This window comes from Campylobacter volucris, assembly GCF_008011665.1.
GTDB classification, from domain to species: domain Bacteria; phylum Campylobacterota; class Campylobacteria; order Campylobacterales; family Campylobacteraceae; genus Campylobacter_D; species Campylobacter_D volucris_A.
This window is the reverse complement of sequence record NZ_VOWJ01000023.1, coordinates 1-54197: the sequence shown is the minus strand read 5'-3', so window position 1 is coordinate 54197 and position 54197 is coordinate 1. Positions and strand designations below refer to the sequence as shown.

Below are 54197 nucleotides of genomic sequence, written 5' to 3'. Positions count from 1 at the left end.
AAACTCTTGCTCCATTGATGAAAATTTCTTCATATTGAGAAAGGGTTATGATGTATATTGATGATAATTGGAGTTGATTTTTATTGAGTATTTTTTTAACTTTTAGCAAAATCAAGTCTTTATCTTTAAAAGGTGAGCATAAAAAAGCATTTTTTAATGAAGGTATGTAAAAATCAAAATGTTTTGTGTAATAAATTTCTTTTTTAAATTTAAACAATTCATTTAACACCAAATTTTCAAACAAGGCTTTAAAATCTTTTTGTATGCTTAGTAAATTTTTTAAAGAAAAATCCCAAAAATATACTTTTTTTAATTTTTTTTCATAATTTTTTACAAAATATAAAGTGTAGTTTTGCTCTAGTGTAGCTATGTTTTTATATAAAGTATCTTTGGATATTTTGATATCATTTTTTAAGGTTTTAAACAAATCATTGATACTAAATTCACTAGAAATATTTAAAGCTATGATTTTTAAGATATTAAGTTCTAATGGTGTGTAAAAACTTTTTAGGTAAAAAAAATCTATGTCTTGATTTTGATTTAAAACATTTCTTCCAGTTTGCAAAAAATAGCTCACCATAGTTTTTATGTCGCTATATTTTTTGTTTAAACTTAAAAATTCTTCAAAATCTAAAAAATCTAGATGAATTTCTTCAAAAGAATCTATTGTTAAATTTGCATTGGCAGTACTTATGATGATTTGCAAATTAAGATGTTTTAAGGTGTTGAAATCAAAATCATGATAAAAATTACAAAGAACTAAAAATTGAATTTGAGGGTTATAAGTCAAAAATGAATTTAAATGCAATAAGCTGTTTTTATTAAATCTTAAATCAGCACAATCTATAAAAAGTATTTTTTCGTGTTTGTAAAAAGATAAAAAATTTAAGATTAAATTTTTTTTACCACTAGCAAAACCGCCTTTTAAAATAAAATTTTTATTGGTTTGAATTTGAATTTTTCTTTCATTAAAATGCTGAATTTTTGGATAATTATCATAAAAATAATGCAGTAATTTCATAATTTATGGTGGAGCATAGCGGGCTCGAACCGCTGACCCCAACGCTGCCAGCGTTGTGCTCTCCCAGCTGAGCTAATGCCCCTCTTTCTTAAAAAATTAAGTAATGATAATATATCGTAGCTTATATTTTCTTAAATGATTGTATTTGTATATAAAAAATCATTTTTTTCCTTTTTATAAGGATAAAAATACAAAAAAATTATATTATTTCTTGACTTTCAAAATGCTATTTTATATAATTTTACAATCATTTTTATATGGTGGTTAGATTTACATCAAATCTAACGAGTTCTTTACAAAGGAAAAAATATGGAAAGAATCAGGCTTAAGCTAAAAGCTTATGACCATAGAGTTCTAGATCGCACAGTTGCAGCAATTGTAGAAGCTGTCAAAAGAACAGGCGCAGACATCAGAGGTCCAGTGCCAATGCCTACAAAAATCAAAAGATATACAGTTTTGAAATCTCCGCATATTAACAAAGATTCACGCGAACAATTTGAAATGAGAATTCATGCTCGTATGCTTGATATAGTAGCAGCTACTCCAGATACAGTAGATTCACTTACTAAGCTTGACTTGGCTCCAGAGGTCAATGTTGAAGTAAGAGCTATGGGTAAATAAGGATAGAATATGGAATACATTGTAGAAAAAATTGGTATGAGTAGAACAATCAATACACCAAGCATTCCTGTAACCTTGCTTAAACTTGTTCAAACTAAAGTATGTGAAGTAGAAAATGGGAAGGCTTTAGTTGCTTATGTAAAAGGCAAAACAAATAATAAATGCATTGCTGGTCAGCAAAAAAAATACAATCTTTCAGCAGAATTTAATAGATTCGCTTCTTTAGAAGTAGCAAATACACAAGCAGGTGATATTGATCTTAATCCTTTAAAAGAAGCTTCAATTTTAAAAGTAAGTTTTAATTCTAAAGGTAGAGGTTATAGTGGGGTTGTAAAAAGACATGGTTTTGCTGGTGGTCCTGCAAGTCATGGTTCAAGATTCCACAGAAGACATGGATCGATTGGTAACCGCGAATGGCCAGGTCGTGTTCAACCAGGTATGAAAATGGCAGGACACTATGGTAATGTAAAAGTTACTGTGAAAAATGAAGTAGTATCATTTGATGAAGAAAATGGAATTTTAGTTGTTAAAGGTGCGGTTCCAGGACATAATGGTGCTATGGGTAAAATAAGGATTGCAAAATGAGTAAAGCAACTGTTTTAAATGATAAATTTGAAAAAGCTAGTGAGCTCGATCTTCCTGCAAAATATGCAGAAGTTAATCCTCATAACCTTTACTTATATGTAAAATCTTATCTTGCTAGCCTTAGAGCAAATACTGCTCATACTAAAGGTAGAAGTGATGTAAGTGGTGGTGGTAAAAAGCCATGGAGACAAAAAGGTCGTGGTGGTGCAAGAGCTGGTTCAACAAGAACAAATGTTTGGGTTGGTGGTGCTGTAGCATTTGGTCCTACAAACAATCGTAATTATGTTCAAAAAGTTAATAAAAAACAAAAACGTTTGGCTCTTGAAAGAGCATTAGCTGATAAGGCTAACAATAATACATTATTTGTAGTAGATAGCTTAAATATTGAAAGCGGTAAAACAAAAGATGCAAATGCAGTTATTAAAAAGCTTGGCTTGAAAGATGCTTTAATAGTAAAAGACTTGCTAGATGAAAAAACATTTCTTGCTTTTAGAAACTTAGCAAATTGCTATGTTGTTGATATAAGCGAACTAAATGCTTATTTAATATCTGTGTTTAAGGCTGTTATTATTGAAAAAGCAGCACTTGAATCTATCGTAAAAGAGGGTTAAAATGGCAGATATTACTGATATAAAAACAATACTTTATACTGAAAAAAGTTTAAGCCTTCAAGAACAAGGTGTTGTAGTGATTCAAACTTCTCCAAAAATGACTAAAAATGGTTTAAAAGAAGTTTTGAAAGAATATTTTGGTGTAACTCCAGTAAGAATTAATTCTTTAAAAATGGATGGAAAAGTAAAGCGTTTTAGAGGTCGTGAAGGTCAAAGAAATAGCTTTAAAAAATTCTATGTTAAGCTACCAGAAGGTGTAAGCTTAGAAAATTCGGAGGCATAAGATGGCAATTAAAACATATAAACCATATACTCCAAGTAGAAGATATATCACAGGCGTAAGTTCTGAAGATATTACAGCAAAAGCTAGTGTTCGTTCATTACTTGTAAAACTTCCAGCACATGCAGGTCGTAATAATAATGGTAGAATCACAAGCCGTCATAAAGAAGCAGGTGCTAAAAAACTTTATAGAATTATAGATTTTAAAAGAAGAAAATTTGGCATTGAAGGTAAAGTTGAAGCTATTGAGTATGATCCATACAGAAATTGTCGTATAGCTTTGATTTCTTATAAAGATGGCGAAAAAAGATACATCTTACAACCAAAAGGTTTGGGTGTTGGTGATATTGTTTGTGCTGCTGAAAGTGGTCTTGATATTAAACCAGGTAACGCAATGAAACTTAGAAATATCCCAGTTGGTACTATAGTGCATAATATAGAATTAAAACCAGGTAAAGGCGGACAAATGATTCGTTCAGCTGGAGCATATGCGCAACTTATGGGTAAAGAAGAAAAATATGTTATCTTAAGACTTGCAAGCGGTGAAATGAGACAAGTTTTAGCTGAATGTATGGCAAGTATTGGTGAAGTTGGGAATGAAGAATGGTCAAATGTGACTATCGGTAAGGCAGGAAGAAATCGTCATAGAGGTATTCGTCCGCAAACTAGAGGTAGTGCAATGAACCCAGTAGATCACCCACATGGTGGTGGTGAAGGTAAGAAAAATTCAGGTCGTCATCCAGTTACTCCTTGGGGTAAACCAACTAAAGGTGCAAAAACTCGCCGTAAAAAAGCTAGCGATAAGCTAATAATTTCAAGAAGAAAAGGAAAGTAAGATGGCTAGGTCACTAAAAAAAGGTCCTTTTGTTGATGACCATGTAATGAAAAAAGTCATCGCTGCTAAAAAAGCTAACGATGGTAAGCCAATTAAAACTTGGTCAAGACGCAGCACTATTATACCTGATATGATAGGTCTAACTTTTAATGTGCATAATGGTAAAAGTTTTATACCTGTTTATATAACTGAAAATCATATTGGTTATAAATTAGGTGAATTTGCACCTACTAGAACATTTAAGGGTCATAAAGGCTCTGTTCAGAAAAAAATAGGTAAGTAAGGGGAAATTTATGAGTAGAGCATTGATTAAATTCATAAGATTATCTCCAACTAAAGCGAGATTGATAGCTAGAGAAGTTCAAGGTATGAATGCTGAACTTGCATTAGCAAGCTTAAAATTTATGCCAAATAAGGGTGCTAAATTTATAGCAAATGCTATTTCAAGTGCTGTTGCAAATGGTGGATTTGAAGCAAATGAAGTGATTGTTTCAAGTTGTCGTGTTGATGCTGGTGCAGTTTTGAAAAGATTTAGACCAAGAGCTAGAGGAAGTGCTAGTCGTATTAGAAAGCCAACTTCACATATTTTAGTAGAAGTTAGCAAGGTAGAATCAAGTGCTGAAAAAACTACAAAAGCTAAAAAAGCATCAGTGAAAAAGGAAAGCTAATATGGGACAAAAAGTAAATCCGATTGGTTTAAGATTAGGAATTAATAGAAACTGGGAATCAAGATGGTTTCCTACTAAAGCTAATATGGCAGAAAATATTGGTGAAGATTATAAAATCAGAACCTTTTTAAAAAGAAAACTTTATTATGCTGGAATTAGTCAAATTCTTGTAGAAAGAACAGCTAAAAAATTAAGAGTAACTGTTGTAGCTGCAAGACCTGGTATTATAATAGGCAAAAAAGGTAGTGATGTTGATGTATTAAGAAAAGAGCTTCAAGATTTAATCGGTAAAGAAGTAAATATCAACATCAAAGAAGAAAGAAAAGCAGGTGCTTCAGCTCAGCTTGCAGCTGAAAGTGTTGCTACGCAACTTGAAAAAAGAATTGCTTTTAGAAGAGCTATGAAAAAAGTAATTCAAGGGGCACAAAAAGCAGGCGCTAAAGGGATTAAAGTTTCAGTTTCTGGTCGTTTAGGTGGAGCTGAAATGGCAAGAACTGAATGGTATTTAGAAGGTCGTGTGCCACTTCATACTTTAAGAGCAAAAATTGATTATGGTTTTGCTGAAGCTCATACTACTTATGGAAATATAGGTATTAAAGTATGGATCTTTAAAGGTGAAGTTTTACAAAAAGGTGTTCAATCTGAAAAAACCGAAGAAAACACTCCTACTAAAAAACCAAGAAGAGCAAGAAGAGGTAAATAATCATGTTAATGCCAAAAAGAACAAAATATCGTAAAATGATGAAAGGGCGTAACAGAGGTTATGCCAACAGAGGAACTGAATTTACTTTTGGCGATTATGCGTTAAAGGCGACAGAAGCTGGCCGTATAAATTCTCGTCAAATTGAAGCAGCTCGTATTGCTTTAACTCGTTTTGTAAAAAGACAAGGTAAAACTTGGATTAGAGTTTTCCCTGATAAACCTTTAACTAAAAAACCTTTAGAAACTCGTATGGGTAAAGGTAAAGGTGCAGTTGAAGAATGGGTAATGAACATTAAGCCAGGTCGTATAATTTATGAAATGGCAGGGGTTAATGAAGAAATGGCAAGACAAGCTTTAACTTTAGCTATGCATAAATTGCCGTTTAAAACTAAGTTTGTTACAAGAGAGAGCCAAAATGAAATATACTGAGATTAAAGATAAAACAGCAGCCGAGCTTGCAACAATGCTAAAAGAAAAAAAGGTGCTTTTATTTACTTTAAGACAAAAGCTAAAAACAATGCAGCTAACTAATCCTAAAGAAATTAGCGAGGTTAAAAAAGACATCGCTAGAATCAATACTGCAATTAGCGCTTTAAAATAAGGATAGAAAATGGCATTTAAGAGAGAAATTCAAGGCGTTGTTGTTCAAATTGCTGGAGATAAAACAGCTTCAATTTTGGTTGAAAGAAAAGTTGTTCATCCAAAATATAGAAAAATAGTAAAACGCTTTAAAAAATATTTAATTCATGATGAAAGAAATGAGCTTAAAGTGGGAAATATCATCATTGCAGTTGAGTGTAGACCGCTTTCTAAAAGAAAATCATTTCGCTTAAAAACTATAGTATCAGCAGGAGTTGAGTAATGATTCAAAGTTTTACTAGGCTTGCAGTTGCTGATAATAGCGGCGCAAAAGAATTAATGTGTATTAAGGTTTTAGGTGGTAGCAAAAGAAGATATGCTACTGTGGGTGATGTGATTGTAGCATCTGTTAAAAAAGCTTTGCCAAATGGTAAAGTAAAAAAAGGTCAAGTTGTTAAAGCTGTTATTGTTAGAACCAAAAAAGAAATTCATAGAGACAATGGCTCTTTGATTCGTTTTGATGAAAATGCAGCAGTAATTCTTGATGCTAAAAGAGAGCCAATCGGAACTCGTATTTTTGGGCCAGTAGGTCGTGAAGTTAGATATGGTGGCTTTATGAAAATTGTTTCACTAGCACCGGAGGTGTTGTAATGAAATTAAAAATCAAAAAAAATGATATGGTAAAAGTTATCGCAGGTGATGACAAAGGTAAAACAGGTAAAGTTTTAGCAGTTTTCCCTAAAACAAATAAAGTTATAGTTGAAGGATGTAAAATTGCTAAAAAAGCTGTAAAACCAAGTGATAAAAATCCAAATGGTGGTTTTGTAAATAAAGAAATGCCAATGGATATTTCAAATGTAGCAAAAGCAGGAGAATAAAATGATGAGATTAAAAGAAAAATACACTCAAAATATTAAACCTGCTTTAGTTAAAGAATTTGATATTAAAAACCCTATGCTTATACCTTTTATAGAAAAAGTTGTTATAAGTGTTGGTGCTGGAGAATTAGCAAAAGATCAAAAAGTATTGCAAAATGTTGCTGATACTATTTCTTTGATTGCTGGACAAAAAGCAGTTATTACAAAAGCTAAAAAATCAGTTGCTGGTTTTAAAGTTAGAGAAGGTTTTCCAGTTGGTGTTATGGTAACTTTAAGAAAAGATAATATGTATGCTTTTTTAGATAAGCTAATTACTATTGCACTTCCTCGTGTAAAAGATTTTAGAGGTCTTCCAAGAGATGGTTTTGATGGAAGAGGAAATTATAACTTTGGTTTAGACGAGCAGTTGATGTTCCCAGAAGTTGAATATGATAAAATTTTAAGAACTCATGGTATGAACATTTCTATCGTTACAACAGCAAAATCAGATAAAGAGGCACAAAAATTATTAGAATTATTTGGCGTGCCATTTGCAAAAGGAAAGTAATATGGCTAAAAAATCAATGATTGCAAAAGCTGCCCGCAAACCTAAATTTAGCGTTAGAGGGTATACTAGATGCCAAATTTGTGGAAGACCACATTCAGTTTATAGAGATTTTGGAATTTGTAGGGTTTGCTTAAGAAAAATGGCAAATGAAGGTTTGATTCCTGGTCTTAAAAAAGCAAGTTGGTAAGAGGAAGAACCATGATAAATGATTTAATTTCAGATTCACTTACAAGAATTAGAAATGCTGGGATGAGAAGATTAGAAACTACTCAACTTCTGCATTCTAAGGTTATTGAAGCTTTGCTTGGAATTTTTCAAGCTAAAGGTTATATTGAAAGTTTCAATGTTATAGAAGAAGATAAAAAGAAATTCATCAATGTAGTTTTAAAATACGATGAAAAAGGTAAAAGTGTTATCAATGAAGTAAAACGCATTTCAAAACCTGGCCGTCGTGTTTATAAAGGTAAAGATGAAATCAAAAGATTTAAAAATGGTTATGGTACTATAGTAGTAAGCACATCTAAAGGTGTTTTGGCTAACGACGAAGCTTATAAAGCAGGAGTTGGTGGCGAAGTTTTATGTACTATTTGGTAAGAGTTTCTACTTTTTATGGTATTCGATATCCATTCTTATAAAGTAGTCATATCGTAGACAAATAAAAAGGAAAAATATGTCACGTATAGGTAAACAACCAGTTGCTATTCCAAATGGAGTAGAAGTAAAATTAGAAGGTAACTTGCTAAAATTCAAAAAAGGAAATTTGGCAAAAGAGCTTAATACAAAAGCAAATGTAAATGTTGAGATCAAAGAAGGTCAAATTCTTTTTTCTCCTAAAGGTGAAGATAGACAAAGCAGAGCTTATTGGGGAACATATAGAGCTTTAACTCAAAATATAATTATAGGTTTAACTGATGGCTTTAGCAAAACTTTAGAAATCAATGGTGTTGGTTATAAAGCTGCATTAAAAGGTAAAGTTTTAGAACTTGCATTAGGGTTTTCTCATCCTATTAACTATGATATACCAGAAGGTATAGAAATCACTGTAGATAAAAACAATATCATTGTTAAAGGTAATGATAAACAAGTTGTAGGTCAAGTTGCTGCTCAAATTCGTGAATTTAGACCACCTGAGCCTTACAAAGGAAAAGGTGTTAAGTATTCTACTGAGCGTATTATCCGCAAAGCTGGTAAAACATCTAAGAAGTAAGGATAGAATATGAGAGCAAATGTATTAAAAAGAAAAATATCTTTAAGAATTAAAAGAAAAAAAAGAATTAGAGCAAAAATTTCAGGAACGCAAGCTCTTCCAAGAATTTCTGTGTTTAAGTCAAATAGAACTTTATATATCCAAGCTATTGATGATACTAAAGCAGTGACTTTAGCGGCTGTTGATGGTAGAAAAATTGGTGTAAAAGCAAATAGAGAAGGTGCTAAAAAAATAGCAGCTGAATTTGCGCAAGTTTTAAAAACTAAAAATATCACAGAAGCGGTATTTGATAGAAATGGTTATTTATACCATGGTGTTATTGCAACTTTAGCGCAAGCACTTAGAGAAAATGGAATCAAACTATAACCCAAAAGGAAGGTCGATGGAAAAATATAATAGAGAAGAATTTGAAGAAGTAATCGTCGATATTGGCAGGGTTACTAAGGTTGTAAAAGGTGGTAGAAGATTTAGATTTACTGCTTTGGTGATTGTTGGAAATAGAAAAGGTTTAGTCGGCGTAGGATATGGAAAAGCTAAAGAAGTTCCAGATGCTATAAGAAAAGCAGTTGATGATGCTTTTAAAAATATCGTTGAAGTTAAAACTAAAGGTTCTACTATTCCTCATGATGTAGAGGTAAAATATAATGCAAGTAGAATTTTACTTAAACCAGCAAGTGAGGGTACAGGAGTAATAGCGGGTGGTTCAACTCGTCCTATAGTAGAGCTTGCAGGCATCAAAGACATTTTAACTAAGTCTTTAGGTTCAAATAACTCAGCAAATGTTGTGCGTGCTACTATTAAAGCACTTACAATGCTTAAAGGATAATGTATGAATTTAACAAAAGCACCAGGTTCAACACATAAAACTAAAAGAATAGGTCGTGGTCAAGGTAGTGGTATGGGAAAAACTTCTACCAAAGGTGGAAAAGGACAAACTGCTAGAAAAGGTTACAATGAAAAAAGAGGTTTTGAAGGTGGTCAACAACCTCTTCAAAGAAGACTACCAAAAGTTGGTTTTACTTCTAAATTCGAAAAACCTTATGTGATTAATGTTGAAAAAATTACAGCTATAAAAGAACTTAGCGAGATTACTTTTGAAACAATTAATAGCATCCATAAACTTTCAAAAAATATCAATAAAATTAAGCTTATTGGTGTAAGTGCAAAAGATCTTGCAGGTAAAATAAAAGACGAGAAGATCACTTTTAGCGGACAAAAATAATGAATAAAACATTGACAAATAAAATTCTCATCACATTAGCTTTTTTATTTGCTTATAGAATTTTAGCTTATGTGCCAGTTCCGGGGGTTAATGTCAGTGTTATCAAGGAATTTTTTGATTCTAATGCTTCTAATGCATTAGGCTTGTTTAATATGTTTAGTGGAGGTGCTGCTGAAAGACTTAGCATCATCTCTTTAGGCATTATGCCATACATTACTGCTTCGATCATTATGGAGCTTTTAGCTGCAACTTTCCCTAATATAGGAAAAATGAAAAAAGAACGAGATGGTATGCAAAAATATATGCAAATCATCCGTTATGCTACTATAGTCATTACTTTGGTGCAAAGTATAGGCGTATCTATAGGCTTACAAAGTCTCCATGGAAAAGCTGGCCAATCTGCTATTATGATTGATATGAATACTTTTATAGCATTATCTGCTGTTTCTATGTTAGCAGGAACTATGCTTTTAATGTGGATTGGCGAACAAATCACTCAACGCGGAATAGGAAATGGTATTTCATTGATTATTTTTGGAGGTATTGTTTCTACTATCCCAAGTGCAATTAGTGGAACGGTAAATTTGGTAAATACAGGTGAAATGAATTTCTTGACTATCATTGCCATTTTAGTTGTGATTTTACTTACTATTTGGGCAATTATCATTGTAGAACTTGGAGAAAGAAGAATCCCTATTTCTTATTCAAGAAAAGTAATCATGCAAAATCAAAACAAACGCATTATGAATTATATTCCTATTAAGATTAATTTAAGTGGAGTAATTCCTCCAATTTTTGCAAGTGCGATTTTGATGTTTCCAAGTACTATTTTGCAATCAAGTACAAATGAATATGTATTAAAAATTTATGATTTTTTAAATCCCAATGGATTTTTCTTTCATTTTTTGACATTTTTACTTGTTATCTTTTTTGCATATTTTTATGCATCAATTGTTTTTAATGCAAAAGACATAGCTGAAAACCTTAAAAGACAAGGTGGTTTTATACCAGGAATTAGACCAGGAGAAGGAACGGCTAATTATTTAAATGAAATTGCATCAAGATTAACACTTTCAGGTTCTATTTATTTAGGACTTGTATCAACTTTACCTTGGTTGATAGTTAAATTTTTTGGCGTACCTTTTTATTTTGGTGGAACTTCTGTGTTGATTGTTGTTCAAGTTGCATTAGATACAATGAGAAAAATAGAAGCTCAAATTTATATGAATAAATACCAAACTTTAAGTGCGGTAGGCTTATAAGAAAGTAGAGATAATTCTACTTTCTTGATTTTAAAATGAAATTAGGTGTTTTTGATAGCGGTGTAGGAGGACTTAGTGTCTTAAAATCGCTTTTACAAACTAATTTTTTCAAAGAATATATTTACTATGGAGATACCGCAAGGGTTCCATATGGAGTAAAAGATAAAGATACTATCATTAAATTTTCCCTAGAAGCATTAGAATTTTTTAATCAAAAACAAGTTGATATGTTAATCATTGCTTGTAATACAGTAAGTGCTTATGCTTTGGAAATATTAAGAGCTAATGTAAAATTTCCAATATTGGGAGTGATTGAAGCAGGTGTTTTAGCTGCGACAAATATTCTTAATGATAAAAATTCTAAAATTTTAGTTATTGCAACCAAGGCTACAATAAATTCTCATCAATATAAACAACGATTGTCTAAAGAAGGCTATTTGGCGGTAGAAGAAAGAGCAACTGGACTTTTTGTACCTATGGTGGAAGAAGGAATTTTTCAAGGAGATTTTTTAAATTCGGCATTTAAGTATTATTTTGATGATCTTGCTTATATTCCTGATGCGTTGATTTTAGCTTGCACACATTTTCCTTTGATTTCAATATCCTTACAGCAGTATTTTGGTAAGCAAACTAGACTTATACATTCTGGTGAAGCTATAGCTTTGCAACTTAAAAAAGAGTATAATTTAAAAGAAAAATACCAAGATGCTAAAATATCATTTTTTGCTTCAAGTGATGAAGAAAAATTAAAAAATATCGCAAAAATTTGGCTTAATTAATATTAATTTAGTATTTATATTTTTTTTATTTATAATTTATTTTTATTTAAACTTACCTTCATTATAATCCTTATTGTTTCAAATGAAAGGATTAACAATGAAAAAATTTTTGATGTGTATTGCTATGGTATTTAGTTTAGGAGTGGGAATTATGGAAGCAAAACCAAAAATTGTAATTTTAGCAACCGGTGGAACTATAGCTGGTTCTATAGATAGTGCGGTGGCAACCACTGGTTATACTGCAGGTGTTGTGGGAGTAGATGCTTTAATTAAAGCAGTCCCTCAAATTCAAGATCTAGCTGTGATTGAAGGTGAGCAAATTGCAAATATTGATAGCAAAGATATGACAAATGAAATTTGGCTCAAACTCGCTAAAGAAGTAAATAAACTTTTAAAAAGTGATGTAGATGGAGTAGTGATTACTCATGGTACTGATACCATGGAAGAAACAGCTTACTTTTTAAATTTAACTATAAAAAGTGACAAGCCTGTTGTTTTGGTTGGTGCAATGCGTCCTTCAACTGCCATAAGCGCTGATGGTCCAAAAAATCTTTATAATGCCGTAGCTTTAGCTGTGGATCCGCAATCAAAAAATAAAGGCGTAATGGTTGCTATGAACGATAGAATTCAAAATGCAAGAGGAGTAATGAAAACTCATAGTTTAAATGTCGATGCATTCAGCTCACCTGATATGGGAGATATGGGCTATATAGTAGATGGTAAAGTATTTTTTTATAATACCAATACAAAATTACATACCAAAAAATCACCTTTTGATGTAAGTAAATTAAAAGAATTACCAAAAGTTGATGTCCTTTATAGTTATGCAAATGATGGTAGCGGAGTTGCAGCTAAGGCTTTGTTTGAAAATGGTACAAAAGGCATAGTGGTGGCTGGAACAGGTGCTGGTAGTATCCATAATTATCAAAAAGATGTTTTAAAAGAGCTTTTAAAAAAAGGTCTTAAAGTAGCAGTGAGTTCTCGTGTGGTATCGGGTAGGGTATCGGTAAGCGAAGCTGATGCAAAACTTGGTTTTATTGATACAGGTGATATGAGCCCACAAAAAGCTAGGGTTTTGTTGATGCTTGCTTTAACAAAAACAAATGATTCTAAAAAAATTCAAGAATATTTCTTAAAATACTAAATTTTAATTACTCAAATTGTAGTAAAATGCAATTTGGGTAAAGATTATTTGATTTATCCAATTGTCTATCAAGGAGATAAAATGAGACAATATGAAACATATAAATGTCAAAAATGTGGCAATGAAGTAGAGGTTCAAAATGTTGGTGGCGGAAAGCTTAGTTGCTGTAATGAACAAATGCAATGCATTACTAAAGATCTCACAGCGGTAAATTTAATGAAAGCTTTTGCTGGAGAATCTATGGCTAGAAATAAATACGACTTGTTTGCAGATATAGCTCAAGAAGAAGGTTGGCATGCAATTGCAAGACATTTTAGAGAAGCTGCTGAAAATGAAAAATGGCATGCAAGAGCTGAATTTAAAGCCTATCATGAATTGGTCGATGGCAAGGCTTTAGAAGAAACAGCTAAGAATTTAATTTGCGCAGCTGATGGTGAAAATTATGAGCATACCACCATGTATCCAAATTTTGCAAAAATCGCAGAAGATGAAGGAAAGAAAAATATAGCAAGATTATTTACTGCTATTGGTAAAGTAGAAATCGAACATGAAAGAGAATATTTAGCACTTAAAAAAATGCTTGAAGAAGAAGATTTTTTTAATTCTGAAGTAGAAGATTTATGGGTTTGTGAAGTTTGTGGTCATATACATCGTGGCAAAAAAGCTCCAGCAGCCTGTCCTTTGTGTAAAGCTCCAAAAGAATACTTCAAACGCGAATTTTTAGGATAATCTTTAAAGCCTTGATAAAAATGATAAAATGCTTTATTTTTATCAAAGGCTAAATATGCAATTTTTGACTCATCCTTTTGAGCCTTTTTTTGATGAAAATTCAAAAATTTTAATTTTAGGCTCTTTTCCCTCTGTAAAATCAAGAGAAGAAAATTTTTATTATCAACATAGCAAAAATCGTTTTTGGAAAATTTTTGAGCTTTTGTTTGACTGTAAATTACAAACCATACATGATCAAAAATTATTTTTGCAAACTTATCATATAGCGCTTTGGGATGTCATAGCAAGTTGTAAGATAAAGAATTCAGATGATAAAACTATTTCTTATGCAAAAGCAAATGATATCAATGTTATTTTAAACAAAGCAAAGATAGAAAAAATTTTTGTTTTGGGAAAAATTGCAAGTAAATATTTTATGAAATTTTATCCTGATGTTAAATTTTTTGAGCTTCCATCAAGTTCTCCTGCAAATATGGGTTATTCTTTAGAAGATCTAGTTCAAAAATACAGCATTATCAAGGAAAATTAATGGATTTGGTTGGAGTAGATGAAGCAGGACGCGGAGCTTTAGCAGGAGATATGCATATGGGAGCTTGTAAGCTTTTTACCGATATGGTTGATTTAAAAGATTCTAAAAAATTAAGCGAGAAAAAAAGAGCTATTTTATATGAAAAAATCATACAAAATTCAAATTTTTTAATTTTAGCATTCTCTCCTTTTCAAATCGATCAACTAGGTCTTAGTAAATGTTTGCAATTAGGCCTTAAAATCATAAAAATGCATTTTAATGATAGTGAAATTTTATATGATGGAAATTTAAATTATGGAGTTGATGGGATTAAAACCATGATCAAAGCTGATGCAAAAATTCAAGCCGTTTCAGCTGCTAGTATCTTGGCTAAATTTAGTAGAGATCAAAAAATGAATTTTTTATCACAAATTTATCCAGAGTATGGCTTTGATAAGCACAAAGGATATGGGACAAATTTTCATTTAGAACAAATTAGAGTCTATCATCATACCCCTATTCATAGAAAAAGTTTTATAGTAAAAAAATTTGAAAAAACTTTATTTGATTTGAACTGAAATATTTAATGAAATATTTTTAATAATAACAATTTATAATAAAATATTATTAAAAAATCTAAATTTTTTCATAAAATCATAAAATTTAAGAAATTTTAATTTTTTTATCTATATAGTATTGTTGATGTTTTAAAAACTTTTTATTTTTCAAGGAGAAATTGTGGATAAACTTCAGTGGAATTCTTTTGATAAGCGTTGGATGCTTTCTCTTTTTGGGACAGCAGTTGGAGCTGGAATTTTATTTTTACCTATTAAGGCAGGTATTGGAGGTTTTTGGCCTGTTGTTGTTATGACTTTGATTATTTTTCCAATGGTTTATTTAAGCCATAGAGCTTTAAGTCGTTTTGTTTGTCAAGCACATGGACATGACAGAGATATCACTCATGCAGCTGAAGAGTATTTTGGAAGAAAAGTGAGTATCTTTATTTCAGTGCTTTATTTTTTTGCTATTTTTCCAATTTGTTTAGCATATTGTGTAGGCATTACAAATACATTTGAAAGTTTTATCTACCATCAATTTTTACCATTATTAAACCCAGATGGTACTTTAGCTAGTAGTATTCGTATGATGTATGAAACTAATGTTGAAGCAAGTGGCAAAACCATAGCCAATCTTTTACCATTATATAGGGCCATACTTGCATTTGTTTTAGTAAGTATTTTTATGCTTATTATGCTTTTTAGTGAAGAATTAATCACTAAAGTTTGTCAATGGCTTGTTTATCCCTTGTGTGCTATTTTATTTTTATTTTCTTTATATCTCATACCACAATGGTCTTTTGAAAGTTTTGGTGCGATTCCAGGAATGAAAGAATTTATCACTATAGTATGGCTAACTTTGCCAGTTTTGGTATTTTCTTTTAACCATTCTCCAGCTATTTCTACTTTTTCTTTAAGTGTAAAAAGAGAATACAAAGAAAATTCAGTCCAAAAAGCAAATCAAATTTTATTTAGAACTTCAGTTATGCTTTTAATATTTGTAATGTTTTTTGTAGTTTCTTGTGTGCTTTCTTTAACTCCAGCAGAATTAGCTGATGCAAGGGCCCAAAATATTCCTGTGCTTTCTTATTTTGCTAATAAACTTGATAATCCATTTATTTCTTATGGTGGCCCTTTAGTGGCATTTTTGGCAATTTCAAGTTCATTTTTTGGACACTATTTTGGTGCTAGAGAAGGAGCTTATGGTATAGTTAGAAAATGTTGTAAATTAGCAGGAAATGAAAATCCAAATTTGCAACAAATCGCAATATATTCAACATTAATAATGTATATTGTCATGTTGATTACCGCTTATATAAATCCTAGTATTTTAGGTTTTATAGAAAGTCTTGGTGGGCCAATTATAGCAGCTATATTGTTTTTAATGCCAATGATTGCTATTTACACTGTTTCTAAAATGAAAAAATTTCAAAATAAAGCTTTAGATGCTTTTGTTTTTATTACAGGAATTTTAACTATCGTTACTGTGATTTATACTTTTTAAGGTTGTAAATGAGTAGTAATTTAAGTATATTTAAAGTGGGTGTTGGTCCTTCATCTTCACATACTTTAGGGCCAATGTTAGCAGGTAATATGTTTTGTGAAAAAATCAAAGATAAAATTTCACAAATTATGAAAATTCAAATTAAACTTTATGGCTCTTTGTCTTTAACAGGCAAGGGGCATTTAAGTGATAAAGCTATCATATGGGGCTTGAGCGGTTTAAAAGCTAAAGAGCTTAATGCTGCTTTGCAAGATAGAGTTTTTAACAAAGTTTTACAAGAAAAAATTTTAGTTTTAAATTCTCAAAAAGAATTGAATTTTAATTATGATGAAGATTTGATTTTTGAAAAAGATTTTTTACCTTTGCATGAAAATGGTTTAAAAATCAGCGCTTATGATGAAAAAGGTGAGTTAATAGCTGAAGAAACTTATTATTCAGTTGGTGGTGGATTTGTTATGAGTGAAGCTGAGCTTGAAAGACATAAAAATCAAAATGGTGAAAAAACTAATACAAAATTAGAATTAGATATAAACAATGCACAAGATGCTTTAAAAATTTGCGAAGAAAGATCGTGGAATTTAGCACAACTTTCTTACGAATATGAATTGCAATTTCATACTAAAGAAGAGATTAGATCTTATTGTTTAGAAATTTGGGAAGTAATGCAAGAAGTCTATTACAATGGCATACATCCAAGCTTAGATTATCTTCCCGGAAATTTAAATTTAAAGCGTCGTGCTAAAGGACTTAATGAGCGTTTATCTATGACTAGTGATCCTTTAGGGATTATTGATTTTATATCTTTGTATGCTATTGCTATTGCAGAAGAAAATGCAAGTGGAGCTAGGGTTGTGACAGCACCTACAAATGGAGCTTGTGCGGTTGTACCCGCTGTAATGCTTTATTTAAAAAATCACACAGTGGGCTTTAATGATGAAAAAGCTATGAATTTTTTATTAAGTGCGATGTTAATTGGTTCATTTTATAAGAAAAATGCTAGTATAAGCGGAGCTGAAGCTGGTTGTCAAGCAGAAATTGGTAGTGCAAGTTCTATGGCAGCTGGAGCTATGGCTACTGTTATGGGTTTTAGTGCAAATGTAGCTTGTAATGCAGCTGAAATTGCTATGGAGCATCATTTGGGTTTAACTTGTGATCCTGTAAGTGGTCTTGTGCAAATTCCTTGTATAGAAAGAAATGCTTTTGGCGCTATAAAAGCAATTTCAGCCGCAAGAATGGCAATGAGTAGGAAATCTACTCCAAAAGTAAGCCTTGATGAGGTAATTAAAACCATGTATGAAACTGGCAAAGATATGAATTCAAAATACAAAGAAACTTCCCTAGGTGGTTTAGCTACAAATCTTACAAGTGTTTGCTAAGAAGTCTTTTTAGACTTCTTGGTTTTACTTCTTTTAAGTCTATTAATGTTAAATTTGAGAAAAAATTTAGGATTAATTTATGATAGAAATCAAAAAACCTTTTGAAATTGAAAAATTACGCAAAGCAAATGAGCTTGTAGCTAGAACTTTGGATTATTTAGAAAGTATTATACAGCCTGGTATGAGTTTAAAATTGATAGATCAAAAAGCTGAAGAATTTATACTTAATCATGGAGCAAAACCTTCTTTTAAAGGTTTATATGGTTTTCCTGGTGCAATTTGTATTTCATTAAATCAAGCTTGCATCCATGGCGTGGGTGATGAGAGAATTTTAAAAGAAGGTGATATTTTAGGTCTTGATGTAGGCACTTGTATAGATGGATATTATGGAGATGCAGCACGAACTATACCTATAGGTAAAATTTCAGCGCAAGATGAAGCTTTAATAGCTTGTGCGAAAGATGCTTTGTATTATGCTATTGATATTATTAAAGAAGGTATGCGCTTTAAAGAGCTTTCTTATGAGTTAGGTGAATTTATAACTAAAAGAGGATTTGTGCCTTTGAAAGGTTATTGTGGTCATGGTATAGGAAAAAAACCCCACGGAGAGCCTGAAATTCCAAATTATCTTGAAAATGGAGTGAGTGTTAAAAGTGGGCCAAAGATTAAAAATGGCATGGTGTTTTGTATAGAACCTATGGTGTGTCAAAAAGATGGCACTCCAGTTCATTTAAAAGGAAATTGGGAAGCAGGTAGTAAAGATGGCTTAAATGCTGCTCATTATGAGCATTGTGTTGCTATTATTAACGGAAAAGCAGATATTTTATCTAAGTAAAAACTTAAAATCATTTTAATCTTAATAAATTCCTTTGGAATGAGTTTTTTATAAAATTCTTAAAAGAATAAATATGCTAAAATACCGAGCTTAAATTTTTAATGAAAGGAGAAAACTTGGCAAAAGATGATGTTATCGAAATTGATGGTAATGTAGTTGAAGCTTTACCCAATGCAACGTTTAAAGTTGAACTAGATAATAAACATATAATACTTTGTCATATTGCTGGTAAAATGCGTATGCATTATATAAGAATCATGCCTGGCGATAGAGTTAAAGTAGAACTTACCCCTTATAGTCTTGACAAGGGTCGTATAACTTTTAGGTATAAATAATCTAAGTTGTTTAAAAGAAAAACTAAGATATAATTAGTGCTTTTGCAGAAATTGCAATCAAACTGTATGAAGAAGTATTTTCAAAATTACCACTTATTTTGAAAATAGTTGGTTAGTCAAAAAACCTGGTGCAGTTGTAAAAAAGTGGAATTTACAATACAGGAGTAAGGCATGAAAGTTAGACCATCTGTTAAAAAGATGTGCGACAAGTGCAAAATAGTTCGCCGTAAAGGTGTGGTTCGCATAATTTGCGAAAATCCAAAACATAAACAAAGACAAGGATAATTTATGGCTCGTATTGCAGGTGTAGATTTACCAAAGAAAAAAAGAATCGAATATGGCTTGACTTATATTTATGGTATAGGTTTACATACTTCAAGAAAAATCTTAGATAAAACAGGGATTTCTTATGATAAAAGAGTCCATGAGTTAAGTGAAGATGAAGCAGCAGCTATCCGTAAAGAAATTCAAGAAAATTACATGGTTGAAGGTGATCTTAGAAAACAAGTTGCTATGGATATAAAAGCATTGATGGATTTAGGAAGTTTTAGAGGATTAAGACATAGAAAAGGCTTACCAGTTCGCGGTCAAAAAACCAAAACTAATGCTAGAACTAGAAAAGGTAAGAGAAAAACTGTTGGTGCAAAATCATAAGGACTAATAAATGGCAAAAAGAAAAGTAGTAAAGAAAAAAGTAGTTAAAAAAAATATTGCAAAAGGTATAGTTTATATCAATGCAACTTTTAACAACACTATGGTAACAGTTACAGATGAAATGGGAAATGCTATTGCTTGGAGTAGTGCAGGTGGTTTAGGCTTTAAAGGCTCTAAAAAATCAACTCCTTATGCAGCACAACAAGCAGTGGAAGATGCTTTAAATAAAGCAAAAGAACATGGTATTAAAGAAGTGGGTATCAAAGTTCAAGGACCAGGAAGTGGTCGTGAGACAGCGGTAAAAAGTGTAGGTGCTATGGAAGGTATAAAAGTAACTTTCTTAAAAGATATAACTCCATTAGCTCATAATGGTTGTAGACCACCAAAACGTCGTCGTGTCTAAGAATAAGATATAAGATTTAGGAGAATTATTATGGCAAGATATAGAGGACCAGTTGAAAAATTAGAAAGACGACTTGGCGTAAGTTTAGCAATGAAGGGCGAAAGAAGATTAGCGGGTAAAAGTGCTTTAGACAAACGCCCTTATGCACCAGGTCAGCATGGACAAAGAAAAGCAAAAATTAGCGAATATGGACTTCAATTAAGAGAAAAACAAAAAGCTAAATTTATGTATGGAGTTAGCGAAAAGCAATTTAGAAGATTATTTGCTGAAGCTGCAAGAAAAGATGGAAATACAGGTGCACTTTTAATTCAACTTTTAGAACAAAGACTTGATAATGTTGTTTATAGAATGGGATTTGCAACAACCCGTCGTTTTGCAAGACAACTTGTAACTCACGGACATATTTTAGTAAATGGCAAAAGAGTAGATATACCAAGTTATAGAGTTGAAGCAGGTCAGAAAATAGAAGTTATCGAAAAAAGCAAAAACAATCCTCAAATTTCAAGAGCTATTGAGCTGACAGCTCAAACTGGTATAGTTGCTTGGGTTGATGTAGAAAAAGACAAAAGATTTGGAATTTTTACAAGAAAACCTGAGAGAGAAGAAGTAATCATTCCAGTTGAGGAAAGATTTATCGTTGAGTTGTATTCTAAATAATAAAGGTATTTGATATGAGACATATTACAACTTCTGCTTATACACCGACAGAGTTTAGTATTGAAAATATCAGCGATACAGTAGCAAAAGTTAGTGCATGGCCTTTTGAGATTGGTTATGCGATTACTTTAGCGCATCCTTTACGCCGTTTGCTTTACTCTAGTACAGTTGGTTATGCACCAACTGGAGTAAAAATCAAAGGCGTATCGCATGAATTTGATAGTATGCGTGGAATGCTTGAAGATGTGGCGCTGTTTATTATCAATCTAAAAAAATTAAGATTTAGATTAAAAACAGATTCTGAAAAAGAGATTGTTACTTTTAGTTTTAAAGGCCCTAAAGAAATTTGTGGAAAAGACTTAGATAATGATGTTATTGAGGTTGTAAATTCAGATAGCTATCTTGCTACGATTAATGAAGATGCAGATTTAGAATTTACATTGATAATAGAAAAAGGTATAGGTTATGTTCCATCTGAAGAAGTTCAAAATTTCTTAGATCCTGAATTTATAGCACTTGATGCGTTTTTTACACCTGTAAAACATGCAGTATATGACATAGAAAAAGTGCTTTTTGAAGATAACCCAGATTATGAAAAAGTAGTTTTTACAATCACAACTGATGGACAAATTTCACCAAGCGATGCATTTAAAAATGCTTTAGAAGCTATGTATAAACAATTATCAGTGTTTGATAAAATTGCTAGTGCAAAATGTGTAGCAGTAAGTCAAACTTCAGCTAATGAAGTAGAGCATGTAAAATTATTACAAAATATTACTGATTTAAATTTAAGTGCTAGAAGTTATAATTGCTTAGAAAAAGCTAATGTTGTTTATATAGGAGAACTTGCTTTAATGAGTTCTAGTGAGCTTGCAGATTTAAAAAATTTAGGAAAAAAATCTCTCGATGAGATTAAAAGCGTTATGGAGTCTATAGGATTTCCTATAGGAAGTTCAAAACTTAGTGATAGTGCAAAAGAAACACTGACAAGAAAAATTACAGAATTAAAAGCACAAAACGAAGGATAATCAATGAGACATAGACATGGATATAGAAAATTAGGACGCACATCTTCTCACCGTGCTGCCTTATTAAAAAATCTTACCATTGCTATAATTAAAGCTGGTAAAATAGAAACAACATTACCTAAAGCAAAAGAATTAAGAGGTTATGTTGAGAGATTAATCACTCGTGCAAGAAAGGGTGATTTTAATGCTCATAGAGCTGTTTTTGCAAGTTTGCAAGATAAAGAAGCTACAAATAAGCTTGTCACAGAAATAGCACCAAAATATACAGATAGAAATGGTGGATATACTAGAATCATTAAAACTAGAATTCGCCGCGGTGATGCTGCTGAAATGGCATTTATCGAATTTGTAGCCTAATTAATCCTAGCTTTTGCTAGGATTTTCCTACTTTATCTACTCATTTTTACAATTTTTTAATTTATCTACTTTATTTACGAAAATATAGATTTTTCATTTTAAAAAACAAATTAGCAAAATTTTAAGATTGTTTGAAAAAAGATGATTTGTAGCTAAAAAATCAATTACTTATGCTAATATATTTTATCTTATAAATTAAGGATTAAAATATGCAAGAAAATTCTCGTTTGCGTATAGCTATACAAAAATCAGGTAGGCTTTCTAAAGAGTCCATAGAGCTTTTAAACAAATGCGGGATTAAAATGCATATGCACGAACAAAGCCTTATAGCTTTTTGCACTAATTTACCTATAGATATTTTAAGGGTAAGAGATGATGATATACCAGGGCTTATTTTTGATGGAGTGGTTGATCTTGGTATTGTGGGTGAAAATGTATTAGAAGAAAATGAATTAGAAAGAAAATCAAAAAATGAAATTTCAAATTATAAAATGCTCAAAAAGCTTGATTTTGGAACTTGTCGTTTGTCTTTGGCTTTACCAGAAAATGTAGAATATAAAGGCATAGAAAGTTTTAAAAATTTACGCATAGCTACTTCATATCCTCAACTTTTAAAGCGTTTTATGCAAGAAAATAACATCCCATATAAAACTTGTATGCTAACAGGCTCAGTAGAAGTTGCTCCTAGTGCAAATTTAGCAGATGGAATTTGTGATTTAGTTTCTAGTGGAGCGACTTTAAAGGCAAATGGTTTAAAAGAAGCTATGGTGATTTATCGATCAAAAGCTTGTATTATCCAAAAATATGAAGCACTAAATTCACATAAACAAGAACTTGTAGATAAATTATTAGTTAGAATAAATGGTGTCATGCAAGCTAGAGAATCAAAATACATTATGCTTCATGCGCCTATTGAAAAACTTGAAAAAATCACAGCCTTATTACCAGGTGTAGAAAAACCTACCATTTTACCTTTAGAAAATGATAAATCAAAAGTAGCTTTGCATATGGTAAGTCAAGAAAATCTTTTTTGGGAAACTATGGAAGCTTTAAAAAGCGAAGGTGCGACAGCGATTTTAGTGTTGCCAATTGAAAAAATGCTCTCATAAGGAAAAGCTATGCAGATATTAAAATTTGAAAATTTAAATAAAACTCAACAAGAACAAGCTCTAAAACGCCCAGCTATAGGCGTTAATCCTCAAGTTAAAACTATAGTAGAAAATATTATCAAAGAAGTCAAAGAAAAAGGCGATGAAGCACTTAAAGAAATGGCTTTAAAATTTGATAAAGTAAAGCTAGATTCTATAAAATTAAGCCAAAAGCAAATAGATGATTTAGCATTAAAAGTTAATGATAAATTGCAAGAGGCGATAAAAATAGCTTATAAAAATATTTATAAATTTCACAAAGCTCAAGAAACTCAAAGCATAAAAGTGCAAACCTTTGATGGAGTAACTTGTAAAATCATCACAAGAGCCATAGAAAAAGTAGGCCTTTATATACCAGGTGGTTTAGCACCTTTATTTTCTACTGCTTTAATGCTTGCTATCCCAGCAAAGATAGCTCAGTGCAAACACATAGCCTTAGCATCTCCAGCTCCGTTGCACCCAGCCATAGCTTTTGTAGCAAAGCTTTGTGGCATTAATGAAGTGTATCAAATGGGTGGGGCAGGAGCCATAGCAGCATTGGCTTATGGGACACAAAGTGTTGAAAAAGTAGATAAAATTTTTGGTCCAGGAAATGCCTTTGTAACCGAAGCTAAAAAGCAAGTAAATAACGATAGCGTAGCTATAGATATGCAAGCGGGTCCTTCAGAAGTTTTGGTTTTAGCTGATGATAAATCAAATGCTAAATTTATCGCTTCTGATTTACTTTCTCAAGCCGAACATGGAGCAGATTCTCAAGCGATTTTAGTATGTATTGATGAAAATTTAGCTAATAATGTAAGCAAAGAAGTCTCCTTACAACTTCAAAATCTTTCAAGAAAAGAAATTGCAAGCAAGGCTATAGAAAATTCAAAAATTATCATCGCAAGAAATTTAGAACACGCTATAAGTATTTCTAATGAATATGCACCTGAGCATTTAATCATCCATACTCAAAACCCAAATGAGCTTTTAGATCAAATTTTGCACGCAGGTTCTATCTTTTTAGGTGAGTATTCTCCTGAATCTATGGGCGATTACGCAAGCGGAACTAATCATGTTTTGCCTACTTATGGTCTAACTAGGGCTTATTCTTCTTTGGGACTTGCTGATTTTATGAAAAGAATGAGCGTGCAAGAGCTTAGCAAAGAAGGCTTTAAAAAACTAGCTCCTATAGTAGAAATTTTAGCTAGTGCTGAAGGGCTTGATGCGCATAAAAATGCTGTGAGTGTAAGATTAGAAAGCTTAAAATGAGTGCAAAAATTTTATTTATAGATAGAGATGGCACTTTGATTGATGAGCCTAAAAATGATTTTCAAATTGATTCTTTAGAAAAGCTTGAATTTGAAAAAGGTGCTATAAATGCACTTTTAAGATTGAAAAATTATGGTTTTAAATTTGTCATGGTGAGTAATCAAGACGGCCTAGGCACAAATTCTTTTCCTAAAGAAGACTTTGATAAAGCTCATGAGAAAATGCTAAGTGTTTTTAAAAGTTGTGGCATGGAATTTGAAGATATTTTTATATGTCCGCATTTTGAGCATGAAAATTGTGCGTGTAGAAAGCCAAAGACAGCTATGCTTGAAAATTATATAAAAAATGAACTTTTTGACAAAGACAAAAGCTTTGTCATAGGTGATAGAGATAGCGATATGCTCTTAGCGCAAAATCTTCAAATCAAAGGTTTAAAATACGATAAAACTAATTTTAATTGGGAGCAAATTTGTGAGTATATTTTAAAGCATTTTAGAAATGCTAGTGTGATTAGAAACACCAAAGAAACGCAAATTAAACTAAATTTAGCTTTTAATGACACTCCAAAAGCTAGTATCAATACAGGTATAGCTTTTTTTGATCATATGTTAGAGCAAATTGCTACTCATGCAAATATTTCTTTAAGCATTGAATGCAAAGGTGACTTAGAAGTAGATGAGCACCATAGTGTAGAAGATGTAGCACTTGCTTTGGGTGAGGCTATAAAAAATGCATTAGATCAAAAAATAGGCATATCAAGGTATGGTTTTGTTTTGCCTATGGATGAGACTTTAGCAAGATGTGCGATCGATTTTTGCAATAGACCACATTTAGTTTATAAGGTTAAATTTAAAAAAGAAAAGCTTGGAGAACTTAGCACAGAGATGATAGAGCACTTTTTTTATTCTTTAAGTTATGCTATGGGGGCTAGTTTGCATTTAAAAGCAAAAGGAAAAAACGATCATCACAAAGCTGAAGGACTTTTTAAAGCCTTTGCAAGAGCTTTAAAAATGGCTATTAAAATAGAAAATGAAAACCTAGCAAGTTCTAAAGGAATGATATGAATTTAGCCATTATAGATACAGGTTGTGCGAATTTAGCTTCTTTGAAATTTGCTCTTGATCGTTTAGGGCAAAAAAGTATCATCACGCATGATTTAAAAGAACTCTCACAAGCAGATAAGCTTTTACTACCAGGGGTTGGCACTGCAGCTAAGGCGATGGAAAATTTACAAGCATTAAATTTAGAAAATTTTCTTCAAACCACTACCAAGCCACTTTTAGGAATTTGTCTTGGTATGCAAATTTTAGGAAATTTTTCACAAGAATTAGAGCAAGAAACCCTAAAAATCATCGACTTTGAAACTATAAAATTTGAACAAAAGGCTGATTTTACTTTCCCGCATATGGGGTGGAATCAAGTATCAAGCACGCACGAACTTTTTAAAGGTTTAAACGGAGCTTATTTTTATTTTGTGCATAGTTATCATATACCGCTAAATGCTTATACCATAGCTGAATGCGAGTATTCTACTAAATTTAGCGCAAGTGTAAATAGGGCAAATTTTTATGGTGTGCAGTTTCACCCAGAAAGAAGTGGCGAAGCGGGTGAAGTGTTGTTAAAAAATTTTATATCAATGTAAGGTTAAAATGCAAACTCAAATTATTCCAGCATTAGATTTAATAAATGGCAAAGTAGTAAGACTTTATAAAGGCGATTATACTAAAAAACAAGAGTATGATTATGATCCTTTGGCTAAGTTCCAAGAGTATGAGGCACAAGGCATATCGTGGCTTCATTTGGTGGATTTAGATGGTGCAAAAGATCCTAGTAAAAGGCAATTACAACTCATAGAAAAATTAGCCTTAAATGTCAAAGTAAATTTGCAAGTAGGTGGAGGCATACGCACTAAAGATGAGGTTAAAGCTTTGCTTGATAGTGGAGTTAAACGCGTGGTTATAGGCTCTTTAGCTATTAAAGATAAAAAGCTCACCGAAACATTTTTGCAAGAATTTGGCACGCAAAAGCTAGTTTTGGCTTTAGATAGCATTTGTACAAATGATGAATTTTTTGTAGCTACTGATGCGTGGAGTAAAACTAGTAATGAAACTTTGTTTGATGTTTTAAATTTTTATCAAAACATCACGCATATTTTATGCACCGATATTTCCAAAGATGGCACGATGAGTGGAGCAAATATAGCTTTATACAAAGCTTTGCATGAAAAATTTCCAAATTTGCAAGTCCAAGCAAGTGGTGGCGTGGCAAGTTTGCAAGATTTTATCGATTTAAAAGGTATAGTAAGTGGTATCATCACGGGCAAAGCTTTGCTTGATGGAAAATTCAGCATTAAGGAGGCTCAAAAATGCTTGCAAAACGCATAATAGCTTGTTTAGATGTCAAAGATGGCAGAGTTGTAAAAGGGGTGCAGTTTAAAAACCATCAAGATATGGGCGATATCATAGAGCTTGCTAAATTTTACTCACAAAATGGCATTGATGAGCTTGTATTTTACGACATAGGAGCTTCAGCTAAAAATGGGCGTGTAGATAGGGCTTGGGTAAGCAAGGTCGCACAAAATATCTCCATACCATTTTGCGTAGCAGGTGGTATAAAAAGCGAAGATGATGCAAAAGAGCTTTTAGCAAATGGAGCTGATAAAATTTCTATCAATTCTCCTGCGTTAAATGATCCAAATTTGATTGCTAATCTTGCTAAAAATTTCGGTGTGCAGTGCGTTGTTGTAGGTATAGACTCGTTTAAAGATGAAAATGGCGAACTTTTAGTCTATAAATACACAGGCGATGAGAGTAAGTCTCATCATAGTGGTAAAAAAACACTAGAATGGATTAAGCAAGTTTGTGAGCTTGGAGCAGGTGAAATCGTGCTAAATATGATGAATCAAGATGGTATGAAAAAAGGTTATGATTTAGATCAACTTGCCAAAGCTAGATCAATCTGCCCTGTGCCTTTGGTAGCAAGTGGCGGAGCAGGTGCTAAAGAACATTTTTTAGACGCTTTTAAGCTCGGAGTAGATGGAGCTTTAGCTGCTTCGATTTTTCATAAAAAGCTTATAGATATAAAAGAATTAAAACTTTTTTTAAAAGATCAAGGCATCACAATACGCATTTAAGGACAAATAATGGATATCAATCAAGAAGAATTTATAAAAAGCATTAATTGGAACAAAGTAGCAAATTTAGTCCCTGTCATAGTGCAAGATTTTCACTCGTGTGAAGTTTTGATGCAAGGCTTTATGAACGAACAAGCCTTAAGAGAAAGTTTTAAGCACCAAAAAGTCGTATTTTACTCCCGCACAAAAGAGCGTTTGTGGATGAAAGGTGAAGAAAGCGGGAATTTTTTAAATATCATAGATTTAGGGCTTGATTGTGATAAAGATTGTATTTTAGTTTTGGTTAAACCAAGCGGAGCTACTTGTCATAGTGGTGATATATCTTGTTTTGAGCAAATTTCTAAAAAGGCTGATTTTGTATTTTTATCACGCCTTGAAAAACTCATCTATTCAAGGAAAAATGCCACTCCAAATTCTTCTTATACGGCTGAACTTTTTGCAAAAGGCACTAAACGCATCGCACAAAAGGTAGGCGAAGAAGGCGTAGAAACAGCCTTAGCAGCCACAGCAAAAGACAAAGATGAGTTAATCTGCGAAGCAGCAGATTTACTTTATCATTTAGATGTTTTATTAGCCGATGCAAATTTGAGTTTAAATGATGTCATAGCAAAATTAAAAGAAAGAAATAAAAGTTAAGCGTGATTTCTCACGCTTAATTAAGCAATATTTTTGAAAAGATTCACTAGCTATATCGTGTGTTTTTGAAAAAACTTTATAAAATTTTATAAATGTCTTTTTAAAAAGTTATAGTAATTTTTAATTTATTTTATGTTAGAATAAATTATCATCACATAGCGAGAAGTCGTCTATCCATTTATTTTTAGATTGACATCTCGTTATGTATTTAGGATTTTTATGAGCAACCTTAACGAAGACATAAATTTTTCCATCATACAGCCTAGAAAAACCGCAGTTTTAGTGGATTTGTCTTTTTTTATAGAAAGATATAATACTTTAAAACATATCAAAGATATGACTCCTGAAGAACTAGCAAAACGATTAAAAGATTATGTGTTTGAGTCTGTTAGAAGAAATAAAGATTATTTATATAGAGTGTATATTTATGATTGTGAGCCATTAAATAAAAATGTTCCTATGCCACCTATAGAAAAAACAGATAAATCATTAAATCTTGGAAAAACTGATACTTTTAAATTTAGAACTAGTTTGTTAGATTGTCTAAGACAACAGCCGTATTTTGCTGTAAGATTGGGCGAGATTGATGAAAATAGTTTTCAATGGAAAATCAAAGATTATAAAAAATTTAAACAGCTTTTGCAAAAAGAAATAGAAATTGATAGCTTAACTGCCGATGATTTTGTTTTAGATATCAGACAAAAAGGCGTTGATATGAAAATAGGATTAGATATTGCCACTTTATCTATAAAAAAACAAATCGAAAAAATCATTCTTATTACCGCAGATAGCGATTTTATACCAGCTATAAAACACGCAAGAAAAGAAGGGGTCATTGTCCAACTAGACCCTATGAGAGTTTCAAATTCTCAAATGAAAAAAGGTTTATTAGAGCATATAGACATTCTCTCATCAGTTTTTAAAAATACCAACAATCCTTAATCACACGATTATCAGTTTATATTTTACATGTAATTTTTATTACAAATATCTTCATTTTTGGAACACTTCTTGCTTTCATTCTAACAAGCAATAGAATTTTGGAAAAAATTCATAAAACAATATTTTTTAAAGGATTTAATTATGATGAGATCTCTTTGGGCTGGAGTTTCAGGACTTCAAGCACACCAATACGCAATGGATGTAGAAGGTAACAACATCGCAAATGTGAATACTTTTGGTTTTAAGTATTCTCGTGCAGATTTCTCAACACTTATGAGTCAAACTTCTAAGATAGCCACAGCTCCAGATGGAGACTTAGGTGGCAAAAACCCTATGCAAGTAGGTCTTGGAGCAGGTGTAAATTCTACTACAAGAATCCACTCACAAGGTAATATCCAAACCACAGACAAAAACACAGACTTAGCTATAAATGGAGATGGATTTTTCATCGTATCAAACGATGGTGGGACTACTCAGTTTTTTACTCGTGCAGGGGACTTTAAAACCGATGCGGTAGGAAATTTCGTAGATAATAATGGCTACACAGTCCAAGGGTGGAATTATAATCAAGAAACAGGCCAAATAGACTCTTCTAAATCAGTAGAAGATATAGTCATCCCACCAGGTATGAGTATGCCAGCTAAAGAAAGCTCTATAGTAAAACTCACAGCAAACCTAGATAGCGGTAATAGCCTAGGTGCAAATGCCTCTGCTAAACGCCCTATCTATGCTCTTGATTCTACTCATGGTCAAAGAGAAGATACAGGAACAGTTGTAAATGAAAACGATAGAGGCCATACTGAATTTTACACTACTTCTAAAAGCGGAGCCCAAGTAACCGAAAAGGGTGTAGATATGGGAGTAGTTTTTAATGCTAAAGGCGAAGGTTTAAACCTCAGAAATGGACAAGGAATTTGGGTAAGCTATGCTGATGCTAAACATACTTCTAATGTCGAATTAAGTCCGGCTTTACCCGATGATCCTACTAAATGGCAACAAGGAGTTGCAGGCACATTTTGGGGTTATAACCGAGATGGCACTCCAGTTCCAGCTATTTTAGATATAACTATAAATGGAACACATATTAGAGCCGAAGGTGTAGGTCAAGATACCTTTATCAATGCTATCAATGCTAAAAAAGCCGAAACAGGCGTAGAAGCTTCCATAGTAGATGGTAAAATCACTTTTACTAATGACAATAGCATAGGAACCACAGGAAAAACTAAAAATATAGATATACAAGTAGGAAATGACACTACTGCTGGAGCACAAGTAAGAGTGGTTAGAGGTGGTCAAGGTGCAGTTAATGGGTTGGGATTGCAAATAGATGGGCAAAAACCTGGGAGACAAAATGGTGCATGGCTTGGAGTACAAAATCCAGAAAATGGGACTAATAGTCCAATTATAACAACTAAAGAAGTTATTACAGCTCACGAATATATTTACAGCTCAAGTGGAGTAGATATAGGAGCCGAACCTAATCCTAATGCTAATACAGCGGCAGAAGCTAATATGCCTAGTGCAAAAGGTAGAAGAACTTTCCATACTACTGAAGATTTAAGAGAGCTTTTGCAAAGAGATGCTAGATATGGGGTGGATTATGATGGAGATGGAGTTTTAGAAAATTGGGGTACTGTTAATAACAATCCTAATGGAGCTCCTGGAAGCGCTGATGCTAATGCTGGAGTAAAAGTAACCGTAGAAAAAGATGGAAGATTTAAGATAGTAAATCCTAAGTTAAATGATCAATCTAAAGATATGACTTTTAAAATCACAGGCTATTCTAACGAAGCAAATAAAATAGCTACGAATGATAAATTTACCGCTATGTTTAGTGCCCTAGATGGAAATTTCAATGCAGGAAATAATGAAAAATTCTCTCAAGATATGTATCTATCAGCGCATACTGCTAGTATAGAGATATTTGACTCATTAGGAACTAGACACGAACTTACCGTGCAATTTGCCAAAGAAACCAAAACAGCTGATGGTGGTGCTGAATGGTCGGTGATCATCTCTGTGCCTGAACCTGCGGAGATAAACTTTAGCGGAGATGGTGCTCCTGGTAATATAGTAGTGGGAAATGTGAAATTTGGAAATGATGGCTCACTTCAAAGCTATACTCCAAATGTGATTAATTTCACTGGAAACAACGGCTCAAGGCCAAACCAAGTAGTAAAACTAGACTTTGGGACAACTGGAGCTTTTGATGGCTTAACAAGCTATGATAAAGACTCAGCTACTACTAAACAAGAAACAGATGGCTACACAGGGGGTAATCTAAAGCCAGATGCACTAAGAACTGATGAAAACGGCTATGTGTATGGAGAATTTACTAATGGTAAAACTCTAGCTTTAGCTAAAGTTGCACTTGCATCTTTCCCAAATAATATGGGTCTTGAAGAAATAGGAAGCAATCTTTTTAAGGCTACTGCAAACTCAGGAACTCCTACCATAGGACACGCTGGAGAAGGCGGTAGAGGTGGATTGAAATCTTCTGCGATAGAGATGTCGAATGTGGATTTGAGTCGTTCATTAACTCAGCTTATCGTTATACAAAGAGGATATCAAGCAAGCTCTAAAACTATCACTACAAGTGATCAGCTTTTAAATACGCTATTGCAATTAAAACAATAATTTTAACCCAAGGTTTTAAAGCCTTGGGGTCAAGCTTTACAAGGTTATCGAGGTAGCCTTGTAATACTTGATAGCCTTGAGCCTTCAATCTATTGCTAACTCACTTCTTTTTTGCCTAAGAAGTGAGTAGCATGATTTCATATCGACAAAAGAGAAGAAAAATTTATAAATTTTTGCTTTTAAAATTTATCATTAGTGGTTCTAGCCATTTGGTGGTTTCAAATATTTCTAGTTTGTTGTTTTTAAATTCTAAGAGTTTTTTATAATTTTGAGTATTGTCAAAAATAGTGATGTGATTGCAAAATTTTGCAATGATGTTAAAATTTTTTAAAGACTCGTGGTATCTTTTTTCTATGAGTTCTTCTTTTATATCGTGTCCGCCTTTAGCCACGCGAATCTTAACTCTTTGTTTTGCTGTGCTTGGAGAATCTAATCCTATGTAGTAAAGATTTATAGTGTAAGAATTTTTTTGCAACTTTTTGAATAAAGATAAAATGCTAGTGCCACAAAGTGTAGTTTCTTGGTTAAAATCATAAGCTTTTTTGATATAGTTTTCACGCATTTTAATGGCTATCCTTGAAGCTCTAAATTGATCTTCTTGATTTTTCCAATCGCCAAAACTACTTACGATCTCATCGATGTTAATTCTAAGCCCAAAGTCTTTGCTTTTTTCAAGTTCATTATAATATAAGGTAGTTTTTCCACAGCCTTCGGCTCCTGCAAAAATAGTAGCTATTTTTTTCATTGATAAAGCCTTTGTTGAATGATGTGAAATTTTAACATAAATTGTTTATAAGCATTTTGAAAATAAATATAAAGTTTTTTCACAAACACACGATATAGCTAGTGAATCTTTTCAAAAATATTGCTTAATTAAGTGCGAGAAATCGCACTTAACTTCTTTAATCAAATTTTAAATTTTTTAAAGGCAAATAAGATAAAATAAAAATAAAAGGAAAAAATTTATGAATATGCCTTTTAGTGATGAAGAATTAATAGAGCCTGTAAAAGCAAGTCTAGCTAAAACAATGCATATTTTAGAAAACGATGGCGGTGGGCTTGAGTTTTTAGGGATAAAAAATGGCGTAGTTTATGTGAAATTAACAGGGGCTTGTCATGGTTGTCCATCAAGTGGCACTACTTTAAAATACGGCTTAGAAAAGCAACTTAAAATCGATATACATCCAGATATTACCATAGTCAATTTAGCAGGTGGAGAAAGCGAATTTGCAAAATTATAAAAAAATAGCCATAGAATGTTTTTACAATAAAGATTTTAAAAACGCCAAAATTTACTTTTCATTAGCATATCAAAAGCGTAAAAATAAAAGATTGCTTACTTTTATAAATATTTGTGATTTGGCTTTGACAAGCCCTGATGAAGCTTTTGTTTTTTTTGAATTTTTCTTGCAAAATTATAAAAATCCTAAAATTGATACAGATTTAGAAAGGCTTATAAATTTAAGTCAAAGTGTGCAGTTTGAAGAAGATAGTGAAGATTTTGATGGCTTGAGTTATCAAGACTTTTTGTTAAGTGAAAAAGAACTTGGATTTAAGCGAGCTTTAGAAAATGTTATAATTTCAAACAAACTTATTATAAACGATAAAGAAGATTTTGTGGATTTTTTAGAAAAGCTTTTAGAGTATGGTTATAAAGATATGCTTGTAGCTTATATGGAAGATGTTGGAGCACATTTTTACTCTAACTATCGTTTTATAAAACTTAGTGAAAAACTTAAAGGCTTGTTGTGATTGTAAAAATTAATGATGGTTTTATCACGGATAATTCTAACGAATGCAAACAAGAATGCTATTTTTTAAAAACCACACAAAATGAAAAATTTGCTCCTAGTGCCTTAGAAAAAGGTGCGAAAATAATCGATGTAAAGCAATGTTATGAGCTTTTAAATATAGATAAAAACATAAAAATCATCGGTATAACAGGAACTAATGGTAAAACCACTACAGCTGGGGCTATGTATTCTATTTTGCTTGATTTGGGATATAAATGTGCTTTGATGGGAACTAGGGGAAGTTTTATCAATGATAAAAAAATCGCTCCAAAAGGACTCACTACAGCTGCGATTTTACAAACTTTAGAGCTTTTGTCTTTAGCTACAAAAGAAAAATGTGAATTTTTGATTATGGAAGTAAGCTCTCATGCTTTGGTGCAAAATCGTATAGAAGGACTTGAATTTAAAGCTAAAATTTTTACTAATCTCACTCAAGATCACCTAGACTTTCATGGAAGTTTTGAAAACTATAAACAAGCAAAAGAAAGCTTTTTTGCTGATGAGTGTATGAAATTTCTCAATAAAGACGCAAGTGCTATTAAATTTAATGTGAAAAATTCTTTTTCTTATGGTATAGAAAATCCAAGTTATTATCATATAAAAGCTTATGCTTTAAAAAATGGCATAGAAGCAGTGGTAAATTTTGGTAAAGAAAATTTTATGATAGAGTCTTCTTTGGTAGGAATTTTTAATCTTTATAATCTTTTAGCAGCGAGTGCTTGTGTGAATGAGCTCATAAAGCCAAATTTGAAAAAACTTGAAAAAGCCATTAGTAATTTTGGTGGTATAGAAGGTAGAATGCAAGTAGTTGCTAAAGAAGTGATAGTGGATTTTGCTCATACTCCTGATGGCATAGAAAAAGTGCTTGATGCTTTAAGATATAAAGATTTAATCGTAGTTTTTGGAGCAGGTGGAGATAGAGACAAAACCAAACGCCCTTTAATGGCAAAAATCGCAAAGCATTATGCTAAAACACTCATCATCACAAGCGATAACCCACGCTCTGAAGAACCAATGGATATAATCAATGATATTTTAAGTGGTATAGAGCAAGATGAGAGCGTGTTTATAGAGTGTGATAGAAAAAAAGCTATAAAAAAAGCCTTGGAATTTAAAAAAGATGATGAATTTGTTGTGATTTTAGGAAAAGGTGATGAGGACTATCAAGAAATAAAAGGAGTTAAATATCCTTTTAATGATAAAGAAGTAGTTTTGCAAATATTAAAAGAAGGAAAATAAATGTTTGAAAATATGGACTTTTCAAAAATGGGTGAGCTTTTAACTAAGGCTCAAGAAAAAGCAAATGAATTAGAGCAAGAAGCTTTAAAACAAGAATTTAGTGCAAAAAGCGGTGGTGGTCTTGTGAAAGTTAGTGCTAATGGAAAAGGAGAAATCATCGATATTAACATCGATGAATCTTTGTTTGAAGATAAAGAATCTATGCAAATTTTATTAATATCTGCTATTAATGATGTGCTTAAAATGGTGGAGCAAAATAAAAAATCAATGGCAAGTAATTTATTTAGCAAGATGGGGGCTTTATGAGAATTTTTATATGTCTGTTGGCATTAGTTGGAGTTTTATTTGCTATCCCAAGGCCAAGTTTTAATGACTTTTTAGCGTGTTATCAAAAAAATAAAGCAAGTATGCTAATTTATGAGGGATTGCCTGCTTTTGCTTTAAATGAAAATACCCTAGCAGTGGTGAAAGTAAAAGATGGAAAATTAAACAATTACACAAAATACGATCCATTTTTAAATTTGTATTTAGTGAAAACTGATTTTAGTTTAATCCCTGCTCCCATGGGTGATGAAGAAGAACTTACGCGTAATAGCTGGGTGGGAATTTTAGATGATAATCAAAGCTATATAGGACATTTAAAGTATTTTGGTCAAAGTTTAACCGAGCGTGATCAGCTTGATTTTACCACTAAAATAGGTGAGTTGAATTCTCCTTGTTGTAAAATGCTAGGTATTACTTTAGATGGTGGTAGGTTGATTGGAAATCGTTATTTAAAGCATTTTTCAAAATATCCTGAAGTATATTGGGGAGATATTGGGGTAGATTTTGAAAAAAGAGATGGTAGAATTTATGTAAAAAATGTGCGTAAAAATGGGCAATTTTTATTAAGCGATGAAATCATAAGCGTTGATGGACAGCCTTATGATGATGTAAGAAAATTAAATGAAAAGATCTTGTTTGCTGATCGTGGGAGCACTTTGTATTTTAATGTATTAAGAGATAATGAAGATTTAAATATATCTACTATCGTGTTTGATAAAGATTTAGGAGTTTTTGCAAAACCAAAAAAAGTAGTGCCACCTAAACCGACTTCTTTTTATTCTAATTTTGGCTTACGCGTCGATACTAAGATGAATGTCATAGAGGTAACTCCAAATTCAAAAGCACAAATGGCTGGATTTTTAAAAGGCGATAAAATACTAAGAGTAAATAATCAAAAAATGAAAAATATGGATGAATTTAAAAATATACTTTTAGAGGCTAATTCTTTTGATATTTTAGTTTCAAGGAAAGCTACTAGCATACCATCAGCTCAAAATAATGAGCTTGAACAGATAAAGCGAGGGTATTTTGACTTTTTTATAAGGCTTACTAAGTGATTTTGAAAAAATTCAAAAAGCACTTAGAGCAAAATTTTCCTAAAGTCCAAAGTTTTCACCCATTTTTTAATGAAGCTTTAGCGTGGATGTTAGAAGCAGGAGGAAAGCACTTTAGGGCTCAACTTTTGCTTGGTATAGTAGAAGCTAAAGCACCAAAGCTTTTTTTGCCTGCATTAGATATAGCTTTAGCTATAGAATTTATACATACTTATTCTTTAATACACGATGATTTACCTGCTATGGATGATGCATCTTTGCGTAGAGGCAAGCAAACCTTGCATAAAAAATATGATGAAACTACGGCTATTTTGGTAGGAGATGCATTAAATACTGAAGCTTTTTTGCTACTTTCAAAATCTAATTTAAAAGACGAGATAAAAGTCAAATTAGTCCAAACCTTAGCTTTTAATGCAGGAATTAATGGCATGATAATAGGTCAGGCTATTGATTGTTATTTTGAAGGAAAAGCTTTAAATTTAGAGCAAGTTGAATTTTTGCATATACATAAAACCGCAAGATTAATAGCTGCTAGTTTAAAAATGGGTTGTGAAATTTGTGAGTTAAGCCAAGAAGATAGTGAAAAAATATACCAAATAGGATTAGAATTAGGACTTATTTTTCAAATAAATGATGATATTATCGATGCAACTTTAGATGCAACAGAAGCGGGCAAACCTACTCACAATGATATACATAAAAATTCTTTTGTGAATTTGTTAGGATTAGAAAATGCTATAAAAACAAAAGATGAGATGTTAAAAAAGACTCAAAAGCAAATAGAGCAATTAGATATAGATATAGCGCAAATGCTTAAAAAAATGATTCAAATATACTTATAAGATTAAAGGAAAAATAATGGATAAGCAAAAAGACAAAGCAATATTAGAAAAACAAGCTAATACTATAAGATTTTTATGTGCTGATATGATACAAAAAGCAAATAGCGGTCATCCAGGCGCTCCTATGGGTTTAGCCGATATTATGAGCGTTTTAAGCAGACATTTAGTGCATAACCCAAAAGATCCAACTTGGCTAAATAGGGATAGATTGGTTTTTTCAGGTGGTCATGCTAGTGCATTGCTTTATAGCTTTTTGCATTTGAGTGGATATGATATAAGCTTAGAAGATTTAAAAAATTTTAGACAATTACACTCTAAAACCCCAGGTCATCCAGAAATTTTTACTCCAGGTGTAGAAATAGCTACAGGACCTTTAGGACAAGGTGTAGCAAATGCAGTTGGTTTTGCTATGGCTGCTAAAAAAGCAAGTTTGCTTTTGGGTGAAGATATTATTAATCATAAGGTTTATTGTTTATGTGGTGATGGAGATTTACAAGAAGGAATTTCTTATGAGGCGTGTTCTTTAGCAGGACTTCATAAACTTGATAATCTAATCATCATTTATGATAGTAATAACATCTCTATCGAAGGTGATGTAAGCATTGCTTTTGATGAAAATATTAAAGAGCGTTTTAGAGCGCAAAATTTTGAAGTGCTTGAGATAGATGGGCATGATTTTGAACAAATTGATTTAGCACTTAAAACAGCTAAACAAAGTCAAAAGCCTTGTCTTATCATAGCACATACTAAGATAGCAAAAGGAGCTTTAGAGCTTGAGGGAAGTCATCATTCTCATGGAGCACCTTTAGGTGAAGAGCTAATAAAAAAAGCAAAAGAAGCTTTAGGTTTTGATCCACAAAAAACATTTGAAGTCACTGAAGATGTAAAAATTTACTTTAGTGGAGCGATTGAACTTGGTGATTTAGCACAAGCTAAGTGGAATCAAAAGGTGCAAAATTTAGACGAAAGCAAAAAAGCATTGTTAAAAGAATTATTAGAGCCTGATTTTAGCAAGATCAATTTTCCTGATTTTAAAGGTAAAGATGTAGCTACTAGAGATAGCAATGGTCTTATTTTAAATGAAATTGCCAAGACTTTACCAGGATTTTTAGGTGGAAGTGCAGATTTAGGACCATCAAACAAAACCGAGCTTAAAGATATGGGAGATTTCCCACATGGTAAAAATATACATTTTGGCATAAGAGAACATGCGATGGCTGCTATATCTAATGCTTTTGCAAGATATGGTTTGTTTTTGCCATTTTGTGCTACATTTTTTATATTTAGCGAGTATTTAAAACCAGCAGCAAGAATAGCAGCTTTGATGAAGATAAAACACTTTTTTATTTTTACTCACGATAGTATAGGGGTTGGCGAAGATGGTCCAACTCATCAACCTATAGAACAGCTTAGCACTTTTAGAGCTATGCCAAATTCATTGACTTTTAGAGTGGGTGATGGGGTTGAAAATGTCAAGGCATGGCAAATCGCACTTAAAACTAATATGCCTAGTGTTTTTGTATTGTCGCGTCAAAAGTTAAGTGCTTTAAGTGAGCCAATTTTTGGAGATGTTGAAAATGGAGCATATTTATTAGAAGAAAATGTAAATGCAAAATTCACACTTTTAGCAAGTGGTAGCGAAGTAGCATTATGCTTAAAAACAGCAAAAATTTTAAAAGAAAAAGGCGTGAGTGTTAATGTAGTGTCTATGCCTTGTTATGAATTATTTATTAAACAAGAAAAGGGTTATAAAGATAGAATTTTACAAGGTAAGGTTATAGGTGTAGAAGCTGCAAATTCAAATGAACTTTATAGATTTTGCGATGAGGTTTATGGTATAGAGAGTTTTGGGGAAAGTGGTAAGGATAAAGATGTATTTGAGCATTTTGGATTTAGTGAGGAAAAATTAAGCTCTTATGTTTTAAGTTTAGCTAATGGAAATTAAAAAACTTAGCAATACTAAAGAATGTATCTTTAGTATTGTTGGAAGTTGGGATAAAGAAAGTGTTTTAAAAGCTAAAAATTTAGACTTTGGACAATGTAAATATATCATTTTTGACTTTGCTAATTTAGAATTTATTGATAGTGCTGGGATAAGGTATTTTTTAGCTTTAGAGCAAAATTTAAAACAAAAAGACTATCAAGTAGAAAAAAGAAATTTAAAAACTCAGCACGCAATCCTTTTTACTCTTTGTGAAAAATACTACAAACCTTTAAATAATCAAGAAATTAAAAAAAACAAACTAAAAGATTTTTTTGAAATTTTAGGAGAAAAAGTTGTTTTTTCTTTTAGAATTTTAATTCAATTTTTAAATTTTATAGGTTTAATTATCGCAACTTGTTTCAAAACTTTATTAGATATTCATAAATTACGCTTTAGAGCTTTTTTATATCATGTAGAACATAGCGCTATAAATGCTTTGCCTATTATCATGCTAACTTCTTTGCTTGTGGGTGTAGTATTAGCTTATCAGGCTGCATATCAACTTGCGCAATTTGGAGCTAATATTTATATAGTTGATTTAATGGGAATTTCTGCCACTAGAGAATTAGCTCCATTAATAAGTGCTATAGTTATAGCTGGCAGAAGTGCAAGTTCATATACAGCTCAAATTGGAGTGATGAAGCTTACAGATGAAATTGATGCTATGAAAACTATGGGTTTTAAAGAGAGTGAATTTATCATTTTACCTAGAGTTTTAGCTTTGACTTTAGCTATGCCTTTTGTGGTTATAGTAGCAGATATTTTAAGTGTTTTAGGTGGAGTGATTGTTGCTTTGGTGAGTTTAGATATTACAGCGGCTGAATTTATGAGTCGTTTTAGAGAGGCTGTGGAGTTAAAGCATATCATCATAGGATTAGTAAAAGCGCCTGTGTTTGGATTTTTAATCGCTTCTATAGCTTGTTTTAGAGGGTTTTTTGTGCAAAAAACGACCGAAAGTATAGGAATTTACACTACAAAAAGTGTTGTAAATGCTATATTTTGGGTGATAGCTTTTGATGCAATTTTTTCTGTATTTTTAACAAAGGCTGGAATTTGATTATAAAAGCTAGGGGTATTAGTACTTATTTTGGTGCAAAATGTGTTCATAAAAATATCAACTTTAGCATAAAAGATAATGAAATCTTTGGAGTTTTAGGTGGTAGTGGTAGTGGGAAATCTGTTCTTTTAAGACAAATGCTTTTGCTTGAACATTTTGATGATGGAGAATATGAAATTTTAGGCAAAAGATTAAGAGATATTAGCGATGAGGATGCTTTATTTTTACAAAAGCAATGGGGAGTCGTTTTTCAATATGGAGCATTGTTTAGTTTTTTTAATATACTTGAAAATATCAGTATGCCTTTAAATGAATACACAAAATTAAATAAAAATGATATCAAAGAAATAGCTATGATGAAATTAAAAATGGTAGGACTAGATGAGAGCGCAGCTAAGCTTTATCCTAGTGAAATAAGTGGTGGTATGAAAAAAAGAGTGGCTATAGCAAGAGCCTTAGCACTTGATTCTAAGTTGCTATTTTTAGATGAACCAACTTCTGGACTTGATCCTTATAGCTCAAGGGAATTTGATGAATTGCTTTTAAATTTAAAACAAAGTTTTAATCTATGTGTAGTGTTAGTAACTCATGATAAAGAAAGTATGAAAAATGTTTTGGATCGATTTTTGATTATAGAAGATAAACAAGTTGGGTTTTTAGGTAATGTTAAAGAATTAAAAGAACAAAATGAAAGACTATATAAAAGGTTTATGGAATAATGGAAAATAGAGCAAATTATATACTTATAGGTATTTTTGTTAGTGTGTTGTTTTTTGTAAGTTTGTTTTTTTTGATATGGTATGGAAATTTAAAAGATGAAAAAACTTTTTCATATTATGAAATTTTTATGGAAGAATCTGTAGCCGGACTTAGCATCAAAGCTCCGGTTAAATTTTTAGGCGTTGATGTAGGTAGCGTTGAAAATATCAGTATAGATACTAAAGGAACAAAATTTAGAGTAAAAATTTTAGTTCAGCTTGATTCTCATTTAATCATCAAAACAGATACTCATGCAAGTTTGCAAATTCAAGGTATAACAGGATTTAAATTTATACAACTTTCAGGTGGTAGCGAAAATGCACCGATTTTAAAAGCAACTGATGGCAAATATCCTATCATAAAATCTAAAGAAAGCTTTTTTGCAAGTCTTGATAAGCAAACTGAAAATATTTTAGATTTAATTGATAGCGCTAAAGTTAAATTAGAAGTTCTTTTAAGTGATAAAAATTTACAAAATTTTGAAAATTTATTGCAAAATTCATCAGAGTTAGCACAAAAGTTAAACCAAAACACACCTAAATTTTTAGCAAGTATCTATAATGCTTCTTCAAAAATAGCTCAAAGTTCAGATCAATTTTCATCATTTTTAAAACAAGCAAACACACAGCTTGAAGAATTACAAAAAAGCAAGATATTGCTAAATGATAATTTAGAAATTTTAAGAATTTTGCTTTTAGATTTTACTCAATTAACAAATAAATTAAAGCAAAATCCTTCTAATTTACTCTATAAAGATCAAGTCATCAAATATGCTCCAGGAGAATGATATGAAAAAAATAGTTTTGCTTTTTATGGCTTTGCTTTTTAGTGCTTGTTCTGTGGTAAGTCCAAGTCAAACTTTACCTTTTGCAAGATATTTTTCCATATCTTTAGATCATAATATTTCTACTGTCAATATGCAAAAAGATGTAACTATTATGGTAGCCTTACCTAAAGGCTTAGTATATACAAATGAAATTTTTTATAAAAAAGATGGCATAGTTAATACATATGCGTATCATTTTTGGCAAGATAATTTAAATTTGCTTATTAAAAATTTTTTAGAAACAAGTTTAGAAAATACAAAAATTTTTAAAGCTGTTTTAAACCAAGATAGCTTAGCTAAGACAGATTTTATCTTAGAAAGTAAAGTAAATGTGCTAGAGCAAGATTTTATCAACAATGAAGAATCTATTGCAAAATTTGGTATAAGTTTGACTTTGATTAATATGAATGATAAAAACATTGTTGCGAGTAGATATTTTTACTATGAAAAAAAGCTTGATGAAAGTGAGCCTGAATTGTTAATGCAAGTTTATAATGAAATTTTTTCTCAATTTAATCAAGATCTAAACTCTTGGATGGGTCAAATTTTGGAATAAAAAATGCTTTTTTTGTTATAGCAATAACAAGGAAGGTGTATTATGATAAATGAATTAGAAATGCTACAAAAGCATTTAGGACAAGTAGCTAATACTAGTTTAGATGGAGCTAGTCTAAAACATCAAACGCAAAAATTTAGTGAAGATATCACTGATGCAAATGATTTTGTCGGTGCTTTGCAAATTTTGGATTCTTCTTTGAAAAAAATTTCAAATTTATTAGAAGATAAAAACTATGAAGATGTCCAAGATAAAGTTTTAATCGCTAGTGAAAGTGTAAAAATAGTAGATAATTGCTCATTTTTAGGAAATGCTTTATTTGATAATAATTATAATATCCATGTTGGTAGTAAATCTTTTGCTTTTGAAATTTATAATCCTATTAAAATTTTAGAAAATAGTGATTATGAAGGAATGAAAGCATATATAGAAGACAAAAGAGAAGAGATCGCTTCTTTGCTTTGTGAGCTTGCATTGGCTATTGCAGCTTATAGTCCAAGCCAAAGCTTTGGTGGAATGGATTTTGACTCACAAAATAGCTTTGACTTTAAAAAAATTTTTAAATAAGACTAAAGGCTTAAGTCTTTAGTTTATAACTCCACAAGCCATTCTAGCTCCACCACCACCAAGTGCTGCTGGATGATCACTATGATTATCACCACCAAAATGTATCATTAAAGCATGATTTTTTAACTCGCTAAGTTTTTTGATTTTTGGTGCTAAAACAGGATTTGTTGCTGTGCCATCTTTTTCCACATAAAGCGGTGGTAAATCTCCTTTGTGTCCTTTATCATCCCAAGGAGTAGAATGAGCTCCAGTTTTATTAGGATCCCAATGCCCTCTAGCTTTCATACCAAGACCTTTTTCGGTTGCTCCGCAATCAGCATTTTCATGTATATGAAAACCATGAATTCCACTTTCTAAGCCTTGAAGATTTGGATAAAATGCAATGCCATATTTTGTTTGTACAGCTACTACTTCTCCAGCATCTTTATTTGTATCTTTATCAAGAGTTTGCATTTTAATCACTAAATAATCCTTTTGTGCTTTTGGATCAAAAGTTTCTAAATTTGCAGCTAGCAAAAAGCTTGAAGCCAATAATGAACCTAAAATAATTTTTTTCATTTTTTCTCCTTGTGAATTTGAGTTTGTAAATTTTAACAAATATAGTTAATGAAAAATCGTATTTTTATGATAGTATTATTTGATTAAAAATCAAAAAACTTATAAAAAGGTAGTGATGTTAGTCTTTCCAAGATATTTAAAAAATGTTAGTAAAAGTTGTTTACAAACTTCTTTATTTACATTATGTAAATATGAAAAAAATCATACTAGTAAAAACCAAGAGGTATTATTTGAAGACTATACTTTGGTTTTTATTATCAAAGGTAATAAAAAAATTTATACTCATGATAATCATGTAGATATTAAAGAAAATGAAGTGGTATTTTTTACTAAAAATTCTTTTTCTATTAGAGATTATTTAGACGATGCTATGACATATCAATCTATAATTTTTTCGTTTAAGGAAAGTGTTTTGATAGAGTTTATTTATAAGTATAAAGAATTTATACAAAAAATCATTACTATTAAAAAATCCAAAAGTTTTTTTGCTATCAAGACGGATATTTTGGTAAAAAATGCTTTTTTGTCTTTGCTAGTATATATTGAAAATGAGCATAAGAATAATGAAATTCTTTTAAAATTGAAATTTGAAGAGTTATTTTTGTCTTTGTTATATAGTGAAGATAATGATGAATTTTTAGCATTTATAAAAGAAATTTTAAATGGGTTTAGTCTAGATTTGTATAAAATTTTTTCTTATTGTAAGGATGAATTTGAAAATGTAGCTCAAATGGCTAAATTTAGTAAGATGGATATAGCAAGTTTTAGTCGAAATTTTAAGCAAAGTTTTGGAATAAGTGCTAAAGAATGGCTCGATAATAAGCGTTTTGAAAAGGCTAAATTTTTACTTGAATTTTCAACAAAAAATGTAACTCAAGTTTGTTTAGAATTAGGATTTAACTCTCCAGCTTGGTTTATATCAAGATATAAAAAAAGATATGGAATCACTCCAAAACAAGAACAAAAATCAAAAAACTTATATTTTTTATCTTAAAAATTATAGAATTAAAATTCCTTTTTAATTATAATTTTTATATAAAAATTATTATAAAGGTAACATTTATGAAAAAAAGTATTTTTTTAAGCTTTGTGTTGTTGTGTGGTGCTAATGCTTTGGATATTAAAGAAGTAAAAGGATTTGCTCATCCTGAAAGCATTTATGTAGATAAAAATGAAATTTATGTATCTAATTTAGGAAAAGAGCTAAATCCTTTGGCTAAAGATAATGATGGTTTTATATCTAAACTTGATAATAATGGAAATATTTCAAAATTAAAATTTATACAAAATTTAAATGCTCCAAAAGGAATGTTTAAAATTAATGATGTTTTATATGTTGTGGATATTGATATAGTTTATGGATTTAAAGATAATAAAGAAGTTTTTAAATTACCAATTAAAAATGCGGTGTTTTTAAATGATATAGTTGCGTTAAATGATGATATTTTGCTTATTAGTGATACAGTAACAGGTTTAGTATATAAGGTATTTTTGAAAGAAAATAAATATGAAGAATTTATACAATTAGATCCTTCATATGGTGGCCCAAATGGACTTTTGGTTTATAAAGATAAATTATTTATTGCAGGATATGATCCAAGTGATAAAATGGGTGGTAAAATCATAAGTGTTGATATAAATACAAAACAAATTCAAGAATTAAGCGATAAAATAGAGCAATTTGATGGCATTGTAATGGATAAAGATCAAAATATTTTAGTTTCAAGCTGGGGTAAAAACTTGCAAGGTTATGTGTATGTGTTAAAAAATAATAAAGAAGAAAAATTAGACTTACCTTTTATCAAAGGCTCTGCTGATATGTTTTTTGATGGTAAATATTTATGGGTGCCTAAAATGGCTGAAAATGCTATCATAAGAGTAAGACTATAACTTTTAAGCTTTAAAAGCTTAAAAGTCAAATAATTCTCCAAGCCAACTTTCTTTTTTCTTGTACTTATAGCCATTGTTATGATGGTTATAATGTGCTTGGTTGTTGTAGTTTGGTTGACTGTAAGATTGATTTTGAGATGGAGCTTGAGAGCTATTTCTTTCTATGATTTTATCAAGTTCGCCACGATCAAGCCAAACACCACGGCATTTTGGACAATAATCAATCTCAACCCCATTTCTTTCACTCATTAATAAAGCTGTATTTTCACAAGCTGGGCAATTCATCTTTTTCCTTAATATTAAATTTAAAAAAGTATATATTTTAAAAGTAAATTAAAGGTTTAAATCCCAATCTATAGGTGTTTTACCAATTTTTTTCAAAATTTCGTTTGACTTTGAAAAATGTTTAGAGCCAAAAAAAGCACCTCTTGCTAAAGGAGAAGGATGAGCTGCTTCTAATACAAAATGTTTGCTTTGATCTATGAGATTTTTTTTACTTTTTGCATAATTTCCCCAAAGCAAAAATATTAAATTTTGTCTTTCTTTGCTAAGTTTTAAGATGATATTATCGCTAAATTCTTGCCAGCCAAAATTTGCATGAGAAGCAGGTTTATTAGCTTGAACACTTAGTATAGAGTTTAAAAGTAAAACTCCTTGTTTTGCCCATTTGCTTAAATTCCCATGATTTGCTATGGGTATGTTTAAATCATTAAAAAGCTCTTTATAGATATTTATCAAAGAAGGTGGGGTTTTTACTCCAAATGGCACGCTAAAACTAAGCCCCATGGCTTGGTCTTTTCCATGGTAAGGATCTTGTCCTAAAAGAATGATTTTTAAATCTTTCAAAGGAGTTAAATTAAAAGCATTAAAAATTAAATTGCTTGGTGGATATATGATTTCATTTCTTTGCAAAGCTTGGATATAGTTGTATTTTATATTTGCAAAATAAGGTTTTAAAAACTCATCTTTTAAAAATTCTTTCCAATCTTGATTGATATTAATTTTGTTGATGTCAATTTGCATTTGTAATTTTATTTACATTCAAATATAATCTTAGCTTCAAGTTCTTGTGTTTGTTTATCTGCTATAGGTAAAACCAAATTATCATAATTTGCACTAAGACTCATTAGTCTTGCTTGGTTTGTATCAAAATTGATATTTTTTATAGAGCATATTTTAGACAAGGTTTTAGAATAATATTCATTTTTTTCATAAGCCTTTTTAAGAGCAAGTTCATATAATTTTTCTTTATTTTCATCTAGAGTTTTTTCATCAAAACTAGCTTGTAAAGCTTGATTTTGCAAAATAATCAAAGGATTATTGGTGATAATATTTTCTAAATCTTTGCTAAGAATTTCATAATCTTTAATTTTTTCTTTAGAGATATTGCATGTAAAATTAGAGTATAAATTATAACCATTTATCTTTTTTTCTTCTTGGTTATAAGTATAATTTGGCTTTAAGCTATAGCTTCCACCTTTGCAAAAATTTTCTTTAGCTATACGAGCACTAAGTTCTTTAAAAGTATTTGCAATGAGTGTTTTATCTTCTTGATCGATCGAGTTTTTTTGACTTAATTCATTACTTGAGCTAAAGGTTAAATTTGCTCTATAAATATTAGGCGTGATTTCATTATATACTTTAATATCTCTTGTAAGTTGCAAAGCACTGAAATTTTGGTTTTTTAATCCTAAAAATTCAGTGTTAAATACTACCCCTAATATAAAAAGCACCAAACATAGCAACCCAATACCAAGCCCTTTGAAAAAACTTTTCATTTTATATCCTTAAATTTAAAAATTATTTTATATTTTAACATAAAGCTTTTTGTATAATACTTTAAAAATTTAGAAAATAAATTATATATGGAACAAATTCATCAAAGCATTTTAAAATGGTATGAAAATAATGGAAGAAAAGCTCTTCCATGGAGAACTTTGCATGAAAAATTTAAAATTCATGCTAGTAAAGAGCATTTGGATAAATTAAAAAATATTCATCCTGCTTATGGAGTGTATATAAGCGAGATAATGCTTCAGCAAACTCAAGTTAAAAGTGTTTTGCAAAATTATTATTTTCAATTTTTAAATCAATTTGATTCTTTAGAAAAACTAGCTAATGCAAGTGAAGATAAGGTTTTAAAAGCTTGGCAAGGTTTGGGGTATTATACAAGGGCTAGAAATTTACATAAAAGTGCAAAAATTTGTGTGAATGAATTTAATTCTATGTTGCCTAGCAATGTGCAAGATTTGCAAAAACTCCCTGGAATTGGCGCATATAGTGCTGGAGCGATTGCTTGTTTTGGTTTTTTACAAAATGAAGCCTTTGTGGATGCAAATATTAAAAGAGTATTGAGTAGATTTTATAAGTTAGAGAATGCTTCTTTAAAAGTTCTTTTTCAAAAGGCCAAAGAATTTTTAAATCATTCTAATTCTTTTGATCACAATCAAGCTTTACTAGACATAGGAGCATTAGTGTGTTTGCCAAAGAATGCAAAATGTCAAATATGCCCTTTATTGGAATTTTGTGGAGCAAAATTTGATTATGAAAAATACACTATAAAGAAAAAAATAGCTTATGAAAATTTGGATTTATCTTTATATGTGGTATTAAAAAATAATCAATTTGTCCTTCAAAAAAGCAAACAAAAGTTGTATTTTAATATGTATAATTTTTTGGAGCTTAAAAATCACAAGAATGCTATCTATATAGGCAAATTTAAACATTCTTATACTAAATATAAAATCACAGCAGAGGTATTTTTTGCACAAGATGATTTTTTTGAAATTAAAAATGAAGAGCTTTTTACTTATGAACAATTGTCTAATTTAGCATTGTCAAAATTAGCTTTAAAAGCTTTAGAAATTTATAAAAAGTATATACATGCGCTTTGAAAAAATTTATATAGAGTTAAGTGATATTTGTGGTTTAAAATGTGATTTTTGTCCAAGTAAAAAAGGACAAAGAAAAAGTATGGAGCTTGAAAAATTTGAACATATATGCAAAAGTGTGCAAGGTATGGCTAAATTATATACTTTTCATGTTTTAGGTGATCCTTTAATGCATAAGAATTTACAAGCTTACTTGGATATTGCTTTAAAATATAAAATGCAAATAGAGCTTACTACGAGTGGATTTTATTTTGATGATGAAAACATTAATATGCTTTTAAATACAAAAAATATTCATCAAATAAATATTTCTTTGGGTGCATTTTTATCTCAAAATAAAATAAGTCTTGATAAATATTTTGAAAATATTTTAAAATTGATGTTTTTTCATCAGCAAGAACAAAAATCATTTTTTATCAACTTAAGACTTTGGAATTTAGACAAAAACTTTCAAGCACCTATGCAAAATCATATCATTTATGAGTTTTTGCAAAAGTATTTTGGGGTAAAAATTCAAACTCGTAAGGAAAAAAATCGTTTAGCAAGATATATCATTTTGCACCAAGCAAGGCTTTTTAAATGGCCATCTTTAAAAGATAAAATCATTAGAACCAATGGGACTTGCTATGCACTAAATAAGCAAATTGCTATTTTAAGTGATGGAAATTTGGTGCCATGTTGTTTGGATGTTAAAGCAGATATTAAACTTGGAAATTGTTTTAAACAAGATTTTAAAACATTGCTTAATTCTTCTTTGTATTTAGACTTAAAAGAAAATTTTAAACAAGGTATTTTAAAAGCTGAACTTTGCAAAAGATGTTCGTTTTTGCAAAGTAAAAGCTTTGACTAGGTTGTTTAAAAAGAATATGAATTTTTAGATATATCATCGACAATTTGTTTTGCTATATTTTTAAAAGCTTTTTGTTTGCTAAGTATGCTTGTAGAAGTCATAGTAAAATTTAATTGATCAGATAGTTTTACTTGCTGATTTTTGCAATCTATCAATTCATAGTTAATATCAACTTCATACATTTGCATAGAGCCTTCGTTTTGCGTATTTGTGATTTTAGGAGTCAGTATAAGTAAAAAATCTGCTTTTAAATCAGCATAAAATTTTATTAATTCTATGTTTTTATTGTCTTTTTTTAAAACATCTTCTTCATTTTTGTAATTTTCCATATCAGTTCTATCAATAATTTTAAATGTTTTTTCTTGCAATAATAAATTTAAAAATTCTTGTTCAAATTTGATAGATAAAATATCTTTTTGAGTGTTAATCACAATGATAGATGTCTCTTTGATAAAATTAGTTTCAGTATCTAATTTTTTATAAACCAACACTTTTGCATAAAATTGCGAAGGGTTGGCTCGGGTTAATTCTTGAATTTCATAGCTATTAAAATTTCCATTGCTACTTGAATTTATGTCTTGATTGTAGCCAACATCAAAATTTCCATCAAAAGAAAATTTAAAATTATGAAGTTTTGAAAAGCCTTTATTTTCTAGTGCTTGATCTATGGCATTTTTTATTGCTTCATCTTCTGTCACACCATATGCTTGACCATTTATTTGCGTGGAATTTATATTTTCAGCATAAGCAATATATAATAAATTTAGTATTATAAAAATAATTTTAATCATTTTTTGATGCTTTCTATTTTTATTTTGCAATTTATATTATGCATAATATAAATTATTTTTTGCTTTAAATTTAAAATTAAGTTATAATTTTATTTTTTAGAGAGGTGTCCGAGCGGTCGAAGGAGCACGCCTGGAACGCGTGTGTGGGGTAACTCACCGAGGGTTCAAATCCCTTCCTCTCTGCCACTAAAGACTTTTATTATATTGATTTCCTAAAGAATTATCCGTAGTGTTTTGAGTGTAAGCTTTTATAGCTTTTGGATCTGAATTTTTCTCAAATTCTTTTTTGTTTTCTTCGTTTTTTTCTTTTAATTCTTGTGCTTTTAATTGAGCTTGTTCCATACGAGCATCATTTTGCATTTGCATTGCATTTGCTGCGACTTTATAATCTTGTGGGCTAGGGTCAGCAGGTGCCATTGCTGCAGCTATAACTTGCATTGCATTTGCGATAGTTTCTTCAGGAGTATTACCTTTTTGCATTCTAATTGGCACTTCGCCTTCGACTGCATACATCCTATTATCAGGCCCTCTAGTATAACCATAGCTAGCAGCTCCTGCTAATGCTCCACCTGCTGCTTGGTGAGCTGCTTCATGAGCTCTTACTTCTCTATCAATTTTTTCAAGTTCTCTTACTTGTCTTACCTGTTCTTCGGTTAAATCTTTACCATTAACTTTTTGAGTATTTTCTTTATCTTCTTCTTGTTTTTTATCTTTTGTCTGCGTGTTTTCTTGTGATTTTTCAGTTAAAAATTCAAAATCTTTATTTTCTTCTTTATCTTTATGGTAATTTTGCTGAAAGTAAAAGGAGTTATTATAGTTAGAATTAACCTGCATAAAAAACTTTCTTAAAAATTTTTAATTTATATTTTTAGCACAAAAAATATAAAAATATTATAAAAGCGTATAAAAATTTTTATTAAATGTTAAGCAAAATAAAGTATAATTTCATCTTATTTTAACTTTAGAAAGTCAGGGTAGCTCAGCTGGTTAGAGCGCTGGTCTCATAAGCCGGAGGTCGGGAGTTCAAGTCTCCCCCTTGACACCATACTACTTAAATTAAAATATTTCTTGCATTATAAAATAAATCAATCACTATAGTAAAAATTTAGATTGTAACTTTATAAATAAAGATATTAAAAAAATAATTAGAAGTAAAACCACTTTTCATTTTTTGAAAAGTGGTTTATGGCTTATATCACTCCTACGGCTAAAAATCCTAAAGAAACTGCTATAGCAATAGCTAATACACCTGGTAAAAAGAAAGAATGATTAAAAATAAATTTTCCAATTCTTGTTGTGCCTGTATCATCCATTTGAACTGCACCTAATAAAGTAGGATAAGTTGGAAGAACAAATAATGCTGAAACAGCAGCAAAACAAGCAACTAGCATATAAGAATCATTTGGATTAGTTACAGAAATTCCTAATGCAGTAACAATAACTGGAGTAATAGCCTTTGCAGTGGCTGCTTGAGAATATAAAAGCATACTAGCAAAGAAAAATGCGACTGCAAGCATAGCTGGAGTTTGTTTAACCCAATCACTTGCTACATCTTTGATAGCCGATTCGTGTCCTGAAACAAAAGTATTTCCAAGCCAAGCAACGCCAAATACGCATACACAAGCTGTCATTCCTGATTTGAAAACACTGGTATCTAAAATTTTAGCTGGTTCAACTTTACAAAAAAATGTAATCAAAGTCGCAGCAGTCAATAAAAAGCTCATAATAGCAGCATCTCTTGGGATGACAACTGGATCTATCCATTTGATGTTATTTGAAATCGCTGTAGCATAAAGAACAACACATAATACTGTGATTAGAAATATTGCTACTGAAAGTTTTGCTCCTGGTTTATCTTCGCTATGTAAAACATCTGAAGCACTTTTTACAAGACCTGCCTGCAAGCGTTCTTGATATACGATATCTTTGCTAAGATCCATAGGGGTGATTAAACTTACTATAAATGCTGTAGCCATGCAAGCAATAAAGGTTGTAACAATCCAAATTCCAAGTAAAACAGGATAGCTCCATCCAAGGGGTTCTAAAACACCTGTCATATACACCACAGCAGCACTAACTGGAGAAGCTGTGATACCAATTTGCGAAGCAACTACCATTAGCGAAAGCGGCGATGAAGGTTTGATATTTTGTGATTTTGCAACATCAATTACTACTGGCATTAATGAAAACACTGCGTTACCTGTTCCTGCTAGCAAGGTTAGTAACCAACCACAAGCTGGGGCAAGATAATTGATAAATCTTGGATGTTTGCGTAAAATTTTTTCAGTAATTTTTACCATATAATCTAAGCCACCAGCCTGTTGCATAGCTGAAATTGCAGCAATAGCTGCGGCAATAATCAAGATAACATCCCAAGGAATATTGCCTGGTTTCATACCTAAAACTAGTCCTAAAATAACCACCCCTAATCCGCCAGCATAGCCTATTGCTATGCCACCTAAACGGATACCTATGAAAATTGCACCCAAAAAGACTACAATTTGTAGTATAAGTGAAATATCCATTGTGAAACTTCTCCTTTTTGTTTAATTTTTATAATTTTGGATTTAACATATTTTCAGGAGTTAAAATTTTATCAATTTCTTCTTTTGATAAATATCCTCTTTCTAAACAGATATCACCGACTTTTTTACCTGTTGTTAAAGCTTCTTTTGCAATAGAAGCTGATTTTTCATAACCTATGTAAGGATTTAAAGCAGTTACTAAACTTACTGAATTAAACATAGTTTCTTTGCATTGTTCAGGATTTGCTGTTAAGTGTTTGATAGCTTTATTAGCTAAAGTAAGCATAGCATTTTCTAGTAAAACTAAAGAATTAAATAATGCATAAGCAATACCTGGTTCAAATGCATTAAGTTCAAATTCTCCTCTTTCAGAGCATAGAGTAATGGTAACATCATTACCTATAACTTCATAGCAAGCTTCACCTACAACTTCAGGAATAACAGGATTTACCTTACCTGGCATAATTGAGCTTCCTGGTTGCATTTGTGGTAAGTTAATCTCACCCAATCCACATCTAGGACCTGAGTTCATTAATCGCAAATCGTTTGCTATTTTAGAAAGTCTAGTTGCGGCTGTTTTTAAAACACCGCTTACATGAACAAAATCAGCAGTATCTTGAGTAGCAGCTATAAAGTCTTCAGCTGGTTTAAAAGTGGTTCTTGTAATAGCACTTAAGTGTTTTTCAACTACATTTTTATAATCAGGATGGCAACAAATTCCTGTTCCAATAGCTGTCGCACCTAAATTTAAATAAGTCATTGTTTCTCTTGCTTGTGTGATTTTTTCTATATCGCTTTTAATATAGCTAGCAAAAGCATTGAAAGTATTACCTAAAGTAGTTGGTACGGCATCTTCAAGCTCTGTTCTTCCTATTTTTAAAATATCTTTATATTCTTTTGCTTTAATTTCTAATTCTTTTTTTAGAATTTCCATAGCTTCTAATAAATTACCCATTTTAGCATGAACTGCTACTTTAATAGAGCTTGGATAAGCATCGTTTGTTGATTGACCAAAATTTGTATTATCATTTGGATGAAGATATTGGTATTCTCCTTTTTTGCGACCCATCATTTCAAGGGCAACATTGGTAATTACTTCATTAACATTCATATTGGTGCTAGTACCTGCACCACCTTGAACCATATCAACAACAAATTGATCTAAAAATTCACCCGCAATAATACGATCGCAAGCTTTTACAATATAATCAGCTCTATCAGCCGGAACTGTTCCTAATTCTTTATTTGCTAAAGCTGCGGCTTTTTTAACTTGAGCAAAGGCTTTTACAAAAAATGGATATTCTTTTAAAGCTCTTCCACTCATCTTGAAATTTTCCAAAGCTCTGAAAGTTTGTACTCCATAATAAACTTCGTCAGAAATTTCTAACTCTCCAATAAAATCGTGTTCTTTTCTTGTTCCCATGATATTCTCCTTGTGGGATTATTTAAGTTTTATTTAAAAACTTGTAGATATTATATAATAAAAAGTTGAAAAAGTTGCATAAAATTTTTTATAATTTTTAATACAAAGAATTCTAAAAAATATGGATAAAAGTATAATTTTAATCTATTTTATAAAAATTAATTTTTGTAAATTTAATAAATTTAAGAATTAACAGAAAATAAACCAATACTACAAATTAAAAATAGATGGCATATGTTTAAAAACATATATAGTTTAAATGTAATTAGTTAAGCTAAATCATCTTAATAATAATTATTTATCTACGAAGTTAGTAAGCTATCAATTTAATGCTTTGCTATATAAATTTTTTAATACCAAAACTAGCTATTACTCTAATAACTACAATTAAAAAACTTATGACAGAATATAATTTTATAAGTTTTCTTTTTTAGTTTTAATTCAAATTTTGTTTTTTAAGCTTATATATTTTTTTTAAGTCTATATATTGTTTATATAGACTTAAATTATTGTTTTATTATTTTGTAATATTTTAAAACTTTAAAGTTTTAGCTTACACTAAAACTTCTTCTTCTTAGCATCTTCTAAGATATCATTAGCAATTTGATTGACATTTTCAGATATTACAGCACTATC

General features: G+C 31.0%; 71 protein-coding genes and 3 tRNA genes (1 of these 74 running past the window's edge). 63 read left to right on the top strand and 11 right to left on the bottom strand.

The genetic code is table 11. The features are described 5' to 3' along the window. Window positions 1–1021, bottom strand: partial view of an ATP-binding protein gene (locus tag FPD38_RS04515; protein ID WP_147555560.1) — the 5' portion only. The gene continues 38 nt to the left of window position 1, outside the view; the window shows 1021 of its 1059 coding nt (coding positions 1–1021); its start codon is at window positions 1019–1021; the stop codon falls past the left edge of the window. Between the two features lie 6 nt (window positions 1022–1027). Next, window positions 1028–1103 (bottom strand) — tRNA-Ala (locus FPD38_RS04510). Window positions 1104–1330: 227 nt separating this feature from the next. Between FPD38_RS04510 and rpsJ the strand changes: the two genes are divergently transcribed. The 45 genes from rpsJ (at window position 1331) to flgE (ending at window position 31631) form a co-directional block, all read left to right on the top strand. Further along, a complete protein-coding gene (gene rpsJ, locus FPD38_RS04505) occupies window positions 1331–1642 on the top strand; it encodes a 30S ribosomal protein S10 (protein WP_012660810.1) in 312 nt (103 codons plus the stop codon). 9 nt (window positions 1643–1651) lie between these two features. After that, window positions 1652–2227, top strand: a complete 576-nt coding sequence (gene rplC, locus FPD38_RS04500; protein WP_147555559.1) for a 50S ribosomal protein L3 — start codon at window positions 1652–1654, stop codon at window positions 2225–2227. Then, a complete protein-coding gene (rplD, locus tag FPD38_RS04495; RefSeq protein WP_147555558.1) occupies window positions 2224–2838 on the top strand; it encodes a 50S ribosomal protein L4 in 615 nt (204 codons plus the stop codon). The genes rplC and rplD overlap by 4 nt, the downstream gene beginning before the upstream one ends. A 1-nt stretch (window position 2839) precedes the next feature. Next, entirely contained in the window at window positions 2840–3121 is a 282-nt protein-coding gene (locus tag FPD38_RS04490; protein WP_039664927.1) for a 50S ribosomal protein L23, read from the top strand. 1 nt (window position 3122) lies between these two features. Beyond that, a complete protein-coding gene (gene rplB, locus FPD38_RS04485) occupies window positions 3123–3953 on the top strand; it encodes a 50S ribosomal protein L2 (RefSeq protein ID WP_039664928.1) in 831 nt (276 codons plus the stop codon). Between the two features lies 1 nt (window position 3954). Beyond that, window positions 3955–4236 (top strand): 30S ribosomal protein S19, encoded by a 282-nt coding sequence (gene rpsS / locus FPD38_RS04480; RefSeq protein ID WP_039664929.1) that lies wholly within the window; start codon window positions 3955–3957, stop codon window positions 4234–4236. Window positions 4237–4246: 10 nt separating this feature from the next. Beyond that, entirely contained in the window at window positions 4247–4621 is a 375-nt protein-coding gene (rplV, locus tag FPD38_RS04475; RefSeq protein ID WP_147555557.1) for a 50S ribosomal protein L22, read from the top strand. 1 nt (window position 4622) lies between these two features. Continuing rightward, window positions 4623–5324: a 30S ribosomal protein S3 gene (gene rpsC, locus FPD38_RS04470; RefSeq protein WP_147555556.1), complete on the top strand. Its 702-nt coding sequence runs from the start codon at window positions 4623–4625 to the stop codon at window positions 5322–5324. A 2-nt stretch (window positions 5325–5326) separates the two neighbouring features. Next, a complete protein-coding gene (gene rplP, locus FPD38_RS04465; protein ID WP_039648881.1) occupies window positions 5327–5752 on the top strand; it encodes a 50S ribosomal protein L16 in 426 nt (141 codons plus the stop codon). Then, the gene (gene rpmC / locus FPD38_RS04460; protein ID WP_039664932.1) at window positions 5739–5924 is read left to right on the top strand and encodes a 50S ribosomal protein L29; all 186 of its coding nucleotides are present in this window, start codon (window positions 5739–5741) and stop codon (window positions 5922–5924) included. Before rplP ends, rpmC begins: the two co-directional genes overlap by 14 nt. A 9-nt stretch (window positions 5925–5933) precedes the next feature. Then, window positions 5934–6185 carry a 30S ribosomal protein S17 gene (gene rpsQ, locus FPD38_RS04455; RefSeq protein WP_147555555.1) on the top strand — a complete coding sequence of 84 codons (252 nt, stop codon included), beginning with the start codon at window positions 5934–5936 and terminating at the stop codon, window positions 6183–6185. Continuing rightward, window positions 6185–6553 (top strand): 50S ribosomal protein L14, encoded by a 369-nt coding sequence (gene rplN, locus FPD38_RS04450; protein WP_012660821.1) that lies wholly within the window; start codon window positions 6185–6187, stop codon window positions 6551–6553. Before rpsQ ends, rplN begins: the two co-directional genes overlap by 1 nt. Then, window positions 6553–6780, top strand: coding sequence for a 50S ribosomal protein L24 (gene rplX / locus FPD38_RS04445; RefSeq protein ID WP_039664935.1), 228 nt, complete (start codon window positions 6553–6555; stop codon window positions 6778–6780). The genes rplN and rplX overlap by 1 nt, the downstream gene beginning before the upstream one ends. Window position 6781: 1 nt before the next feature. Beyond that, entirely contained in the window at window positions 6782–7327 is a 546-nt protein-coding gene (gene rplE, locus FPD38_RS04440; RefSeq protein ID WP_012660823.1) for a 50S ribosomal protein L5, read from the top strand. A 1-nt stretch (window position 7328) separates the two neighbouring features. Continuing rightward, window positions 7329–7514 (top strand): type Z 30S ribosomal protein S14, encoded by a 186-nt coding sequence (locus FPD38_RS04435; RefSeq protein WP_012660824.1) that lies wholly within the window; start codon window positions 7329–7331, stop codon window positions 7512–7514. 11 nt (window positions 7515–7525) lie between these two features. Then, entirely contained in the window at window positions 7526–7921 is a 396-nt protein-coding gene (gene rpsH, locus FPD38_RS04430) for a 30S ribosomal protein S8 (RefSeq protein ID WP_039617152.1), read from the top strand. 76 nt (window positions 7922–7997) lie between these two features. Further along, the gene (rplF, locus tag FPD38_RS04425) at window positions 7998–8534 is read left to right on the top strand and encodes a 50S ribosomal protein L6 (RefSeq protein ID WP_147555554.1); all 537 of its coding nucleotides are present in this window, start codon (window positions 7998–8000) and stop codon (window positions 8532–8534) included. 9 nt (window positions 8535–8543) lie between these two features. Next, window positions 8544–8900 (top strand): 50S ribosomal protein L18, encoded by a 357-nt coding sequence (rplR, locus tag FPD38_RS04420; protein WP_147555553.1) that lies wholly within the window; start codon window positions 8544–8546, stop codon window positions 8898–8900. Window positions 8901–8916: 16 nt separating this feature from the next. Beyond that, the gene (gene rpsE, locus FPD38_RS04415) at window positions 8917–9360 is read left to right on the top strand and encodes a 30S ribosomal protein S5 (protein WP_039617161.1); all 444 of its coding nucleotides are present in this window, start codon (window positions 8917–8919) and stop codon (window positions 9358–9360) included. Window positions 9361–9363: 3 nt separating this feature from the next. Beyond that, the gene (gene rplO, locus FPD38_RS04410) at window positions 9364–9756 is read left to right on the top strand and encodes a 50S ribosomal protein L15 (protein WP_147555552.1); all 393 of its coding nucleotides are present in this window, start codon (window positions 9364–9366) and stop codon (window positions 9754–9756) included. Further along, on the top strand, window positions 9756–11018 hold the full coding sequence (secY, locus tag FPD38_RS04405) for a preprotein translocase subunit SecY (protein ID WP_147555551.1): 1263 nt from the start codon (window positions 9756–9758) through the stop codon (window positions 11016–11018). Before rplO ends, secY begins: the two co-directional genes overlap by 1 nt. Window positions 11019–11053: 35 nt before the next feature. After that, on the top strand, window positions 11054–11797 hold the full coding sequence (murI, locus tag FPD38_RS04400) for a glutamate racemase (RefSeq protein WP_147555550.1): 744 nt from the start codon (window positions 11054–11056) through the stop codon (window positions 11795–11797). 124 nt (window positions 11798–11921) lie between these two features. Continuing rightward, a complete protein-coding gene (locus FPD38_RS04395) occupies window positions 11922–12941 on the top strand; it encodes a type II asparaginase (RefSeq protein ID WP_187153105.1) in 1020 nt (339 codons plus the stop codon). 81 nt (window positions 12942–13022) lie between these two features. Beyond that, entirely contained in the window at window positions 13023–13670 is a 648-nt protein-coding gene (locus FPD38_RS04390) for a ferritin family protein (protein ID WP_147555548.1), read from the top strand. A gap of 55 nt (window positions 13671–13725) precedes the next feature. After that, entirely contained in the window at window positions 13726–14199 is a 474-nt protein-coding gene (locus FPD38_RS04385) for a DNA-deoxyinosine glycosylase (protein ID WP_147555547.1), read from the top strand. Next, window positions 14199–14756 carry a ribonuclease HII gene (gene rnhB, locus FPD38_RS04380; RefSeq protein ID WP_147555546.1) on the top strand — a complete coding sequence of 186 codons (558 nt, stop codon included), beginning with the start codon at window positions 14199–14201 and terminating at the stop codon, window positions 14754–14756. Before FPD38_RS04385 ends, rnhB begins: the two co-directional genes overlap by 1 nt. Window positions 14757–14955: 199 nt before the next feature. Beyond that, the gene (locus FPD38_RS04375; RefSeq protein ID WP_147555644.1) at window positions 14956–16239 is read left to right on the top strand and encodes an aromatic amino acid transport family protein; all 1284 of its coding nucleotides are present in this window, start codon (window positions 14956–14958) and stop codon (window positions 16237–16239) included. A gap of 8 nt (window positions 16240–16247) precedes the next feature. Next, on the top strand, window positions 16248–17615 hold the full coding sequence (locus FPD38_RS04370; RefSeq protein ID WP_147555545.1) for an L-serine ammonia-lyase: 1368 nt from the start codon (window positions 16248–16250) through the stop codon (window positions 17613–17615). A 79-nt stretch (window positions 17616–17694) separates the two neighbouring features. Further along, window positions 17695–18450 (top strand): type I methionyl aminopeptidase, encoded by a 756-nt coding sequence (gene map / locus FPD38_RS04365; protein ID WP_147555544.1) that lies wholly within the window; start codon window positions 17695–17697, stop codon window positions 18448–18450. 116 nt (window positions 18451–18566) lie between these two features. Then, window positions 18567–18785 carry a translation initiation factor IF-1 gene (gene infA / locus FPD38_RS04360; protein ID WP_039648909.1) on the top strand — a complete coding sequence of 73 codons (219 nt, stop codon included), beginning with the start codon at window positions 18567–18569 and terminating at the stop codon, window positions 18783–18785. 171 nt (window positions 18786–18956) lie between these two features. After that, on the top strand, window positions 18957–19070 hold the full coding sequence (rpmJ, locus tag FPD38_RS04355) for a 50S ribosomal protein L36 (RefSeq protein ID WP_043019181.1): 114 nt from the start codon (window positions 18957–18959) through the stop codon (window positions 19068–19070). A gap of 3 nt (window positions 19071–19073) precedes the next feature. Further along, window positions 19074–19439 carry a 30S ribosomal protein S13 gene (gene rpsM / locus FPD38_RS04350; protein ID WP_012660843.1) on the top strand — a complete coding sequence of 122 codons (366 nt, stop codon included), beginning with the start codon at window positions 19074–19076 and terminating at the stop codon, window positions 19437–19439. 10 nt (window positions 19440–19449) lie between these two features. Beyond that, complete coding sequence (gene rpsK / locus FPD38_RS04345; RefSeq protein ID WP_147555543.1) at window positions 19450–19842, top strand: 30S ribosomal protein S11; 393 nt, start codon at window positions 19450–19452, stop codon at window positions 19840–19842. 30 nt (window positions 19843–19872) lie between these two features. Then, window positions 19873–20499, top strand: a complete 627-nt coding sequence (gene rpsD / locus FPD38_RS04340; RefSeq protein WP_039664949.1) for a 30S ribosomal protein S4 — start codon at window positions 19873–19875, stop codon at window positions 20497–20499. Between the two features lie 14 nt (window positions 20500–20513). Continuing rightward, window positions 20514–21527 carry a DNA-directed RNA polymerase subunit alpha gene (locus FPD38_RS04335; protein WP_147555542.1) on the top strand — a complete coding sequence of 338 codons (1014 nt, stop codon included), beginning with the start codon at window positions 20514–20516 and terminating at the stop codon, window positions 21525–21527. Window positions 21528–21530: 3 nt separating this feature from the next. Further along, complete coding sequence (rplQ, locus tag FPD38_RS04330; protein WP_039664951.1) at window positions 21531–21884, top strand: 50S ribosomal protein L17; 354 nt, start codon at window positions 21531–21533, stop codon at window positions 21882–21884. Window positions 21885–22093: 209 nt separating this feature from the next. Then, window positions 22094–22993: an ATP phosphoribosyltransferase gene (hisG, locus tag FPD38_RS04325; protein WP_147555541.1), complete on the top strand. Its 900-nt coding sequence runs from the start codon at window positions 22094–22096 to the stop codon at window positions 22991–22993. A gap of 9 nt (window positions 22994–23002) precedes the next feature. Beyond that, the gene (hisD, locus tag FPD38_RS04320; protein ID WP_147555540.1) at window positions 23003–24283 is read left to right on the top strand and encodes a histidinol dehydrogenase; all 1281 of its coding nucleotides are present in this window, start codon (window positions 23003–23005) and stop codon (window positions 24281–24283) included. Then, window positions 24280–25347 carry a bifunctional histidinol-phosphatase/imidazoleglycerol-phosphate dehydratase HisB gene (gene hisB / locus FPD38_RS04315; RefSeq protein WP_147555539.1) on the top strand — a complete coding sequence of 356 codons (1068 nt, stop codon included), beginning with the start codon at window positions 24280–24282 and terminating at the stop codon, window positions 25345–25347. The genes hisD and hisB overlap by 4 nt, the downstream gene beginning before the upstream one ends. Then, complete coding sequence (hisH, locus tag FPD38_RS04310; RefSeq protein WP_147555538.1) at window positions 25344–25925, top strand: imidazole glycerol phosphate synthase subunit HisH; 582 nt, start codon at window positions 25344–25346, stop codon at window positions 25923–25925. Before hisB ends, hisH begins: the two co-directional genes overlap by 4 nt. A 7-nt stretch (window positions 25926–25932) precedes the next feature. Further along, window positions 25933–26667, top strand: a complete 735-nt coding sequence (gene hisA, locus FPD38_RS04305) for a 1-(5-phosphoribosyl)-5-[(5-phosphoribosylamino)methylideneamino]imidazole-4-carboxamide isomerase (RefSeq protein ID WP_147555537.1) — start codon at window positions 25933–25935, stop codon at window positions 26665–26667. Further along, window positions 26649–27416, top strand: a complete 768-nt coding sequence (gene hisF, locus FPD38_RS04300; protein ID WP_147555536.1) for an imidazole glycerol phosphate synthase subunit HisF — start codon at window positions 26649–26651, stop codon at window positions 27414–27416. Before hisA ends, hisF begins: the two co-directional genes overlap by 19 nt. 9 nt (window positions 27417–27425) lie before the next feature. Then, window positions 27426–28052, top strand: a complete 627-nt coding sequence (gene hisIE, locus FPD38_RS04295; protein ID WP_147555535.1) for a bifunctional phosphoribosyl-AMP cyclohydrolase/phosphoribosyl-ATP diphosphatase HisIE — start codon at window positions 27426–27428, stop codon at window positions 28050–28052. A gap of 336 nt (window positions 28053–28388) precedes the next feature. Then, window positions 28389–28994 carry an NYN domain-containing protein gene (locus FPD38_RS04290; protein ID WP_039667659.1) on the top strand — a complete coding sequence of 202 codons (606 nt, stop codon included), beginning with the start codon at window positions 28389–28391 and terminating at the stop codon, window positions 28992–28994. Window positions 28995–29135: 141 nt separating this feature from the next. Then, window positions 29136–31631 (top strand): flagellar hook protein FlgE, encoded by a 2496-nt coding sequence (gene flgE, locus FPD38_RS04285; RefSeq protein WP_147555534.1) that lies wholly within the window; start codon window positions 29136–29138, stop codon window positions 31629–31631. Window positions 31632–31794: 163 nt separating this feature from the next. Here flgE and FPD38_RS04280 read toward each other — a convergent pair whose 3' ends face one another. After that, entirely contained in the window at window positions 31795–32376 is a 582-nt protein-coding gene (locus FPD38_RS04280) for an ATPase (RefSeq protein ID WP_147555533.1), read from the bottom strand. Between the two features lie 226 nt (window positions 32377–32602). On the opposite strand from FPD38_RS04280, the gene FPD38_RS04275 reads away from it, so the two are divergent. The 12 genes from FPD38_RS04275 to FPD38_RS04220 are packed head-to-tail and all read left to right on the top strand — an operon-like array spanning window position 32603 to window position 42633. Then, a complete protein-coding gene (locus FPD38_RS04275) occupies window positions 32603–32872 on the top strand; it encodes a NifU family protein (protein WP_147555643.1) in 270 nt (89 codons plus the stop codon). Continuing rightward, window positions 32859–33383, top strand: coding sequence for a histidine kinase (locus FPD38_RS04270; protein WP_147555532.1), 525 nt, complete (start codon window positions 32859–32861; stop codon window positions 33381–33383). The genes FPD38_RS04275 and FPD38_RS04270 overlap by 14 nt, the downstream gene beginning before the upstream one ends. After that, entirely contained in the window at window positions 33380–34663 is a 1284-nt protein-coding gene (locus FPD38_RS04265) for a UDP-N-acetylmuramoyl-L-alanyl-D-glutamate--2,6-diaminopimelate ligase (protein WP_147555531.1), read from the top strand. Before FPD38_RS04270 ends, FPD38_RS04265 begins: the two co-directional genes overlap by 4 nt. Continuing rightward, window positions 34664–34969: a YbaB/EbfC family nucleoid-associated protein gene (locus tag FPD38_RS04260; RefSeq protein ID WP_147555530.1), complete on the top strand. Its 306-nt coding sequence runs from the start codon at window positions 34664–34666 to the stop codon at window positions 34967–34969. Further along, window positions 34966–36045: a PDZ domain-containing protein gene (locus tag FPD38_RS04255; RefSeq protein ID WP_147555529.1), complete on the top strand. Its 1080-nt coding sequence runs from the start codon at window positions 34966–34968 to the stop codon at window positions 36043–36045. Before FPD38_RS04260 ends, FPD38_RS04255 begins: the two co-directional genes overlap by 4 nt. Next, window positions 36042–36884, top strand: coding sequence for a polyprenyl synthetase family protein (locus tag FPD38_RS04250; protein ID WP_147555528.1), 843 nt, complete (start codon window positions 36042–36044; stop codon window positions 36882–36884). Before FPD38_RS04255 ends, FPD38_RS04250 begins: the two co-directional genes overlap by 4 nt. Before the next feature lie 16 nt (window positions 36885–36900). Further along, window positions 36901–38829 (top strand): transketolase, encoded by a 1929-nt coding sequence (gene tkt, locus FPD38_RS04245; protein ID WP_147555527.1) that lies wholly within the window; start codon window positions 36901–36903, stop codon window positions 38827–38829. Beyond that, window positions 38819–39925: an ABC transporter permease gene (locus tag FPD38_RS04240; RefSeq protein WP_147555526.1), complete on the top strand. Its 1107-nt coding sequence runs from the start codon at window positions 38819–38821 to the stop codon at window positions 39923–39925. The genes tkt and FPD38_RS04240 overlap by 11 nt, the downstream gene beginning before the upstream one ends. Then, window positions 39922–40644, top strand: coding sequence for an ABC transporter ATP-binding protein (locus FPD38_RS04235; RefSeq protein WP_147555525.1), 723 nt, complete (start codon window positions 39922–39924; stop codon window positions 40642–40644). Before FPD38_RS04240 ends, FPD38_RS04235 begins: the two co-directional genes overlap by 4 nt. Then, window positions 40644–41471 (top strand): MlaD family protein, encoded by an 828-nt coding sequence (locus tag FPD38_RS04230; protein WP_147555524.1) that lies wholly within the window; start codon window positions 40644–40646, stop codon window positions 41469–41471. Before FPD38_RS04235 ends, FPD38_RS04230 begins: the two co-directional genes overlap by 1 nt. Before the next feature lies 1 nt (window position 41472). Then, window positions 41473–42066: an ABC-type transport auxiliary lipoprotein family protein gene (locus FPD38_RS04225; protein ID WP_187153101.1), complete on the top strand. Its 594-nt coding sequence runs from the start codon at window positions 41473–41475 to the stop codon at window positions 42064–42066. A 42-nt stretch (window positions 42067–42108) separates the two neighbouring features. Next, the gene (locus FPD38_RS04220; protein ID WP_147555522.1) at window positions 42109–42633 is read left to right on the top strand and encodes a flagellar FLiS export co-chaperone; all 525 of its coding nucleotides are present in this window, start codon (window positions 42109–42111) and stop codon (window positions 42631–42633) included. A gap of 18 nt (window positions 42634–42651) precedes the next feature. On the opposite strand, the gene FPD38_RS04215 is transcribed toward FPD38_RS04220, so the two are convergent. Then, a complete protein-coding gene (locus FPD38_RS04215; protein WP_147555521.1) occupies window positions 42652–43191 on the bottom strand; it encodes a superoxide dismutase family protein in 540 nt (179 codons plus the stop codon). A 115-nt stretch (window positions 43192–43306) separates the two neighbouring features. Between FPD38_RS04215 and FPD38_RS04210 the strand changes: the two genes are divergently transcribed. Both FPD38_RS04210 and FPD38_RS04205 read left to right on the top strand, forming a co-directional pair. Further along, on the top strand, window positions 43307–44185 hold the full coding sequence (locus FPD38_RS04210; RefSeq protein WP_147555520.1) for a helix-turn-helix domain-containing protein: 879 nt from the start codon (window positions 43307–43309) through the stop codon (window positions 44183–44185). Window positions 44186–44253: 68 nt separating this feature from the next. Then, the gene (locus FPD38_RS04205) at window positions 44254–45081 is read left to right on the top strand and encodes an NHL repeat-containing protein (protein ID WP_147555519.1); all 828 of its coding nucleotides are present in this window, start codon (window positions 44254–44256) and stop codon (window positions 45079–45081) included. An 18-nt stretch (window positions 45082–45099) separates the two neighbouring features. Here the strand turns inward: FPD38_RS04205 and FPD38_RS04200 are convergent, their stop codons facing one another. From FPD38_RS04200 to FPD38_RS04190, 3 genes are read right to left on the bottom strand one after another with little or no spacing between them, the layout of a single operon-like run. Continuing rightward, entirely contained in the window at window positions 45100–45366 is a 267-nt protein-coding gene (locus FPD38_RS04200; RefSeq protein WP_147555518.1) for a TFIIB-type zinc ribbon-containing protein, read from the bottom strand. 48 nt (window positions 45367–45414) lie between these two features. Continuing rightward, on the bottom strand, window positions 45415–46104 hold the full coding sequence (gene ung / locus FPD38_RS04195; RefSeq protein WP_147555517.1) for a uracil-DNA glycosylase: 690 nt from the start codon (window positions 46102–46104) through the stop codon (window positions 45415–45417). An 8-nt stretch (window positions 46105–46112) separates the two neighbouring features. Next, complete coding sequence (locus tag FPD38_RS04190; RefSeq protein ID WP_147555516.1) at window positions 46113–46859, bottom strand: SIMPL domain-containing protein; 747 nt, start codon at window positions 46857–46859, stop codon at window positions 46113–46115. Window positions 46860–46946: 87 nt separating this feature from the next. Here FPD38_RS04190 and mutY point away from each other — a divergent pair, with 87 nt between their 5' ends. Both mutY and FPD38_RS04180 read left to right on the top strand, forming a co-directional pair. Continuing rightward, on the top strand, window positions 46947–47975 hold the full coding sequence (mutY, locus tag FPD38_RS04185) for an A/G-specific adenine glycosylase (protein WP_147555515.1): 1029 nt from the start codon (window positions 46947–46949) through the stop codon (window positions 47973–47975). Then, window positions 47965–48822: a radical SAM/SPASM domain-containing protein gene (locus tag FPD38_RS04180; protein ID WP_147555514.1), complete on the top strand. Its 858-nt coding sequence runs from the start codon at window positions 47965–47967 to the stop codon at window positions 48820–48822. Before mutY ends, FPD38_RS04180 begins: the two co-directional genes overlap by 11 nt. A 5-nt stretch (window positions 48823–48827) precedes the next feature. On the opposite strand, the gene FPD38_RS04175 is transcribed toward FPD38_RS04180, so the two are convergent. Further along, complete coding sequence (locus tag FPD38_RS04175) at window positions 48828–49613, bottom strand: hypothetical protein (RefSeq protein WP_147555513.1); 786 nt, start codon at window positions 49611–49613, stop codon at window positions 48828–48830. Window positions 49614–49711: 98 nt separating this feature from the next. Between FPD38_RS04175 and FPD38_RS04170 the strand changes: the two genes are divergently transcribed. Beyond that, a tRNA-Ser gene (locus tag FPD38_RS04170) sits at window positions 49712–49799 on the top strand. Here FPD38_RS04170 and FPD38_RS04165 read toward each other — a convergent pair. Next, a complete protein-coding gene (locus FPD38_RS04165; RefSeq protein ID WP_147555512.1) occupies window positions 49800–50447 on the bottom strand; it encodes a putative metalloprotease CJM1_0395 family protein in 648 nt (215 codons plus the stop codon). It lies immediately after the preceding tRNA gene. A gap of 134 nt (window positions 50448–50581) precedes the next feature. On the opposite strand from FPD38_RS04165, the gene FPD38_RS04160 reads away from it, so the two are divergent. Next, window positions 50582–50658 (top strand) — tRNA-Met (locus FPD38_RS04160). Window positions 50659–50803: 145 nt separating this feature from the next. Here the strand turns inward: FPD38_RS04160 and FPD38_RS04155 are convergent. Further along, a complete protein-coding gene (locus tag FPD38_RS04155; RefSeq protein ID WP_147555511.1) occupies window positions 50804–52138 on the bottom strand; it encodes an anaerobic C4-dicarboxylate transporter in 1335 nt (444 codons plus the stop codon). A gap of 28 nt (window positions 52139–52166) precedes the next feature. Further along, window positions 52167–53561, bottom strand: a complete 1395-nt coding sequence (locus FPD38_RS04150) for an aspartate ammonia-lyase (protein WP_147555510.1) — start codon at window positions 53559–53561, stop codon at window positions 52167–52169. Between the last annotated feature and the right edge of the window lie 636 nt (window positions 53562–54197).

What these genes read in the sequence shown, in the direction of transcription:
- rpsJ (WP_012660810.1), top strand. Translation starts at nt 1,331, where the DNA reads ATGGAAAGAATCAGGCTTAAGCTAAAAGCTTATGACCATAGAGTTCTA.
- rplC (WP_147555559.1), top strand. Translation starts at nt 1,652, where the DNA reads ATGGAATACATTGTAGAAAAAATTGGTATGAGTAGAACAATCAATACA.
- rplD (WP_147555558.1), top strand. Translation starts at nt 2,224, where the DNA reads ATGAGTAAAGCAACTGTTTTAAATGATAAATTTGAAAAAGCTAGTGAG.
- FPD38_RS04490 (WP_039664927.1), top strand. Translation starts at nt 2,840, where the DNA reads ATGGCAGATATTACTGATATAAAAACAATACTTTATACTGAAAAAAGT.
- rplB (WP_039664928.1), top strand. Translation starts at nt 3,123, where the DNA reads ATGGCAATTAAAACATATAAACCATATACTCCAAGTAGAAGATATATC.
- rpsS (WP_039664929.1), top strand. Translation starts at nt 3,955, where the DNA reads ATGGCTAGGTCACTAAAAAAAGGTCCTTTTGTTGATGACCATGTAATG.
- rplV (WP_147555557.1), top strand. Translation starts at nt 4,247, where the DNA reads ATGAGTAGAGCATTGATTAAATTCATAAGATTATCTCCAACTAAAGCG.
- rpsC (WP_147555556.1), top strand. Translation starts at nt 4,623, where the DNA reads ATGGGACAAAAAGTAAATCCGATTGGTTTAAGATTAGGAATTAATAGA.
- rplP (WP_039648881.1), top strand. Translation starts at nt 5,327, where the DNA reads ATGTTAATGCCAAAAAGAACAAAATATCGTAAAATGATGAAAGGGCGT.
- rpmC (WP_039664932.1), top strand. Translation starts at nt 5,739, where the DNA reads ATGAAATATACTGAGATTAAAGATAAAACAGCAGCCGAGCTTGCAACA.
- rpsQ (WP_147555555.1), top strand. Translation starts at nt 5,934, where the DNA reads ATGGCATTTAAGAGAGAAATTCAAGGCGTTGTTGTTCAAATTGCTGGA.
- rplN (WP_012660821.1), top strand. Translation starts at nt 6,185, where the DNA reads ATGATTCAAAGTTTTACTAGGCTTGCAGTTGCTGATAATAGCGGCGCA.
- rplX (WP_039664935.1), top strand. Translation starts at nt 6,553, where the DNA reads ATGAAATTAAAAATCAAAAAAAATGATATGGTAAAAGTTATCGCAGGT.
- rplE (WP_012660823.1), top strand. Translation starts at nt 6,782, where the DNA reads ATGATGAGATTAAAAGAAAAATACACTCAAAATATTAAACCTGCTTTA.
- FPD38_RS04435 (WP_012660824.1), top strand. Translation starts at nt 7,329, where the DNA reads ATGGCTAAAAAATCAATGATTGCAAAAGCTGCCCGCAAACCTAAATTT.
- rpsH (WP_039617152.1), top strand. Translation starts at nt 7,526, where the DNA reads ATGATAAATGATTTAATTTCAGATTCACTTACAAGAATTAGAAATGCT.
- rplF (WP_147555554.1), top strand. Translation starts at nt 7,998, where the DNA reads ATGTCACGTATAGGTAAACAACCAGTTGCTATTCCAAATGGAGTAGAA.
- rplR (WP_147555553.1), top strand. Translation starts at nt 8,544, where the DNA reads ATGAGAGCAAATGTATTAAAAAGAAAAATATCTTTAAGAATTAAAAGA.
- rpsE (WP_039617161.1), top strand. Translation starts at nt 8,917, where the DNA reads ATGGAAAAATATAATAGAGAAGAATTTGAAGAAGTAATCGTCGATATT.
- rplO (WP_147555552.1), top strand. Translation starts at nt 9,364, where the DNA reads ATGAATTTAACAAAAGCACCAGGTTCAACACATAAAACTAAAAGAATA.
- secY (WP_147555551.1), top strand. Translation starts at nt 9,756, where the DNA reads ATGAATAAAACATTGACAAATAAAATTCTCATCACATTAGCTTTTTTA.
- murI (WP_147555550.1), top strand. Translation starts at nt 11,054, where the DNA reads ATGAAATTAGGTGTTTTTGATAGCGGTGTAGGAGGACTTAGTGTCTTA.
- FPD38_RS04395 (WP_187153105.1), top strand. Translation starts at nt 11,922, where the DNA reads ATGGTATTTAGTTTAGGAGTGGGAATTATGGAAGCAAAACCAAAAATT.
- FPD38_RS04390 (WP_147555548.1), top strand. Translation starts at nt 13,023, where the DNA reads ATGAGACAATATGAAACATATAAATGTCAAAAATGTGGCAATGAAGTA.
- FPD38_RS04385 (WP_147555547.1), top strand. Translation starts at nt 13,726, where the DNA reads ATGCAATTTTTGACTCATCCTTTTGAGCCTTTTTTTGATGAAAATTCA.
- rnhB (WP_147555546.1), top strand. Translation starts at nt 14,199, where the DNA reads ATGGATTTGGTTGGAGTAGATGAAGCAGGACGCGGAGCTTTAGCAGGA.
- FPD38_RS04375 (WP_147555644.1), top strand. Translation starts at nt 14,956, where the DNA reads ATGCTTTCTCTTTTTGGGACAGCAGTTGGAGCTGGAATTTTATTTTTA.
- FPD38_RS04370 (WP_147555545.1), top strand. Translation starts at nt 16,248, where the DNA reads ATGAGTAGTAATTTAAGTATATTTAAAGTGGGTGTTGGTCCTTCATCT.
- map (WP_147555544.1), top strand. Translation starts at nt 17,695, where the DNA reads ATGATAGAAATCAAAAAACCTTTTGAAATTGAAAAATTACGCAAAGCA.
- rpmJ (WP_043019181.1), top strand. Translation starts at nt 18,957, where the DNA reads ATGAAAGTTAGACCATCTGTTAAAAAGATGTGCGACAAGTGCAAAATA.
- rpsM (WP_012660843.1), top strand. Translation starts at nt 19,074, where the DNA reads ATGGCTCGTATTGCAGGTGTAGATTTACCAAAGAAAAAAAGAATCGAA.
- rpsK (WP_147555543.1), top strand. Translation starts at nt 19,450, where the DNA reads ATGGCAAAAAGAAAAGTAGTAAAGAAAAAAGTAGTTAAAAAAAATATT.
- rpsD (WP_039664949.1), top strand. Translation starts at nt 19,873, where the DNA reads ATGGCAAGATATAGAGGACCAGTTGAAAAATTAGAAAGACGACTTGGC.
- FPD38_RS04335 (WP_147555542.1), top strand. Translation starts at nt 20,514, where the DNA reads ATGAGACATATTACAACTTCTGCTTATACACCGACAGAGTTTAGTATT.
- rplQ (WP_039664951.1), top strand. Translation starts at nt 21,531, where the DNA reads ATGAGACATAGACATGGATATAGAAAATTAGGACGCACATCTTCTCAC.
- hisG (WP_147555541.1), top strand. Translation starts at nt 22,094, where the DNA reads ATGCAAGAAAATTCTCGTTTGCGTATAGCTATACAAAAATCAGGTAGG.
- hisD (WP_147555540.1), top strand. Translation starts at nt 23,003, where the DNA reads ATGCAGATATTAAAATTTGAAAATTTAAATAAAACTCAACAAGAACAA.
- hisB (WP_147555539.1), top strand. Translation starts at nt 24,280, where the DNA reads ATGAGTGCAAAAATTTTATTTATAGATAGAGATGGCACTTTGATTGAT.
- hisH (WP_147555538.1), top strand. Translation starts at nt 25,344, where the DNA reads ATGAATTTAGCCATTATAGATACAGGTTGTGCGAATTTAGCTTCTTTG.
- hisA (WP_147555537.1), top strand. Translation starts at nt 25,933, where the DNA reads ATGCAAACTCAAATTATTCCAGCATTAGATTTAATAAATGGCAAAGTA.
- hisF (WP_147555536.1), top strand. Translation starts at nt 26,649, where the DNA reads ATGCTTGCAAAACGCATAATAGCTTGTTTAGATGTCAAAGATGGCAGA.
- hisIE (WP_147555535.1), top strand. Translation starts at nt 27,426, where the DNA reads ATGGATATCAATCAAGAAGAATTTATAAAAAGCATTAATTGGAACAAA.
- FPD38_RS04290 (WP_039667659.1), top strand. Translation starts at nt 28,389, where the DNA reads ATGACTCCTGAAGAACTAGCAAAACGATTAAAAGATTATGTGTTTGAG.
- flgE (WP_147555534.1), top strand. Translation starts at nt 29,136, where the DNA reads ATGATGAGATCTCTTTGGGCTGGAGTTTCAGGACTTCAAGCACACCAA.
- FPD38_RS04280 (WP_147555533.1), bottom strand. Translation starts at nt 32,376, where the DNA reads ATGAAAAAAATAGCTACTATTTTTGCAGGAGCCGAAGGCTGTGGAAAA.
- FPD38_RS04275 (WP_147555643.1), top strand. Translation starts at nt 32,603, where the DNA reads ATGCCTTTTAGTGATGAAGAATTAATAGAGCCTGTAAAAGCAAGTCTA.
- FPD38_RS04260 (WP_147555530.1), top strand. Translation starts at nt 34,664, where the DNA reads ATGTTTGAAAATATGGACTTTTCAAAAATGGGTGAGCTTTTAACTAAG.
- FPD38_RS04255 (WP_147555529.1), top strand. Translation starts at nt 34,966, where the DNA reads ATGAGAATTTTTATATGTCTGTTGGCATTAGTTGGAGTTTTATTTGCT.
- tkt (WP_147555527.1), top strand. Translation starts at nt 36,901, where the DNA reads ATGGATAAGCAAAAAGACAAAGCAATATTAGAAAAACAAGCTAATACT.
- FPD38_RS04240 (WP_147555526.1), top strand. Translation starts at nt 38,819, where the DNA reads ATGGAAATTAAAAAACTTAGCAATACTAAAGAATGTATCTTTAGTATT.
- FPD38_RS04230 (WP_147555524.1), top strand. Translation starts at nt 40,644, where the DNA reads ATGGAAAATAGAGCAAATTATATACTTATAGGTATTTTTGTTAGTGTG.
- FPD38_RS04225 (WP_187153101.1), top strand. Translation starts at nt 41,473, where the DNA reads ATGAAAAAAATAGTTTTGCTTTTTATGGCTTTGCTTTTTAGTGCTTGT.
- FPD38_RS04220 (WP_147555522.1), top strand. Translation starts at nt 42,109, where the DNA reads ATGATAAATGAATTAGAAATGCTACAAAAGCATTTAGGACAAGTAGCT.
- FPD38_RS04215 (WP_147555521.1), bottom strand. Translation starts at nt 43,191, where the DNA reads ATGAAAAAAATTATTTTAGGTTCATTATTGGCTTCAAGCTTTTTGCTA.
- FPD38_RS04210 (WP_147555520.1), top strand. Translation starts at nt 43,307, where the DNA reads ATGTTAGTCTTTCCAAGATATTTAAAAAATGTTAGTAAAAGTTGTTTA.
- FPD38_RS04205 (WP_147555519.1), top strand. Translation starts at nt 44,254, where the DNA reads ATGAAAAAAAGTATTTTTTTAAGCTTTGTGTTGTTGTGTGGTGCTAAT.
- FPD38_RS04200 (WP_147555518.1), bottom strand. Translation starts at nt 45,366, where the DNA reads ATGAATTGCCCAGCTTGTGAAAATACAGCTTTATTAATGAGTGAAAGA.
- ung (WP_147555517.1), bottom strand. Translation starts at nt 46,104, where the DNA reads ATGCAAATTGACATCAACAAAATTAATATCAATCAAGATTGGAAAGAA.
- FPD38_RS04190 (WP_147555516.1), bottom strand. Translation starts at nt 46,859, where the DNA reads ATGAAAAGTTTTTTCAAAGGGCTTGGTATTGGGTTGCTATGTTTGGTG.
- mutY (WP_147555515.1), top strand. Translation starts at nt 46,947, where the DNA reads ATGGAACAAATTCATCAAAGCATTTTAAAATGGTATGAAAATAATGGA.
- FPD38_RS04180 (WP_147555514.1), top strand. Translation starts at nt 47,965, where the DNA reads ATGCGCTTTGAAAAAATTTATATAGAGTTAAGTGATATTTGTGGTTTA.
- FPD38_RS04175 (WP_147555513.1), bottom strand. Translation starts at nt 49,613, where the DNA reads ATGATTAAAATTATTTTTATAATACTAAATTTATTATATATTGCTTAT.
- FPD38_RS04165 (WP_147555512.1), bottom strand. Translation starts at nt 50,447, where the DNA reads ATGCAGGTTAATTCTAACTATAATAACTCCTTTTACTTTCAGCAAAAT.
- FPD38_RS04155 (WP_147555511.1), bottom strand. Translation starts at nt 52,138, where the DNA reads ATGGATATTTCACTTATACTACAAATTGTAGTCTTTTTGGGTGCAATT.
- FPD38_RS04150 (WP_147555510.1), bottom strand. Translation starts at nt 53,561, where the DNA reads ATGGGAACAAGAAAAGAACACGATTTTATTGGAGAGTTAGAAATTTCT.